Here is a 57,671-nt window from a genome sequence, read left to right as displayed (position 1 = left end):
CGCCGTGTCCCGCGGCTAATATGACGCGGTATCACCGGCTCGGGGTGCCCTGTCTGCGAACAACTCGCACGCGGCGACGACGCCCCGGCGAGCAGGAAGAGGCGCCATGAAGAGACCGTCCATCGTCCCCGCCGCCATCGCCCTCGGTGTCGGAGCACTGGCCCTCGTCATCGCGCTCGTCCTGTCGTTCGTCCCGTTCAGCAGCGCCGGCACCGTGGAGCCCACCCCCGCCTTCCGTGCGCAGAAGAGCCTCGACGAGGTGCTGTTCAAGATGGCGACGAGCCCGGCGGCGAAGTTCACCGGCAAGGTCACCTACAAGTACGACGACGAGCGCGGCGAGGGGACGGTCGAGTTCGACGACCTGATCGTCACCACGTCGAACACCGCCGAGGGCACGATCACCCTGGGCTCACAGCAGGGCGAGTACCGGCAGATCGGCAACAGCCCGTTCCTCAGCGCCCCCGGCGCTCTGTGGAACGAACTCCTCGTCGACGCCGAGAAGACGAATCTCGACGCCGCCCCGCTCGACAACAAGTGGGCCTCCACCCGCTTCACCAGCCTGCCGCGCCTGGGCACGATCCTCGGCCCGGACAACCTCGCCGGCGACATCGGCAACATCGAGAACGGCGACGCGCCGCAGCTCGGGGCCGAGCTCCCGGCGCCCAACAAGGGCACCCCCGACGCCCGACGCTGGCCCACCACCGACCCGCCGATCGAGTTCGTCGGCGACGACAAGGTGAAGATCGGAGCGTGGGAGGTCACCTTCGACCCGGAGACGAAGAACGTCACGAACGTCAAGGGTCAGAGCGTGCAGGGCCCGGTCACCTACGACATCGACGCCGCGGTCAGCTTGCAGCCGGCCGACCAGGCCCAGAAGGTGTTCGCGAACCAGCGTGCACTCGTCTCGGACCTGCTGTCGGTGCCCGCCCCCGGCCTCTGGATGGAGCAGCCGGTGGTGTCCTCGCGCCAGACGGGTGCATGCACCACCTCGTCCTGCGCCTTCGACTACACCGTGCAGGGCAGCCCGTACGCCGACGACGTCCGCGGCCACTTCAACTACGGCCTGACGCTGAACTTCGCGGTCGGCAACCGCCCGCCCGGCGCCGTCGGCGGTGAGTGCAAGGTGGTCCTGCGGGTCGACTTCGGACGCAACGGAACCACCCGCTGCGCGGCGACCAACCTCCCGCCGGACACCAACATCGCGTCGCGGTACACCTTCACCTATCTCGCCTTCATCGACGCGACCACAGACGAACTGAACGATCTCATCGACAACAACGAGAAGCAGACCAACACCGAGATCGTCTACGTCCGCACCGGAAACAAGGAACCGGCACAGGCCCGGTTCGGCTCCGGTGTGACCGGCCTGCCGAGCTACTACGCGATCAAGCGCGGCGACTACGTCTTCGACGGCATCGGCACCGACGGCAACATGCACATCACCTTCGGTGAGGGATATCAGGACCACATCGTCGGCGGCACCTTCGATCCGTCCTGGGAAGGCACCGAGGTGCTCCGCAAGCAGATGGAGCAGCAGGTCGCCGCGGCGGGCGACGCGCAGGTCGTCTACTTCGTCGCCGAGGAGGAGACCGCGTCGGCGCTGCGGGCCCTCATCGCCGCGGAGAACCAGAGCGACAACATCTCCGCGTTCTACTACGACTAGTGGGTGTCCGCCCTCGTCGTGGCGTGCCCTCAGCCGCCCGCGAAGCGCGCCTCGGCGGCCTCGCCCACCCGGCCGGCGCCGGTGTGCAGCCGCAGCCCCGGCGTCAGGGGCCGCAGATCGACGTGGTCGCCGCCACCGTTGATCCGGACATACACCGACCCCAGTCCCGCGCGGACCGGTGCCCGGACCGCTTCCCCGTCCGCGAGCGCGATCTCGATCTCGCCGTCCCGGGTCGCGCAGTAGCTGAGCGCGATCGTCCAGGGCCAGGAGAAGAGCGGACCGTCGAGTCGCAGTCGGGTGGGTCCGTCGACCTCCGGGGTCCGGCAGGTCCCCGCCCCCGCGTAGATGGTGCGACGCTGCGTCACGCCGCCGGGCACGAGATTTCCCGCGGTGTCGAGCACGAACAACCGGTCGGTGGCCACCCCGAAGTCGGGCCGGGGCTCCACGCGGCCGAAGATGCGGCTGACCTGGTTGTCGGGGTAGACGAAGGGTTGCAGGATCTCCAGGGGCACGGACTGGTCGAGCATGGTCACGCCGCCCGGCCCCTGCGTCGCGGCGTCGTGCAGCGATGCGGTCGCGGTCTCGAGGTAGTCGCCGGTCGGGTTGTCCCGCCACGACGACGAGAACGAGACCAGCGACACCAGCGCGGACACCACGACGAGCGCACCGACGACGGACGCGAACGCGGGCAGCGCGGCCGACCGCTCCTCATCGCGCCCGGCCTCGGCGTCGGACGTGCGCGCATGCCGTCCGCCCACATCGGTGGTCCGGGCCGGCGCCGCGCACAGCAGGGCCAGAGCGATGGTGAACACCAGCGCCGTGTCCGGGAGATAGCGCATGTGCTGGGCGAGTTCGATCGCCGTCTGCGGACTCGACCGATTCCACATCACCGGGATCTGCGCCGCGACCGCGTAGAGGGCCGCGCACGCGACGATCACCGCGCCACCGCGGCGGCGGGCCACCGCCCACCAGGTCACCGCGGCCAAGACCAGCCAGCCGCCGACGATCATCCACATCTGCGGGAAACCCGTCGGCGGACTCGGCGTCCACCGCTCCCATTCCCACGGCCCGCCGACGAGCGACGGCACGATCGCATCGGTCACCGACCGCCAGACCAGGCGCGCGGTCTGCGCCACCGAATGCTCACCCGACGTCGGGTCGGTGGTGATGAAGTACACCGCCACCCACGACGCGGCGACGACGGTCAGCGCCAGCCACAGCTCCCGGGCGGCCCGCAGCGTCACCGTGGTCGCGCGGGGACCGCCGTTCGCGAGGACCGCGGCCACCAGCGCCACCGGGAGGATGAACAACGACTTCTCGAAGAACGCCAGCGCGCTCAGGAAGACGATCGTCGAGCGGGTCCACACCAGCCGGCGTCGCGCGTCGTCGACGTCACCGCGCGCGAGGCGGACCGCGTCGGCGACGATCCACGCCATCGCCGCCTGCAGGGGCAGGGTGTTGAGGCCGGCCGCCCACCAGGCGAAGGCGGGCACCGTCATCGGACTGAACAGATAGAACGCGAGCGCGACGAGTGCACCGATGCGGGCGCGCGGCGCGATGACCCGCACCATCCGCCACACCGCCACCGACGCGATCGCCTGCATCGCCACGAGCATCAGCGCCGGCAGCGCCCAGTTCAGCGGTGCCAGCCACGTGGCCACCCCGGCGAGCAGGAACGCCGCCGGCATGAAGTGCCCGTCGTGACTGTGGCCCAGGTACTCCCAGGACAGGATCGGGTTCGACGACGCGCGTGCCACGAGGACCAGATCGTCCCAGTAGAAGTTGCCCGTCGCGACGAGCCAGCCGCGGATGATCAGCTGACCCACGATCAGGGACAGGGCGACGAGGGACACCATCCGCGCGTTGGGCATGCGCTCCAGTTTCCATGTGCCGCGAGCGGCGTCGTGGTCGGGTCGGGCGACTCGGCCGCATGCGGGTCGTCGCGGGGCGTCGTGGCAAAATCGGGCGCGTGACCGACCGCAGCCCCAGCCCCGGCGCTCAGGACCCCCGCCCTTCCGGCGGCACGTCGTTCGAGCACTCGATCGACCTCGACAAGTACGAGCTCTCGTCCGAGGTCGGCGACCTGCCCGACGACATCGACCAGCTGCGGCTCGAGATCGACCGGCTCGACGCCGTGATCCTCGCCGCGATCAAGCGCAGGTCGGCGGTGTCGAAGAAGATCGGTGCCGCACGCATGGCCTCCGGCGGCCCCCGCCTGGTCCACAGCCGCGAGGTGAAGGTGCTCGAGCGCTTCCAGGATCTCGGCCAGGAGGGGCACACCCTCGCGATGCTGCTGCTGCGTCTGGGGCGAGGGCCACTGGGCCGCTGACCCGCCGGCCCCTCGCACACCGACGCGGTGATCCGGTGACGCCTGCGCGCCACGTGTGACGACCGTCGCGGCCACGACGCCGAGCACATAAGGTTGGTGGTCATGAGCACCCAGGCACCTGGCAGCGACTTCACCGGCACCGACCACGGCGACATCACCGCGACGCAGTCCTGGCAGGCGCTCGCGGCTCATCAGCCGCATGTGTACGCCATGCACCTGCGTGAGGTGTTCGCGATCGATCCCGCACGCGGGCGCGAACTCACCGTCGACGTCGGCGATCTGCACATCGACTACTCGAAGCACCGGGTGCTGCGCGAGACGCTCGAACTCCTGATGAGCCTGGCCCGCGAGGTCGGTCTCGAGGAGATCCGCGACGACATGTTCGCCGGCGCCCACATCAACACCTCCGAGGACCGCGCCGTCCTGCACACCGCGCTGCGCCTGCCGGCCGATGCGACACTGACCGTCGACGGCCAGGACGTCGTCGCCGACGTGCACGAGGTCCTCACCCGGATGGGCGAGTTCACCGACCGCCTCCGCAGCGGAGAGTGGAAGGGACACACCGGACAACCCATCACTGACGTCGTCAATATCGGCATCGGCGGCTCCGACCTCGGTCCGGTGATGGTCTATCAGGCACTACGCCACTACGTCGACGCCGGGATCCGCTGCCACTTCGTCTCCAACGTCGACCCCGCGGACCTGGTCGGCACCCTCGCCGACCTCGACGCCGAGACGACACTGTTCATCATCGCCTCGAAGACCTTCACCACTCTCGAGACACTCACCAACGCCGCCGCCGCACGCACCTGGCTCCTGCAGGCGCTCGACGCCGACTCCGACGCCGTGGCAAAGCATTTCGTCGCCGTCAGCACCAACGCCGCCGAAGTGGCGGAGTTCGGCATCGACACCGACAACATGTTCGGCTTCTGGGACTGGGTCGGCGGCCGGTACTCGGTGGACTCCGCGATCGGACTGTCGGTGATGGCCGCGATCGGCAAGGAACGCTTCGCCGAGTTCCTCGACGGCTTCCACATGGTCGACGAGCACTTCCGCACCCAGCCCCTCGAACGCAACGCGCCGGTCGTTCTCGGCCTGATCGGCCTCTGGTACAACAACTTCTGGGATGTCGGTGTCCGCGCGGTGCTCCCGTACAGCAACGACATGGCCCGCTTCGCCGCCTACCTGCAGCAGCTGACGATGGAGTCCAACGGCAAGTCGGTCACCGCCGGCGGCCACCACGTCACCACCGACACCGGCGAGATCTTCTGGGGCGAACCGGGAACCAACGGCCAGCACGCCTTCTACCAACTGCTGCACCAGGGCACGCGGATGGTGCCCGCGGACTTCATCGGTTTCGCCGAACCCACCGACGACCTGCCGACCGCTCCCGACGGCTCGGGCTCCATGCACGACCTGTTGATGAGCAACTTCTTCGCCCAGACCAAGGTGCTCGCCTTCGGCAAGACCGCCGACGAGATCGCCGCCGAGGGCGTGCCCGCACATGTCGTGGCCCACAAGGTGATGCCGGGCAACCGCCCCACCACCTCGATCCTCGCCCCCCAGCTCACCCCGTCGGTGATCGGCCAGCTCGTGGCGCTCTACGAGCACCAGGTCTTCGTCGAAGGCGCCATCTGGGGCATCAACCCGTTCGACCAGTGGGGTGTCGAACTCGGCAAGACCCAGGCCAAGGAACTGCTCGGCACCATCATCCAGTCGGAAGCGCCTGACACGCACGACGATTCGTCGACCGACGCCCTCGTCGCGTGGTATCGGGAACGACGAGGCCGCGCGGTCTGAGGGGGTTTCGACAAGCTCAACCGGCACAAGGGCGGCTCAACCGGCGGTTAGGTCCAATACTCCTCGTCGAAGACCGCATCGGGGATCTCGTCCCCGGGTTCGACGCCGAGCGACTGGATGCGGCCCATGATCGCGGCCGCGGTCGCCACGTAGGTGACGAGATCGGTTGGCTCGACGTCTCGTTCGGCGGGATCACCGCCGAGGAATTCATACAGGGCGGGTGGCACGCAGGCACCCATGTCCAGGGCGCGGGTACCGGTCGCCTCCCGCCACGCATCGAAGCTCGCCACGTCGACGGCCTCGGCGACGTCACCGGTCCGGACGGCGTCGGACACCTCGTCGACGGTGGCCAGCTCACCCGAGGTCCCGCTCGACGGGTCGAAGCCGAGAACCGTGTCGGCGGTGGTGGTCTCGTCGTCGGAGAGGGTGAAGTAGACGATGCCCCGCCAGTCGGAGCCCAAGGCCGCGATGTCCGTGCGGTCGAAGATCTCGCCGAGCAGTTCGCCGACCTGATCCCGCTGTCGAGCGCCGAACACCTGAAACGCGCCCGAGGCCACCACTTGTCCCTGCTTGTTCGCCACGACGGCCACCTTACGCAGGTCAGTCGTCGATACCCAGGACGACCACGCGACCCGTCGTCAGCGACAGGTACACGGTCGCGCGCCACTCCGGTGACGAGAACGCACGGTCGAGGGCGGGCCCGCCGACAAAACCGCCGGGCGGCACCAGGTCGCGCAACGCGCCCGCCACCGAGTCAGGCGGGGCCACCGGATCGGCGTCGTACTGCCCCGCCCATGCTGCCGCGCGCTCGGTACCGACGTTCACGACCGCGTCGAACCAGTAGGTGGATGGTCCGGGGACCCTGTCCGACGAGTTGCCACCGAGGGTGCCGGCCGTCCAACCCTCGATCACCGAACCCTGCAGGAGCGGAAACCGTCTGATCACCGGCCCCTCGTCGCGCTGTGGTCCGGCGGTCACGATCTTGGTGGAGGGCGGCGGCGCTGACGTCGACGCCGGAGGCGAGGGGATCGGATCGCGATCGTGCGGTGCCGCAGGCGCACAACCCGCGAGAACGCCGGACCCCGCGGCGCACGCGGCGAGGACGGCCGTCAGCCGCTCGAACCGATGAACACCCATCCCGTGACGGTAGCCCGTCGCCGGGGTCGAACGCGAAACATCCACTGTCTGAACGAACTACACAGGTCAGACCAGTCGGCGGCTGACCGACGCCGGCAGGAACTTCAGCGCGGCCGCGATGGGTGTCCAGGGCCACGCGGGCACCGGGGCCCAGTCCTTCTCCGCCTCGATCGCCTTGACCAGCGCGTCGACGCCCTTGTCGGTCTCGACCATCAGGGACGTCTTCACGCCCCGGTTGATATCGGTCTCGATGTAGCCCGGCGCGACCACCGACACCGTGATCGGCGACGACGCGAACTCGGCCTGGAGTCCCTGCCCCAGCGCCGTCAGCCCGGCTTTCGACGCCGAATAGGCGGCCTGCGCCTTGGGCATGCCGCGAACACCCGAGATGGAGCTGATCAGCACGAGGTGCCCGGCGTTCTGCGCACGGAAGATCTCCAGCGCCGCCTCGGCCTGGGCCAGCGCGCCGACGAGATTGGTCTGCACGGTCTCGATGTTCGCGGCGGCCTTGCCGGTGCCGAGGGGTGCGCCCTTGCCGAGTCCGGCGTTGACGATGACCCGGTCGAGACCGCCCAGACCGTCGGCCAGCCTCCCGAAGACCTCGGGGACGGCGTCCACGTCGGTGACGTCGAGCGTCGCGACCTCGACCTGTGCGGCGGTGGGCCGCAGTTCGCCGGCCAGCGCATCCAGCTTCTCGCGGCGGCGCGCCGCGAGGGCGAGCGAACGTCCCTGGGCGGCGAAGCGTCGGGCCATGCCTTCCCCGAGCCCCGAACTCGCACCCGTGATGAGAATCCTCTGCCGTGTCGTCACGAGGACCAGGCTACCGGCCGGTAAGTTCTGCCTTCCCGGTCGCCCGGCGCGACCTACTTCAGCAACCGCGACATCCGACGGTCCGCCAGCACCTTCCCGCCCGTCTGGCACGTGGCGCAGTACTGGAAGGACCGGTCCGCGAACGACACCTCGCGGACGATGTCGCCGCACACCGGACACGGCAGGCCGGTGCGGGCGTGCACGCGCAAACCAGTGCGCTTCTCGGACTTCAGCCGCGCGACGGCCTGCCCCTCCAGACGCCCGGTCGCGTCGGTGAGCACGCCGCGCATGGCGTCGTAGAGTGTCGCGACCTGGTCGGCCTTCAGTGTTTTCGACGACGCGAACGGCGACAGGCGTGCGGTGTGCAGGATCTCGTCGGAGTAGGCGTTGCCGATCCCGGCGATGGTGTGCTGGTCGGTGAGCACGTTCTTGATCCGGCCGGTGGTGCCGGCGAGGATCTCGGCGAACTGTTCGGACGTCAGCTCGAGCGCGTCGGGTCCCAGACCGGCGATCCGCTCGACGTCGGCGAGGTCGCGGACCAGCCACACCGCGAGTCGTTTCTGCGTCCCGGCCTCGGTGACGTCGAACCCCTCACCGGGTAGACCGCAGTGCACGCGCAGGGCGATCGGACTCTTCCCGCCCGGCCGCAGGGGTTTGGGCGACAGATCCTCGCTCCACCGCACCCAGCCCGCCCGCGACAGATGGATGACCAGCTGCAGCAACGGCTCTGACGCAGTGGCCGCCGAACCGGGAATGGTACGGATGACCAGGTACTTCCCCACCCGGCCGACGGATTCGACGATCCGGTCCATCAGCGCCGTGTAGGGCGGGTCCGCGGTCTTCAGCACCGACAACGACGCGACGTCGACCCGGCGGATCGGGAGTCCGGCCGCACGGCCGTCGACGTAGTCGGCGATGGCGGCCACCTCTGGGAGCTCAGGCATGCCACCAGTGTGCTCTAGTTGTGGGATGAACTCCCGACTTTCCGACGCCGAGCTGGCCGCCCGGATCGCGCAGGGAGCCGGCGAAGTACTCCTCGGAATCCGTTCGGGCGACCTGCTCGGCGGCGCGATGCTCGGCGATGTGGGCGATGCGCTTGCGCAGGCTTGGATCTCGACGGTGCTCCGCAAACACCGGCCACGCGATGCGGTGTTGTCCGAGGAAGCCGCCGACGTCGGCGACCGGGCCACCGCGTCGCGCGTGTGGATCATCGACCCCCTGGACGGCACAAGGGAATTCGCCGGCGGCTCGCCGGACTGGGCCGTACACGTCGCGCTGACCGAGAGCGGGATCGTCACCGAGGCGTCGGTGTCGCTGCCCGCGACGGGTGAACTGTTCCGTTCCGACACCGTCGCGGAGACCACCGGCGAACTGACCCGGCGTCTCGTCACCTCCCGGTGGGGCGGCTCGTATGAGACCAGTTACGTGGCGAACCGACTGGGTCTGCAGATGGTGCCGGTCGGTTCGGCCGGCGCGAAGGCGATGGCCGTCGTCCGCGGCGATGCCGATGCCTATGTCCACGCCGGCGGTCAGTACGAGTGGGACAACGCGGCGCCGGTGGGGGTCGCGCTGGCGGCCGGACTGCACTGCAGTCGCCTCGACGGGTCGGAGATCGTGTACAACAACCGGCATCCGTACATGCCGGACTTCGTCATCTGCCGCAGCGAGATCCGCGAGGAGATGCTCGGCGCGCTGCGTCAGATCTGGTGAACTGAACCGGTGAACGGCATCGGCGACGCGGTGGTGCGCATCGGGCCCGCACTGGTGGTGGCCGTCGTACTGCTGGCCGTGGTCGCCGTGCTGGTGAACCGTCGGAGCGGATTGGCCCGGGAGACCGTCGTCGCCACGCTCCGGGCCGGCGCGCAACTCGCGGCGCTGGCTGCCGTGCTCGCCGCCGTCATCCCCCACCTGTGGGCCTCGGCGCTGTTCGTCGCGGTGATGGCGACCGCCGCGTCCTGGACCTCGGCCCGACGCGTGCGACCGGGGGGTCCCCGCCTGGCGGGAACCGCGTGGTGTGCCGGGCCGGTGGCGGCGCCGACGATCGCGATCGTGACCGCTCTGGTGGCAGTCGGTGTGCTTCCCGCTCGCGGCATCGCCGTGATCCCCACCGCCGGCATCATGCTCGGCGGCGCGATGGTCACCGCCTCGCTCGCCGGACGCCGGGCGCATGACGAGCTGTCGGTCCGTCGCGGCGAGGTGGAAGCCGCGCTGTCGCTCGGCTTCGACCCGCGGGACGCTCGGATGGAGATCGCCGGCCCGCCCTCGGCGACCGCGCTCGTCCCCGGCCTCGATCAGACGAAGTCGGTGGGACTCGTCACGATCCCCGGCGCGTTCGTCGGCATGGTCCTCGGCGGGGCGTCGGTGTGGGCGGCCGCGGCGATGCAGATGTTCGTGCTGATCGCCTTGCTCGCGGTGAGTTCCATCGCGATGCTCGTGACGGTGGAACTGGTGGCGCGAGAACACCTGTGAACCCCTGCTCCCTAATCCGAAAGTAGCGCCCCACCCCGCTCCCTGAGGTTGACCGAACGTGGCGACCCACCTCGCTCCCTGAGGTGCGAGCGAACGTGGCGACCCACCTCGCTCCCTGAGGTGCGAGCGAAGCGAGACGGTCCTATAGCTTGTCAAGTGCTCCCAGGTCGGTGGTGAGGTCGCGGAACACTTCGCGGGCGATGTATCGCTTGAGGCAGCGGATGATGTCTTTCTTCGTCTTGTGTTCCGCGGAACGGCGTTCGACGTAGGCCAGGGTGGGTGGATGGGATTTCATCCGTCCGACCGCGATCATGTGCAAAGCACTGTTGGCTTGTCGGTCCCCGCCCCGGTTGAGCCGGTGGCGGCTGGTTTTGCCTGACGATGCCGGTAGCGGCGCGGCGCCGACAAGTTTGGCGAACCTCGCCTCGGTACCCATCCGCTCGACGTTGTGCCCGGCGGTGAGTACCAGGCGGGCGGCGGTGACCGGCCCGATCTGCGGTCGCGACAACAAAGTCGGCACCAGCTTTGCCAGCAGTCTGTTGAGTTCGCGGGTCAGGGCACGGACTTCTTGTTGGGCGAGTCGGTGTCGGTCGAGCAGCGAACGCGCCGCACGCACGAACGCCGCAGCCGGCGCCGACAGATCAGCCTTCTCAGCCGGCACAGGTAGACCCTTGATGAACGCTGCCCGCTTGGCCACGGTGCGTGCCTGGCGGGTCTGATCGGCGAACTCGACGGGCGCGGTGGTGCACAGATCCCGGATCTGGTTACCGATCCGGGTGGCTTCCTCAACGGCCGAAGTCCTTGCTACGGTGAGCATTCGAACCGATTCGACTGTGCCGCGGGTGTCTTTGGCGACCGCGGTCGCACGGCCGGTGATGACCGCCATCGCCGCGGCGTAGGCATCAAGTTGATCGGTCTTACCCTTGGCGTAGCGGCGCGGCAGGTCCGGGGCGTTGACCTCGATCACCCGCACCCCTTCGGTGGTGAGCATGCGTGCCAGACCGGCCCCGTAGGAGGCGCTCGATTCCACTGCGGCGGACTCGATTCGGCCGAAGCCACACGCCCACTGCCACAACTCGGTGTAGCCGGCGGTGCTGGTCGGGAACTCCCGATCAGCCAGCGGTCGGCCGTCGGTGGCGACGATCGCGGCGTGATGGGTCTGTTGATGGGTATCGACTCCGAGTACGACCACTTGCGTGGTCACTGTTGTCTCAGCCATTCTGGCGGTGTCTCCTTCACTTGCGGTGATGGATGACCTCGCCGGGGCGGGTGGACAGGACAGTGAAGAGTCACGGCCCACCAGCCAGACAGGGTCCTAATCAAGTCACACCCGCCCCGGCCCTCACAGGTCACATGGTGCGGGTAGCCGACCGAGGTTCCGGGCCGACACATCTCGCCCATGACAGCACCGTCAGCCACGAAGTAAGTCAGACCCAGACCCGGTCAACCACCCACACCCATTCTCACTGCCACGAAGGGTCCAGCTAGGGGCGATTCTTGCGCAGCAGATAGATGTCCATGATCCAGCCGATCCGGTCCCGGGCCTCGGCGCGCGCTTCGACGATCCGGTCCGTCACCTCACCGACCTTGCCGCTGATCAGGATCTCGTCCTCGGTGCCGACGTAGGCGCCCCACCAGATGTGATCGTCCGGGTCGGCGGTGTGCCGGAAGGTGAGGTCGGCGTCGAGCATCACGATCTGATTCGCGTCGGCGCCCGCGGGCGTCTCCGCGAGGCGTCGGCCCGTGGTCGTGTGGATCGGTTCGCCGACGCGATTGGCGACGATGCCGTGGGCCGCCGTGAGCGCGCTCGCGCTGGTCACGCCGGGGATGACCTCGACAGCGAGTTCGAGGTCGTCGCGGGCGGCGAGATCGTCGACGATCCGCAGCGTGCTGTCGTAGAGGGCGGGGTCGCCCCAGACGAGGAACGCGGCCACTCCCCCGTCGCCGACCTCGCCGCGCAGTGCGCCGGCGATCAGCTCGGCGCGCGCGGCGTGCCAGCGCCGGACCTCGGCGTCGTAGTCGGCCGGTTCCCGGTCGCGTGGCGGATCGGGGATTTCCACCAGCGAATGCCCTTGGCGCGCATGCTCGTCGAGGATGGCGCGGCGTGCGTCGAGCAGGCCGCTTTTCGCCGTGCCCTTCTCCAGCGCGAGAAAGGCATCGACGTCGGCCATCGCGTCGATCGCCTGCAGCGTGATCTGACGCGGTCCGCCGGGGCCGATCCCGATGACTCGCAACGTGAGTCGCACGGTCAGATCTTCACCTTCGGGAGTCCGTGCTTACGCGCGGTCATGTCCAGGATCAGCTGTCGCGGCGCGAGACGCCGGAGCAGAAAAACCACCCCCGCCTGATTGCCCTTGGCGTAGAACGGCTTCGGATGCTCGGCGAGGGCGGCGTCGACGATCTGGGTGGCCATGCTCGCCGCACTGATGCCCGCGTCCTCGTTGCGCCGGGTGGCGGCGGCGAGCGTCTCGTACTCGGCGCGATAGGGCGAGTCGTCGCCGATGTGGATGCTCCGGCGATCACCGATACCGGTGGCGATCGTGCCGGGCTCGACACTGATCATCCGAATCCCATACGGCGCCAACTCGCGTCGCGACGCGAGCGCGAATGCCTTCAGCGCCGACTTGGTCGCGGCGTAATTCGACCGGAAAGCGACCGGGAAGCTGGACAACATCGACCCGACCATCACGACCGTGCCCCGACGCCGGAGACGCATGCCGGGCAACACCGCCTTGGTCAGCGCGACCGGCCCGAAGACGTTGACCCGGAACAGATCCTCGACGGCAGCCATCGAGGTGTCCTCGAGCGCACCGGCCTGGGACTCGCCGGCGTTGTTGATCAGGATGTCCACGTCGCCGACGAGGGCCGCGCAGGACTCGGCGGACTCGTAGTCGGCGTTGTCGAGCCGGACGTAGGTGACGCCCTGGATCGGGTTGCGCACGGAATCCGGATTGCGGGTGGTGCCGTAGACCCGGTGTCCCCTCGCGACGAACTGGCGGGCGACCTCGGCCCCGATGCCACTGGTCGCGCCGGTCACGAGGACAGTCTGTGAACTCACGACCGCAACGGTAGCGCAGCGGCCGACGGGTCAGATGAGCTTGTCGTACCGGCGGGTGAGGATGCTGAGTTCCGCGGCGACCCGTTCGGTGTCAGGACCGTAGGGGCGCCTCGGATTCCGGGTGAACCAGTCGGCAATCCGCTGGCCCGGCGTCCGCTGGCCGACCGGGGTACGTCGCGCGGTGAGACTCAGTAGTCCGGCTGCGCCGGCGACCGAGGCGACCACGACAAGGGCGAGAACGAAGAGAAGTGTCATGGCAGTTATCCTTCGCCCACATCGATTCCGCCACCAGTGGCAGTAGAGCCAATGTTCGCAAATTATCTGCCATACTGGTCAGGTGCTGCATTCGGTTGGTGTCCTCCTGCACGGACACGTCGCGCTCTTCGAATTCGGTGTCGTGCACGAGGTGTTCGGCCTCGACCGCACCGACGACGACGTCCCCGCCTTCGACTTCCGGGTCGCCACACCGGATCCCGATACCGCGTTGGCCGTCGGCAACGGGGTGTCGATCCAGGTGTCGCACACCCTGGACGAGTGCCGCGACGTCGATCTCGTCGTCATCCCCGGCGGAAGCGTCAGCGGCGACTATCCCGTCGAGATCCTGGACACCATCCGTGCGGTGGTCGACAACGGCGGACGTGTCCTCACCGTGTGCTCGGGCGCGTTCGTCGCCGGCGCGGCCGGACTCCTCGACGGTCGTCGGTGCACCACCCACTGGCGCTACGGCGACCATCTCGCGCGCATGTTCCCCCAGGCGCAGGTCGACACCGACGTCCTCTTCGTCGACGACGGACCCGTCACCACGAGCGCCGGCACGGCCGCCGGGATCGACGCCTCGCTGCACCTGGTCCGCGAATCCTGGGGACCGGCCGTCGCCAACCGCATCGCGCGGCGCATGGTCGTGCCGCCGCACCGCGACGGCGGACAACGCCAGTTCGTCGAGGCCCCGATGCCGGCGTGCACCGACGAGGGCTTCGGATCGCTCCTGGCCTGGATGACGGCCAATCTCGATCGCGACATCAGCATCGAAGACATGGCGTCCCGGATGCACATGTCGGGACGAACCTTCGCCCGGCGCTTCGTCGACGAGGTGGGCATCTCGCCACGCCGCTGGCTGACCGAACAGCGAGTGCTCTCGGCGAAGAACCTGCTCGAGACGACCAGCGCCAGCGTCGACGAGGTGGCACGCCAGGTCGGCTTCACGTCGGCGACGCTGCTGCGACACCATTTCGCCGCGAGTGTCGGCGTCTCGCCGCTCGTCTACCGGCGACGGTTCGCGAAATCCGGCGCCAGTTCGTAGGCCGAAACCCCGCACGACGGGACTCGCGCGGTGGAACCGCCGTGCTGGTGCCCTCGGTAGGATTCGAACCTACGACCTACCCTTTAGGAGAGGGTTGCTCTATCCCCTGAGCTACGAAGGCGGACCGCGAAGAGCCCGCTGGCGCGGCTCCCCGACAGCGGGAGTCTACGCGAGCGACCCAGCCCGGCCACACCACGCACCTCAGATGGTGAAGATCGTGTAGTTCGTCCCCTGTCGCCGGTTCTCGGCGCGTACCCGGCCGACGAACCCGACCGCGAGCGCACCCGCCGCCAGCGCGCCGACCCCGGCAATCAGCGCCGACTGCCCGCTGTTCCAGGTGAGAGCCAGTCCCGCGCCGACGATGCAACCGATCGCACAGAGTCCGGCGCACACCATGAAGATCATCATCTTTCTCATACTGGTCACCCTGTGGGACGGCGGAACGGGTGTCATGATCAATTGTTGATCAACAAGAAATCCCCACCGGAAACGCCTCCGAGGAGTACGGACACCCATGGTCGCCGATCGCCGAGCCGTCGCGTTCAGCACGACGCCGGTCGTGACGCTCCTCGACGCCGACGGTCGGCCGGTTCCGCTACGCCCCGCCGCGCATCGAGCGCTCGTCCTGCTGCTCCGGCACCGGCATACCGGCCTCACCCGCGAGGACCTGGTTGCCGGGATCTGGCCCATGACGGGGCCGCAACACCCAGACGCCGCATTACGAACCGTCCTCAGTCGCCTCCGCGAACGCCTCCCCGCGGACTGCCTACACCAGAACGACGGGCGCATCCGCCTCACCGGGCTGGCCGGCCCCGGTCACATTCCGCCGCCGTTCGTCGGACGCGACGTTGAGATCCACGAGCTGACCCGCCTGCTCGACACACACGATGCGGTGCTCGTCACCGGATCGTTCGGCGTCGGCAAATCCCGGCTCCTCGCGGAGTTGTCATCTCGCGGGGGCAGGCAGCCGTGGCGCCGCGAGATCGTGACCGTACCGACGTCACTCCACGCGCTCCACGCGCGTTCTGGCGCAGGTGATCCCGTCGAGGCGCTACGGCAGGACCTGACCGCCGGGGAACAGCTGCCGACCCTCGTGGTCGCCGACGACATCCACCGCGCCGACCCCACCGTCCTCGAGTTCCTGATGGCGCTCACCGATCTGGGTCCGGTGCGACTCCTCGCTGCCGCTCCCACCGAAGATGCCGTGCCCGAATCGATCACGAGACATCTGCGGACCAGCCGATGGGCGAACCTGGCGCTGGGGCCGTTGGACGGTTCGGCGTCAGCCGTCCTGGGCCGCATGGTCGGCGCCCCATCGGACGTCGCGGCCGCGGCGGGGAACCCCGAGCTGATCTGCGCCCTGGCGCGCGAGAACGAGCCCGGACTCGGTGTCGTCGATGCCGTTCGACGCCGGTTGTCCGCTCTCCCCCGGGACTGCGCCGACACCCTGGCGCTCGTCGTCCTCGAAGGTCTGCTCGACTGGGAGTGCATCGCCCGTCTCGACGCACTGGAATCGATCAGCGTCCTCGAGAGTCACGAGTTCGTCGCCACCGATGCGATGGGCGCCCGCCCGGTGTCCGCGCTCGTCGCGGGCGCGGTCGAGCGGTCGTTGACGCCCGCACGCCGTCGTCGATGCGCCGAACGTCTCCATGCGGCCGCCACGACACCCGTCATGCGTGCCACCTGGGGTCTCGACGTCGGCGAACCGGTGTCCTCCGCAGATCTACTGGCCGCCAGTGCTTTTCATCTCCGATCCGGCGATCCCGACGCGGCCGAACGATTCGCCGGCGCCGCGTGGGCATCGGATCCGACCCCCGACACCGGGTTCGCTTGGGCGCACGCACTCGCGCTCGGCACTCGGCCCGGCCACGAGATCCGGTCACGACTCGTCGGGATACTCGCGACCCTTCCACTCGACACGCCGGCGATCGCCGTGGCCGCCGCGGTCTCGACCTTCCTGAAAGATGCGGATCCGGACGGCGCACGACGACAACTGCGGACGGTCCGCGGACAGAACCACCCGCTCGGCCAGGTGGCCGAAGCCCTGGTCGACACCTACACGGGCCGGCCCGACGCCGAGACACCCTGGCACGTACTGCAGGAGAGCGCCGACCCGGTCGCGCGCGGCGCCGCCTGGGCCGCGTGGTTCCTCGCGTCTGATCTGGCCGGGGACCCGCACCTCGACGCCCGACTGCCGAACTCCGGGCGAACCGCCGCGGAAGGGCTGGCGGAGGCGCAGCTCCACGCGATGCGCGCCCGCGCCCTGCTCTCGAGCGGCGACCGGGACCCGGCGAGGCGGCAACTCGCGCTCGCCGCGTCGACGACCTCACTCGGCGACCTCCGCATGCGCGCGTGGCTCGCGACCATCCGCTCCGAGCTGCACTTCGAGGACGCGGACTTTCCCGCCGCCGCGACGCAGGCCGGGCGGGCCGCCGGTCTTCTCGCCAGGAGCAGACACCGCAGCGACGAACGCATCGCCCGGTACTGGCTCGCACTGACCCTGGCGGCGTCCGGCGCCCTCGACGATGCCGAGGTCGCGCTCGCCGATGCCGAACGGTTGCCCGCTGCCGCGGTCATCGGGGACCACCACGGTGACGCGGCCCGCGCTCTGATCGAATGGGACCGCGGCCGACCCCGAACGGCTGCCGAATGGGTCGCCGCCGGTTATGACCGGGCGGCACGGCACGGGATCGCCGATCCGGTGTCGCTGTGGGTGGTCGCCGGACTGGTGGCGCCGCCGCCGGGCCACCTCGCCGCGTTCCACACCGCCACCGCCACGCCGGCACGTGCGCGGATCGTGCGGCAGCTCCGCGATCGCAGATCCTCGGACCCCCGGGTCGCCGGTCTGACCGGTCGTGAGCGCGAAGTGCTGCGGATGTACGCAAGGCGACTCACCGCCGACGAGATCGCCGCTGAACTCGGGCTCGCCACCACTACGGTGCGCAACCACGTCGCCCGGAGTTTCCGCAAGCTCGGCATCGGGAGCCGGCGGGACATCCCCGACGATGTGTGACGCCCGGCCTCGGAATGCGAGCGCCGGTACGATCAACCTCGACGCGAACCGGACATTTCCGGCTGTGATCGTCACCACTGAGGACACCCCGGCGTTGAGGTTCCTGCCAGCTTGTGTCCGTACACTGCCTACGGCATATGTTCCACCGTTTCACCCGGGGAGGTCTTTTCGTTGGTGCACGCGGCATCAGGATCGGCACCCACCGCCGACGACGAGACCACGACCAGCGCGCAGGGGTCTGCGGACTCCGCGGCACCCCGTCCCGCCGAGTCCGCCCCTCCCGCGCCAACGGCCAAGCCCCGCGGTCGGGCGCACACCGCCGACTTCGTCCGGGTCGTCCTGTTCACCTTCGTGGTCGTCGCGCACAGCATCAACGCCATCAACGGCGGGGCCGACGAGATCAGGGGCGCGAATCTCGTCGGTACCCTGTGCCACCTGACCCGCTACGGCTTCGTGGCGGTGACCCTCTACGTCCTCGTGCTGAGCATGCAGGGTCGGGAGATGTCGCCGTGGCAGTTCTGGCGACGCCGCTTCGGGCTCGTCGTCGGTCCCTACCTGGCGTGGACGCTGATCTACACGATCACCGACCACATCATCATCGCCGACAATCCGTTCCCGCCGATCAGTGAGATGGCGCCCCGCCTCGCGCACGACCTCCTCGTCGGCGAGGGCAAGTACCAGCTGTACTTCCTGCTGATCTCGATGCAGATCTACCTGTTCTTCCCGCTGATCTCGTGGCTGTTCGAGCGGGGCCGCAGCCGACCGTGGCTGATGCTGGCCGGCGGGACCGCGATCCAGCTCCTGGTGTTCGTGATCTACCAGTACCTACCCCGACCGTCGGGTCATGCGTGGGACGTCGCCTACCAGCACCTGTGGAAGACGCTGCCGATGTACGCGCTCTTCATCACCATGGGCGTGCTGGCCGCGCAGCACCGCGAGGCGGTCGACCGCTGGCTCCGCGACCACATGGCGACGGTCGTCCTGGTCGCGGCCGGCTGCGCGGCCTTCACCGTTGCCGGATACCTGCTTGCGACGTCGCCGGGCAACGTGCCCTGGAAGGCCAACACGGCCTGGAACCCGGTGTCGCTCCCCTGGTACATCGGCGGCTTCGTCCTGCTGTGGCTGATCGGCCTCGTCTGGGATGACCGACGCGCCGCCGGCCGGCCCGCCGGCGGAAAACTGGTTTCCCAGGCGACCCTGCGCGCTTTCGGGGTCTTCGCGGTCCACCCGCTGATCCTGGACGTCCTCGGTCGCGTCGGCTTCCTGAGTGGCCTCTTCGACTGGTTCCCGCATTCGGCGATCCTGCGCTCGATCATCTTGGTCGTGCTGGTCCTGACGGCCTCGCTGGCGCTCGTCGACCTCCTCCTACGCCTACCGTTCAGCAAATGGCTCACCGCCCGGCCCCGCATCCCCATGTTGCCGAAGCGGAACAAGAAGAAGCAGGACCGGGCGGTGGAAGTCGGTGAGTCGGCGGGGGCTGAGAAGGAGTCCGCCGACTAGTGGTGTGTCTCAGGAGTAGGTGGCCAGTATCCGGCGGAGCGATCGGTGTCTGGCAAGGCGGAGGAGGGAGGGATAGCATCGCTATCTCGACCGACGACAACGCAGCCAGGCGCCGATCGAACGCCGGAGACTAGCCGCCTGATTCTGAGACATACCACCAGGTGGGCTAGTTGTATTTCGGGTTGTTGATCACCGGGATCTCGATGTTGATCGGCATCCGCAGTTCGGACATGTAGAAGAGCACGAACTGGCGGAGGAACTCGTCGAACAGCCAGTACGCCTCACGCGGCATGCCGACGTTGAGCAGGCCCTCGCGGATCTGTACGTACGGACCCCACGCCGTCTCGAGCAGCGGGCTCCACACGGGCTCCCGTGGGATCTGGTACCAGTTGGCGACCTGGTCACCGAGCACGAATCGCGTGAGCGCCCCCAGGACGCCGCGCGAGATCAGCGAGAGGTCGAGGTTCATGCCGAGGTCGAGCAGCATGTCGGCGAGCTTGCGACCCTCGGGGGTCGGCGCCAGTATCGGGTCGAGGACCTGTTGCGCCTGCGAGTCGGCCGCGGCCCAGGAGGCGGGGATGTACTCGTCCTGGACGCCGAGCAGGCGGGCGGTGATCTGCCACGAATGCAGGAATCCGGCCGATTCGTCGGCCGCGATCGGGACGTTCCACTTGTCGAAGTTGCGCATGACGGTCGTCGGCAGGCTGTGCCAGGTGACCATGATGTCGGCCTGACTGATCGGCTTCTTCTCCGTCGCGCCGTGCACCCAGTGCGGCGACTGCGGCAGGAGGTGGCGCACGCCGGCGTGCGCCATACGGGTCTTCACGCAGGTCACGATCATCTCGCCGCCGGGCTGATAAGCGTTTAGCGATCCGATGTCGTATCCGAGCTTCGCGGTCTTGGTGATGCGGTCCTTGAGGTCCCATCCGCCCTTGGAGTAGTAGACCGACCGCGCCTCGCGCGGGATGACGGTGCTCATCATGCCGCTGGCGAAGCCGTACAGGACGCCGAGGTAGGTTCCGCGCTTCTGGTTGAATCGGACCGCGTCGGCCAGTTTGGCCTGGTCGGCCCACGAGGGCAGCTGACGAGCGTGCTCCATGAAGTCGCGCAGTTCCGAGGGCAGACCGGCGGGCAGCGGCTGCGAGTTACGATGCCACGTGCGCAGCAGGCGATTGACGTTGCGCACCTGCCCGCTGTCGATGACCTTGGCGATCACCGGGTCGGCCTCGTCGTCCCACAGCTGCCGCGGGTCCGCGCCGCGCCCGCGGCCGGGCACCGAGTTCGCCGGCGACCACGTCCACGGCGTCGTCTGCGAGAGCGCCGCGACCGCACCGGCTGCGCCGACGACACCGCCCGCGCGTATCAGGTTCCGCCTGTTCAGATCTTCCATGACCCCGTCCCATCACTTCCATGTATCAATGTAACAAACAACGTATCCTTGTATCATCGTTACCACCGCGTGGTCCAGAACACACCTCTTTCGCGAATTTTGCGATCATGGAAGCTCATGCGGTCATGATGTGAGGAAGGGGGTGAGGCGAGTGACCACGCAGCCGTCCGGCGCTTCGCTGTCCAGCTCGCTTCTTCAGCGGGCGTTTCTCGAATCCGCGGCTCAGTCTGACGAGGCCGCCGATCCCACCGCCGAACGTCTGCTCGACGCGGCCTTCGAACTCTTCTGCCGGCTGGGCGTGCAACGGACGCCGATGGAGAAGGTGGCGAAGAGCGCCGGCGTCACGAGGGTCACCCTGTATCGCAAGTTCGCCACCAAGGACGCCCTGGTCGACCAGGTGGTGCTCCGCGAGTTCCGCCGGTACTTCGACCGGTTCCGCGCGGAGATCCCCCGCGCCGACACCGTGGCCGACCGCGTCGTCGTCGGGTTCGTCGGTTCGCTGCGGGCGATCTCCGGCAACCCGCTGATCGGTGAGATCAGCGACGCCGAGCCCAGCATGCTGATCGAATCGATGATCGGCGGCGACGGCATGTTGCTCGCGACGGTCCAGCACTTCGTCGCCGCCCAGCTGCGCCGGGAACAACTGGCGGGCAACATCTCCGACGAACTCGACGTCGATCTCGTGGCCGAGATGATGGTCCGCATCTCCGCGTCGTTCCTCACCGTGCCCAGCCGCGTCGTCGACATCACCGACGACGCGCAGCTCGCCACGGTGGCGCGCCAGTTCCTCGTACCGATGCTCAATCCCGCGCAGTAAACCGCCGAACCTGTAAAGATCAGAGCGCTCACCACATCTGAGGAGACTGACGATGCGCTCTTGGTCTGTGATCATCATCCTGGCCGTCTCACAGTTCGTGATGGTGCTCGACAGCACCGTGATGAACGTGTCCATCTCGGTGGTGGCCGACGACCTCGGGACCTCGATCACCGGCATGCAGGCCGCGATCACCTTCTATGCGCTGACGATGGCCGCCTTCATGCTGACCGGAGGTAAGCTCGGCGACTTGATGGGGCGCGCAAAGGCATTCAAGATCGGTGCGGTCATCTACGGCATCGGTTCGCTGACCACGGCGCTGAGTCCCAACCTGACCGTTCTGCTCATCGGCTGGTCACTCGTCGAGGGGCTGGGCGCGGTGCTCGTCATCCCCGCGATCGCATCGCTGGCCGCCATCAACTACACGGGAAGGCCCGGGTCACCGCCTTCTCGATCCTGGGCGCGGTCACCGGGCTGGCCGCCGCCGTCGGCCCGCTGCTCGGTGGCGTGATGACCACCTACCTGTCGTGGCGCTACGTGTTCGTCGCCGAGACCGTCGTGATGGTGGCGGTCCTGTTCGCGGCCAAGCTGATTCGTGACGTACCCCGCGACCCCGACGTTCGCATCGACCCGCTCAGCGTCGTGGCATCCGCCGGCGGCCTGTCGCTGATCGTCTACGGCGTCCTGCAGTCCAAGACGGGGGTTGGCTGAAGCCGCAGCATCCGCCGGAGATCGGCGGGGACGAGATCGCCCCGCTGGGTGTCTCCCCCGTGGCGTACCTGTTGCTCGCCGGGGTCGTCGTGCTCTGGTTGTTCGTCCTGCGGCAGCGCGCACTGGCGAAGTCCGGCCGGCAACCGCTGCTGCGCGTCGAACTGTTCCGTATCGCTGCTCTCCGAAGCGGACTCGGCGGATTTCTCGCCCAGTACTTCGCGATCGCCGCCCTCTTCTTCGTGGTCCCCGTGTACCTGCAGACGATGCTCGGACGCGACGCACTTCAGACCGGGGTGAAGATCCTGCCGCTCTCGGTCGGGCTCGTCCTGTTCTCGATCCTCGGATCCTGGCTCACCGCACGGCGTTCCGCACGATTCATCGCCCGCGGTGGACAGATCACGATGGCGCTGGGGACGCTCCTCGTCATCGCTTCCGTGGGAATCGATCTGCGCACCGCCGCGTTCGCCGCGGGCATGTTCGTGGTCGGCGCCGGCTTCGGTCTGCTCGCCTCGCAGCTCGGCAACGTCAACATGTCCGCCGTCGAGGAGAAGGACACCTCGGAGGTCGGTGGCCTGCAGGGCACCTTCCAGAACCTGGGGTCGTCGTTCGGCACCGCGGTCGCGGGATCGGTCTTCCTGCTCATGCTGTCGTCGGGCTTCGTGTCGGCGGTCGACGACGCCGAGCCCCTCTCCCCCACCGACCAGCAACGCATCATCGCCGCCGTCGACGACCAGGGAGTGCCGATCATCTCCGCCGACGAGGCGCGCACCCTCGTCCTCGACGCGGGCGGCTCCGAGGAGTCCGCACAGGCGGTGTCACAGGCCTATTCGGATTCGCAGATCGCGGCCCTGCAGCAGTCGCTGTTCGTCGTCTTCGGACTGCTCGTACTGGCATTGCTGTTCTCGCGGCACCTGCCCAACCGGATACCGGAACCCGGCCCGGCGATCGAACGGCAATCGGCCGAGCCCGAGCCGAAATCGGGCTCCTAGTCGATCTTCTTCCTGATCGTCGCTTCCGTGTGCCGCACCGCCTGAGCGGCGAACGGTCCCACGACCTTGCCGAGGAGCTTGCCCGCCATACCGCCGGGGAGGTTGTAATTGATCTCGACGTCGAGTTCGGTGCCCGATCCACCGTCGGCGTCGGCGAACCGCCACGTCGTGTTCGCGTCGAAACCCTCGACGGCCTTGAGCTCGATGAGCTCGTTCTCGACGTACTCGGTGCACTCGACCACCGACTTCAGTGTCTTCGGCCCGACGTCCATCGAGACCGCGAACTTCGCGCCGAGTCCGCTGGTCTTCTCCGTCGTCGGCTCGAACCGGGTGACCCCGAGCAGGTACTCCGGGACGTTCTGGTAACCGTCGATGTAGTCGAAGACCCGCTCGCGCGGCCTGTCGATCTTCGCCTGATGCCGTACCACTCCCACGATTCTCCCCGTTCGTCTCGTCCGGCCGACCATGTCGGTGCGGCCCTCCGCCTCGACCCTATGCGGTCACGGCCGCTGTCCTGAACATTCGACCCAGTTCGCGTCGCGAACGGCCACTCGGTCAGTACGCTTGGCCGATGACGGCCGGGTCCGAAGTCTCTCGAGTGGTACGTGTCCTCGTCGTCGCGACGGCCACCGCCCTCCTCGCGACTGCCTGCGGCTCGGATCCAGCCGAGCCGGGGGCGAGTCCGGTCACCTGCGCCGAGATCCCCAACGGGGAGATGATCGACGCCCAGACGATGACGGCCGCACCCACCGACATCGCCACCAGACCGGAAGTCGCGTCCGGCTTCCGAACAGGGATGAGACCGGTCGTCACCGACACCTACGCAGCGGCAACCGCCAATCCGCTCGCGACCCGCGCGGCCTGCGAGGTGCTGCGCGACGGCGGGACGGCCGCCGACGCCCTGGTCACCGCGCAGATGGTGCTGGGACTCGTCGAGCCGCAGTCCTCCGGGATCGGCGGAGGCGCCTTCGCGCTCTACTACGACGCGGGGTCGAAGAGCGTGCGGGCCTTCGACGGTCGCGAGACGGCGCCGGCGGCGGCCACCGAGACCTACCTGACCCGGATCGCCCCCGACGATCCCACCCCACCCGTGCCGAGTGCCCGCGCCTCGGGACGGTCCATCGGCGTGCCGGGCGTGCTGCGCATGCTCGAGATGGTCCACGCCGACTTCGGCGGACAACCGTGGCGAGATCTGTTCGATCCGGCGATCGAATTGGCCGACAACGGGTTCGACATCAGCCCGCGGCTGGCGACCGCGATTGCCGCGTCGGCGGCCGAACTCGGTGCCGACGACGAGGCCCGCTCCTACTTCCTCGCCAGTGACGGCGACGCGAAGCCGGCCGGCACCCGGCTCGTCAACCCCGCGTACGCCAAGACGCTCGGCACCCTCGCCGCCGACGGCGCGGGCGCGATGTACGACGGCCCGCTCGCCCGAGCCATCGTCGCCGAGGCCGGCAGCACCGCGGGCGGCATGACACCGAGCCTGATGACCGAGCAGGATCTACGCGCCTACCGTGCGATCGCCCGGGAGCCGGTGGTCACCACCTATCGGGGACGACAGATCGTGGCCATGCCCGGACCGTCGTCCGGCGGGATCGCCGTCGCGTCGGCGCTGGGCATCCTGGCGAACTTCGATCTGCCGTCGATGCCGCCGTCCGATCTCGATGCCGACGGCGGGCGTCCCGACCCGGGCGCCGCGCACCTCGTGACCGAGGCCGAACGCCTCGCCTACGCCGATCGCGACAAGTACGTGGCCGACCCGGACTTCGTCCCGCTGCCCGGGCGCGGGGTCGCGACCATCCTCGATCCGGCCTATCTGCGGTCCCGGGCAGCGCTCATCTCACCCGACTCCTCGCTCGGCGAGGCGCCGGCGGGTGACCTCGGGCCGGTGCCCCTGGGGTCGCATCCGGGCACCGAACACGGAACGGGTCACATCACCGTCGCCGACCGGTACGGCAACGTCGCCACGATGACGACGACCATCGAATCCGCCTTCGGCAGTTACCACATGGTCGACGGCTTCCTGCTCAACAACGAGCTGACCGACTTCTCCGCCGAACCCCGCGACGGCGACGGGACGCTGCTCGCCAACCGGGTCTCGCCGGGCAAGCGGCCGCGCTCGTCGATGGCGCCCACACTCGTTCTGCAGCCCGGCGCCGACGGAGCGCCGGCCGAGGTGGTCGCGGCCCTGGGTTCGCCCGGCGGGTCGGTGATCATCCAGTTCGTCGTCAAGACGATCGTCGCAATGCTGGACTGGGGCCTCGATCCCCAGCAGGCCGTGTCGATGATCGACTTCGGCTCGGCCAACACCCCGACCTCGAATGTGGGCGGCGAACACCCGCTCGTCGACACCACGGACGACGGCGCACACGATCCGTTGGTCCGTGGCCTCCGGGAACGCGGAGCCGAGGTGTCGGTCGACGAACAGTCGAGCGGACTCAGCGCGCTGCTGCGACAAGGCGGCGGCTGGATCGGCGGCGCCGATCCGCGCCGCGAGGGCGCGGTGATGGGCGACAACGCGACGCTGCGGTAGACCATCGCGCCACGGGTTTTCGGGAAACGGCGTTGCCTCGACCGGTTCCGAGGGGCACTAGTTTTCCTCGGCGTCACATGGGGGCAATCGGGCGCATACACCCAGCTCATAGCGTCGAAGCGCTCGCAATTGCGACAAACGGCGTACCGACGTCGTCGTGCGCCCCCGCGCACAGGGGGCCCAGATCATCCAGGAGTGTCCATGAGTGGCAGCATGTCCCGCCGACAGGCGATCGAGGCCGTGACGACCTACGACGTGTCGGCGCCGGGGTTCACCGAACCCCTCGCAGACACGTTCGGGCGCAATGTGTTCAGCCTGTCGGTCATGAAGAAGCGGCTGCCCAAGCACGTTTTCAAAGCGGTCGCCGCGACCGTCGACACCGGCTGCGCGCTCGACCCCACCCTCGCCGACTACGTCGCGGTGGCCATGAAGGACTGGGCCATCGAGAAGGGCGCCACCCACTACGCCCACGTCTTCTACCCGCTCACCGGTTTCACGGCCGAGAAACACGACTCGTTCCTCGAACCCGATTCCACCGGCGCATCGCTCGCCGAGTTCGCGGGCAAGACGCTGCTGCAGGGCGAGCCCGACGCGTCGAGCTTCCCCAACGGCGGTCTGCGCGGCACCTTCGAAGCCCGCGGCTACACGGGCTGGGACGTCACCAGTCCCGCGTACATCCTGGAGAACCCGAACGGCAACACCCTCTGCATCCCGACGATCTTCATCTCGTGGACCGGCGAGGCCCTCGACAAGAAGACCCCGCTCCTGCGCAGCCAACAGGCCATGAGCAAGCAGGCCATGCGGTTGCTCCGCCTCTTCGGCCACGACGACGTCGACACCGTCGTCTCCTACGCCGGCGCCGAGCAGGAGTACTTCCTGATCGACGAGCACTTCTTCTATGCGCGACCAGATCTCATGACCTGCAACCGAACCCTGTTCGGCGCACCGCCGTCGAAGGGCCAGGAGTTCGACGACCACTACTTCGGTGCCATCCCGGAACGCGTGCTGTCGTTCATGATCGAACTCGACCGCGAGCTGTTCAAGCAGGGGATCCCGGCGAAGACCCGGCACAACGAGGTCGCGCCCGGCCAGTTCGAGATCGCACCGGTCTTCGAGCGGTCGGTCCTCGCCCACGACCATCAGCAGCTGATGATGACCACGATGAAGGCCGTCGCCGAGAAGTACGGTATGAAATGCCTGCTGCACGAGAAGCCGTTCTCCGGCGTCAACGGTTCGGGCAAGCACGTCAACTTCTCGCTCGGCAACGCCAATCAGGGCAACCTGCTCAATCCCGGCGACACCCCGCACGAGAACATGCAGTTCCTGACCTTTTGCGGCGCGATCATCCGCTCGGTGCACCTCTACGGCGGGCTCCTCCGCGCGGCGGTCGCGTCGGCGTCGAACGATCATCGTCTCGGCGCCAATGAGGCTCCGCCGGCGATCATCTCGATCTTCCTCGGCGACCAGCTGATGGACGTCTTCGAGCAGATCGCCAAGGGCGGCGCCACCGGTTCCAAGGCCGCGGGGGTCATCGAACTCGGGGTCGACACCCTGCCGCCCCTCAAAGCCGATCCGGGGGATCGCAACCGCACCAGCCCCTTCGCGTTCACCGGCAACCGATTCGAGTACCGCGCACCGGGTTCCAATCAGTCGATCTCCGATCCCATGGTCGCCATCAACACGATCCTCGCCGACTCCATCGACTTCATCGCCTCGGACCTCGAGAAGCTCCTCGCCGACGGTCTCGAACTCGCGGACGCCGTCCAGAAGGTGTTGCAGGAGATCGCCAATGCCCACGGCTCGGTCATCTTCAACGGCAACGGCTACTCCGACGAATGGCAGGAAGAGGCCGCCGCCCGCGGACTGAAGAACCTACGGACGACGGTCGACGCGGTGACGGAGTACACCTCGCCGGACGTCGTCGAGATCTTCGAGAAGTACGGCGTGCTGTCGGCCCGCGAACTCGAGGCCCGCGAGGACGTCATCTTCGAGTACTACGCGCTCACCCTCCTCGTCGAGGCCAAGGAGACCGCGGAGATCGCCAAGACGATGATCATGCCGGCCGCGATCCGGTACCAGGGTGAGCTCGCCGGGACGGCGGCGTCGCTCAAGATGGCCGGAATCGAGGCTCCCACACCGTTGCTCGAGGAACTGACCGGACTGATCAGCACGTTGCACGACGGGTTGACGGCCCTCGATGCCGGTATCGCCGGCATGCACGGCGAGTCCACCTTCGAGGAGTCGAAGTACGCGCTGGAGAAACTGGTCCCGGCCATGGCCGCGGTCCGCGAGGTCGCCGACACCCTCGAGTCCATCGTCGCCGACGATCTGTGGCCGCTGCCGACCTACAACGAGATGCTCACGATTCTCTGATCCCGCATCGTCGACACGCCCCTTGCGCATCGCGCAGGGGGCGTGTTGTTGCGCGCCTGGAGTTGTGTGGCGTGACGCCCAGCCGCACACCCGCATTTGTATCTCTACCCTCCCGTGAGGGTAGAGTTGGTCCGTCCTGCGGGGCGGCGTCGGCCGTCGGAATCGCCCGACGCCCGCGAGGGTGGGTGACCCCTTCCGCGACAGACGTTTCCGTTACCTCACGAAAGTCGAGACGCCGATGACGGCCGAGGTGCTGACTCCTGCCCGACAACAGTCGGTGCTGGCGACCCTGCGCTCCCCGCGGCGCCTGCGTACCGAGGTCCTCGCCGGTCTCGTGGTGGCGCTCGCGCTCATCCCCGAGGCCATCTCGTTCTCGATCATCGCCGGGGTCGACCCGCGGGTGGGCCTGTTCGCCTCGTTCACGATGGCGGTGACGATCGCCATCGTCGGCGGCCGTCCGGCGATGATCTCCGCCGCCACCGGGGCGGTGGCGCTGGTGGTGGCCCCCCTGGTCGCCAGTCACGGCCTGGATCACCTGATCGCCGCGGTGCTCCTCGCCGGGGTCATCCAGATCGTCCTCGGCGCAGTGGGTGTCGCCCGTCTGATGCGGTTCATCCCGCGCAGCGTGATGGTCGGATTCGTCAACGCACTGGCCATCCTCATCTTCACGGCTCAACTCCCCCACCTGCTGGGGGTGCCGTGGCTGGTCTATCCCCTCGTCGCGGCGGGGCTTGCGATCATCGTCGGTCTGCCGCGGCTCACCACGGCGATCCCATCACCACTCGTCGCGATCGTGCTGCTCACCGCGGTCACGCTCGCGGTCGGGTTCTCCGTCCCCGACGTCGGCGATGAGGGCGACCTGCCGGACAGTCTGCCCACGTTGTTCTTTCCCGACGTCCCACTGAACTGGGAGACGCTGTCGGTCATCGCCCCCTACGCCTTCACCATGGCACTCGTCGGCCTCCTCGAATCGCTGATGACCGCCAAGCTCGTCGACGACCTCACGGACACCCACTCCGACAAGACGCGTGAAGCCACCGGTCAGGGCATCGCCAACATCGTGACCGGTCTCTTCGGCGGCATGGGCGGGTGCGCGATGATCGGCCAGACCATGATCAACGTCAAGGAGTCCCGGGCCCGCACCCGCATCTCGACGTTCCTGGCCGGACTCTTCCTGCTCATCCTGGTCGTCGGGCTGGGCGACATCGTCGCGCTGATCCCGATGGCCGCGCTCGTCGCCGTCATGATCATGGTGTCGGTCGGCACCCTGGATTGGCACAGCGTCAACCCGAAGACGTTGCGGCGCATGCCGAAGAGCGAGACCGCGGTGATGGTCGCGACCGTCGTCGTCACCGTGGCCACCCACAATCTCGCGTACGGGGTGATCGTGGGCGTCCTCACGGCGATGGTCCTGTTCGCGCGCCGGGTCGCCCACTTCACGGAGGTGGTCGATGTCGCCGATCCCGAACCCGGAACCCGCGTCTATGCGGTGCGGGGCGAGTTGTTCTTCGCGTCCAGCAACGACCTCGTATATCAGTTCGACCATGTCGGCGACCCGGACGACGTCGTCATCGACATGAGCGGCGCACACATCTGGGACGCGTCGACGGTCGCTACGCTCGATGCCGTCACCACCAAGTACGCAGCCAAGGGCAAGACGGCCACCATCGTCGGCCTCGACGACCACAGCGCCGAACGTCATCGACGTCTCAGCGGGCAGCTCGGCGGCGAGGGCTGACCGGGCAGAGAGGACAGGTCGTGACCGACGACAGGACCGACACCGCCGAGCACCTGCAGATCGGCGCGGTGGCAACGGAAACCGGGTTGTCCATCAAGACGATCCGCCACTACGACGAGGTCGGTCTGGTCGTCCCGTCCGCCCGCTCGGCCGGGGGCTTCCGGCTGTACACCCGGGCCGACATCGATCGGCTGTTCGTGATCCGGCGGATGAAGCCACTCGGTTTCACCCTCGACGACATGCGCGCACTCCTGCACGCCGAGAGTGTCCTCGACGACACCGACGCGGCTCCGGCGGACCGGCGGGCGGCACTCGAGGAGGTCGCGGAGTTCCGGCAGCGCGCACGACTGGCGTGCGAGAAGCTCGAGCGGCAACTGGAATATGCGCACGAACTCACCGCCCAGCTGTCGGATCGACTGACCGATCCCGCGTCCGCCGGTAGGGCGACGTAAGCACTACCCCAGCGGCCACCGGGTACCGGTGCGGGCCTCGGCCTCCGTCCACAGTCGACCGGCCAGTTCGTAGTCGCACGCCGTGAGCGACCGGCCCGACAGCACCGGTCGGCCGCGCAGTCCCCACGGTCCGTCGACCCCCACGTAGCTGCCCGGCGGGATCGGCTCGGTCAGGCAATGCAGGGTGGGTGCCGCGCCGGCGTCGAGATCGTTGCCGACGACACCCGCCAGGCCCTGCGCCGCGCGGTGCAGAACGCCCAGGCCCGGCTTGTTCGAGATGTTCGACGCGGCCCAGCCGGGATCGGTGAGCATCGAGGTCACCGGCGACCCGACGTCGCGCAACCGTCGGTCGAGTTCGAGACCCCACAGCATCACCGCGAGTTTCGACCCGGTGTAGGCCCGCGGCGACGACCACCGGGTGCGTCGGAGGTCCAGGTCGGCGGGGTCGATGCGGGCGCGGCGATGCCCCTCCGAACCCACGGACACGATCTGCCGCCTGATGCGCGGCAGGAGCAGATTGGTCAGGGCGAACGGCCCGAGGAAATTGGTGCCCATCCCGAGTTCGAATCCGTCCCGCGTCGTCCGATGCTGATGCGGGAACATGCCGGCGTTGTTGACCAGCACATCGATCGAGCCGTCGAGTTCCTCGACGAAGGTCCGCACCGAGGCGAGGTCGGCGAGATCGAGCCGGATCACCTCGCAGTCACCGCCGAATTCCCGTGCGCGCCGGGCGCCGAGATCGGTGTCGCGGACGGCCAGGACCACCTGCACACCGGCCCGGGCGAGCGCGCGGGCGGTGGCCATCCCGATACCGTTCGTCGCACCGGTGACGACGACCCGCGAGCCGGTCAGGTCGGACAGGGACTTCGACGATGAGGGCATGGGCGCCACGGTACCCACCGGCCGGCCGGGCGGGGTGGCACTCGGCCGGGGTTGGACTCGGGGGCGCAGCGACTCTCACCGAACGCGCAGGGACAGCGCCACGACGAGACGCGTCGCCGGGTCGTCGAGATCCATCCCGGTCAGGGTCTGCACTCGACGGATGCGGTAGCGCAAGGTGTTCGGATGGACGTGCAGCGCCGCCGCTGCCGCGCGGACGTCACCGAAATGGTCGAGGTAGGCGCGCAACGACGCGGTGAACTCGCTGCCGCTGCGAGTGTCGAGATCCGCGAGCCCGGCGACCCGGCTGTCGACGAGATCGGGGTTCTCCGAGAGCAATCCGATGATCTCGGCGAGCAGCACCCCGGTGCGGGATCGCTCGACGGTGGTGACGTCGTCGATCAGGTCGGCGTCGCGACCGGCGGCGTCGAGGACACGATCGATCGCAGAGCGCAGATCGGATGCGGCGGCGATGGTGTCGGGGCCGGCGACGACTGCGCGTGCCGACACGGCGAACTGGCGGTCGGCGGCATCGACGGAGATCCGCGCCCACGTGACGGCGTCGTCGAGCGGGACGCCGGGGAGCACGACGTACGCGCGGTCACCGATCGTGACCGTGACCGACAGCTGACTGAAAGCGCTGGCGTGCAGCATGAGTGCTGAGACCTGTCCGACGCGGATGCCATCGGGCGCCGTGAACCCCACGACCGTCACCGTGGCGGTCGGCGCGATGCCGAGCTGGGCGGCGAGGTGGTCTGTGTCGACCGGGACTCCGCCGACACCGAGGAGTCGCCGGACCCGCTGATCGTGGTCGGAGCCTACCGAACGCCGTCGCGAGATCACCCGGGCCGCAACAGCTGCGGCGCCGACGAGTACCTCGTCGGTGTCGCGGGTCGGCGGGCGCGACCCCTCCTGCAACCAGACGACCCCCATCAGGACGTCGGAGCGATCGCCGTGTGCGCCCGAGGCCGGACGGATGGCGACCGCGCGACGCGGCCGAAGTCCGAGATCGGTGCGTGCCTCGACCGTCACGACGCCGGACGACTTCCGGACCGCGTCCATCACGCCCCACTCCCGCAACCAGGCCAGCATCTCCGGCGGCCCCTCGCGGCCCAGGATCGACAGTCTGCGCAACTCGTCGGCCTCCTCACCGGCCGAGCTGTAGGCCAGGACGTGCGCGTGCTCGTCCTCGATGCTCACCAGACCACCGGTCCGGCGGGCGACCTCCGCGGCGAGCTCGAACAGGTCGCCGGTGCTTCCCGACTCCATGGACTCGCCGCTCCCGACCGCGCCGCGTGTCGCGTCGAGCACCCGGGTGACGAGGTTGTAGATGCGTTCCCAGCGGGCGTGCGGATCGATGGCGATGACCGCGATGCCCAGTCGATCGGTGAGGCCGACCAGGGTCTGTGCGGGGTTCTTGGCCAGTACGGCGACCGGGCGGTGCGCGCCGAGGCCGCCGAGCCACTCCACGACGACGTCATCGGCGAGTCCGACCAGGAGGAACAGGTCGGCCGATCGGGCGGCATGCCCGAGCCCGTAGTGCACGTCGTCGGCGTCGACCATCGCCATCGTCGACACCGGCGTGTCGAGACCGCGGGGCGACGAGACCAGGGTCGCGACGGTCTGGTCAAGAGCGAGGACCAACCGCCCGAGCGCGATACCGGCGGTCTTGTCCATACGGACAAGACTACGAGACCCACCTCGGCTGATCGGCCATATCGCGACGTCGAAGGGGACGGTGGACTGAGGTCATGGATGCCATCACCACTCCCCCTCGACCGTCCAACGAACCCGTCCACAGCTATGCCCCCGGTTCGCCCGAGCGTGCGCGCATCGTCGACGAGCTGGCGCGACAATCGCATGCCGGCCGCCGCGAGTTCCCGCACATCATCGGCGGCCACCTGAGCCTCGGGGCGGGTGAGGAGATCGACGTCGTCCAGCCCCACGCACACCGCGAGGTACTCGGCTTCATCACCAATGCCACCCACGATGACGCCCGCGCCGCGGTGGACGCCGCCCGCGCCGCCGCCGCCGACTGGGCTCACACGAGCTTCGACGACCGCGCGGCCGTGATCCTGCGCGCCGCCGAGCTGCTGGCCGGGCCGTGGCGCGAGCGGATCGCGGCGGCGACGATGCTCGGCCAGTCGAAGTCGGTGCAGCAGGCCGAGATCGACGCCCCATGCGAGCTCGTCGACTTCTGGCGGTTCAACGTGGCCTTCGCGCGTGAGATCCTCGCCGAGCAACCGGAGTCGTCGCCCGGGGTGTGGAACCGGCTCGACCACCGTCCACTGGACGGGTTCGTCTACGCCGTGACCCCGTTCAACTTCACCGCCATCGCCGCCAATCTGCCCACCGCCCCCGTGTTGATGGGCAACACCGTCGTCTGGAAGCCCTCCCCCACCCAGGCATACTCGGCGCAGTTGACGATGGCGCTGCTCGAGGCCGCCGGATTGCCGCCCGGGGTGATCAATCTCGTCCACGGCGACGGTGCCGCGGTCTCGGATGTCGTTCTCGCCGACGAGAATCTGGCCGGAATCCATTTCACCGGGTCGACGAGGACGTTCCGTCATCTGTGGCGTGAGGTCGGTGCCAACATCGAGCACTACCGGAACTACCCGCGCCTCGTCGGCGAGACCGGTGGCAAAGACTTCATCGTCGCGCACGCCTCAGCCGAACCTCATGCGTTGCGAACGGCGTTGACCCGTGGCGCTTTCGAGTATCAGGGACAGAAGTGTTCGGCGGCGTCGCGCGCGTATGTCGCCAGGTCGGTGTGGGAGCGGATGGGTGACGAGTTCCTCGGCGAGGCCGACGAACTCACCTATGGCGACGTCCGAGATCTGACGAACTTCGGTGGTGCGGTGATCGATCGGCGCGCGTTCGACAAGCAGGTCGCGGCCATCGACCGGGCCAAGTCGTCGGCGTCGCTGACCGTCGCGGTCGGCGGCGTCTGCGATGACACCGAGGGTTACTTCGTCCGACCCACGGTCTTGGTGTCCGACGACCCGACCGACGAGGCGTTCGCCACAGAGTACTTCGGTCCGATCCTCGCGGTTCACGTCTACGACGACGCCGACTACGAGAACGTTCTCGGCCTGGTCGATTCGACGGCGCAGTACGCACTCACGGGGTCGGTCATGGCGACCGATGTCGCCGCGGTGGCCCTTGCCTCCGACCGGCTGCGGAATGCGGCGGGCAACTTCTATGTCAATGACAAGCCCACCGGCGCGGTGGTCGGGCAGCAACCCTTCGGCGGCGGCCGGGCGTCGGGGACCAACGACAAAGCCGGGTCGAAGCAGAACCTGATGCGCTGGACCTCGACCCGCACGATCAAGGAGACGTTCTCACCTCCCACGACCTCGTCGTACCCGCACATGGTCGCCGACTGGACGGCGCTGTGATGGGGTCCGTCTTCGACACCGTGCTGCGGCCCGCGATCGTCGCGGCATCGCGCAGCGAGCGGATCAAGGACGCGTCCCAGCGGTGGCCGGTCACCGGACGAGTGGTCCGCCGATTCGTGCCGGGCGAGTCGCTCGACGCCGCCATGGCCGCCGTCGGGGCCGAACTCGCCGACGGACTCTCCGTCTCGGTCGACTTCCTGGGCGAGGACACCCTCGACGAATCCCAGGCGGACGCCACGGTGACCGCGTATCTGGCTCTGCTCGAGTCTCTGTCGGGACGCCGTCCGGCACCTGCCGGGTCGTTGGAGGTGTCGCTGAAGCTGACCGCGCTCGGTCTCGCACTGCCGGAGCACGGCGCGAAGATCGCCGAGGAGAACGCGCGCACGATCGTCGAGGCGGCCGATGGCCTGGACGTCGTGGTCACCGTGGACGCCGAGGATCACACCACCGTCGACCAGCGGCTGGCGATCGTGCGGTCGTTGCGCTCCGAGTTCCCGGAGACCGGGACCGTGCTGCAGGCCTGCCTGCGCCGCACCGAGGACGACTGCGCCGAATTCGCGGCGTCGGGCGCCCGAATCCGGTTGTGTAAAGGCGCTTATGCCGAACCGCCCGCGGTCGCGTTCACCGACCGCCGCCAGGTCGACGACAGCTATCAGCGGTGCCTCCGGATACTGATGAAGGGCTCCTGTTATCCGATGGTCGCAAGCCACGACCCCACGATGATCGACGCCGCGAGAATCCTCGCCGAGGAATTCGGTCGCGCGCCGGACAGCTGGGAACACCAGATGCTGTACGGAATACGGGCCGACGAGCAGCGCCGGTTGGCAGCCGCCGGCGCACGCGTCCGGGTCTACATCCCCTACGGCGAGCAGTGGTACGGGTACCTGGTCCGACGCCTGGCCGAACGTCCGGCGAACCTGGGGTTCTTTCTGCGCGCACTGGCCGGGTGAGGACCCCGACCCGTCGACTGTGCGGCAGTGGGCCACTGCTTCCTGTTCCGAACCGCTGGATCTGCGGTTGCCGGAGTGCGGAAAGCCGCCCCGCGGGTCGAGCAGGCAACTATTGAGAGCGGTGGGCCGGCGACCGCCAGACTTCAACTCGACCGGCAGACTTCGATCGAGGTCTGGGAGTCGAGTTGAAGTCTGTCGGTCACAATTCGGGCAGATACGCGACACAGTCCTGCCGGCTGAGGTCCAGTGCGCTCCTTGGCAGCACCACACCGCCGGCGCGCGACGAAACTCAGCCCGAATCCCCTCAAACTGCCTCGATCGAATATGAGCCAGGATCCGAGATCATGCGTGACTGACTGAAGTGCGACCACTGTCGACGATTGCTGGACAGTCAATGCGAATCGACGCGCAGTCAACGAAAAACACTGCACCGTGGATGAATTCGCGTCTCGCGCCTGTGGAAAACCCTCGAAATCGAACGAATGTTCCTGTACCTTGAAGTCATGCCAGAGCTCACCACGCTCCTCGATCAGCTCGTCGAAATCAGCCCACCCGCCGACGACCCAACCGGCAGAGCGACATTCGACGCCCTCGACATTTGGCGTCTGATCCGCAACCTCGCCGATCATCAGATCGTTACGCACGCAGCGCAACTCGACGAACTTGGCGTCGCACAGAAGACCGGCGGTACCACGAAGAATTTGCTAATCGAAAGCGGCCACGCACCGGCCGCTGCTCTTCGCACCGTGCGATGGGTCAACGCCCTACCGGCGCTGCCCGTGGTGGCGCGTCACGCCGCCGACGGGAGACTGGCCGGCGAGATCGTCGACGCCATCGTCCGAGGCATGCACCAGATCGACAAGCGTTGTGGTGAGGCGCTTTCCGAGGGCGAGCGCTCACGGTATGAGCTCGAACTCGTCGCCCAGGCACTGTCCGGGGCGGCGCCGGCGCAAGTACTCAAGCATGCTCGCGCGATCGCCAACGACCTTGCCGACGCTTCCGACGCCGGAATCCCCGCCGCCGACGACTCATCGCTAAACTCGGTGAACGCACACACCACCGACGACGGCCGCGTCGAAGTCCGCGCCGAGCTCACCCAGGTGGTCGGCGAGAAGTTCCTGACGATGATCGATGAGCGCTCGTGCCCCAGGCCCGAACCCGACGGCGCCGAAGATCGACGCACCGCCGAGCAACGCCGCGCCGACGCCTTCGAGTTGATCCTCGACCAAGCCGCGATCGGCGCTACCCTCGATACCGTTGGTTCCCCGCGCACTCAATTGATGCTGACCATCCCCGCGACCGGAGACCTCGCAACGCTGCCGTGGACCGGATCGGTCAGCCATGCCACCGCGAAACAGGTCTCGTGCGACGGCTCGCTCACGGAGATCATCCTCGATAGTGAGGGCGTACCACTACAGATGGGTCACACCCGCCGGTTGTATCCGTCACACCTACGCAAAGCGATCATCGTCCGCGACGCGTGCTGCGTCAAATGTGGTGCACCGCCGTCCCATACGCAGGTGCATCACATCAAGTCGTGGGCCGAGGGTGGACCCACCGACCTCGACAACGGCTGCCTGCTCTGCCAACGCTGCCACACCCAGGTCCACCATCACGGCTGGGACATTGTCATGGGTTTCGACCGCCACCCGTGGCTCGTCCCGCCCGCCAATATCGACCCGCACCGCCGACCGCTACCGGCCTACAACCGCCGCACCATGCGACTCGACGACGCCGCCTGACCGGCCGTCCGACACACACTTTCGCGTAGCACCTTCCGAACCCGGGCCACACCCCGGGACCGCATCCGTCCCTTGACAACTCCACAGAGACATAGCAGTCGGCTCCGTTCCCCTCAACATGTAGAGGGGAACGGAGTCCGCGGGGCAGACCATCGTCGCCCCCTGGCTACATCGGCTGCGCCCGCCGCACCTGGTCGGCGGCGCGGGCGGCGTCGAGTTCGACGTCGGTGCGCAAGACCGCGGGACCGACGCTCAGCGTCCCCGACGTCAGCGGTTGCGTCCGAAGTCCACCACGTCCGATCAGGGCTTTGCGCACCCCGTCCCCGGCAACGGTGTCCATCCACGAACACGGATGAGCAGGGCGTCCGCCGCGGAACCGGATCGGACCCGACCCGGTGTCCAGCTCGAACTCCCGTCCCCGCAAGGGATCGAGCTCGACACCACGCACGACGACGTTGCGGCGGGCCAGAACAGGATCGGCCTCAGCCGCCGCCGCCATCCATGCTTCGAGCGCCAGAAACGTCACGGCCGCCTCGGTGTGGGCCCGGATTCCGTAGAAGCGATCACCACGAATCCCCTTGTCGGCGACGATCTCCACCGATTCGGGGGTGCGGGTCTCGACCTCGTCGGCCGGGCCGTCCTTCGGTCTGCCGAAGTAGGCATGCTTCGGCGAGACGACGAAGGTGACTATCTCGCAGTGGTATTCGAACTCCATCAGTCGCGTTCAGTATCCGGAGAACGAGTCGGTGTGGACACGCCACGGCCGGGAGTGTGTCGAACGGTCGAAGCGCCGGATCGCCGCCGACGTCCGTTCGACGAACGCAGGCGTACCCGACACGTAGTAGTGGGCGCCGGCAGCGCTGGGACCGATGAGTTCGGCCAGCCGGGCGGGATCGTCGATCCCGTCGGCTAGTTCCGGTGCCTCGACGGCCGCAATGCGCGCGTTCGCGGCCCGGGCGCTCTCCAGGTCATCGGCGTATACGGCGCGCCCCTGATCTCGCAGCACGTGCGCGATGGTCAGGCCGGAGAGATCGCGGCCCGACTGCACCAGCTCCCGCACCATCGACACGAACGGAGTGATCCCGATCCCGGAGGCGATCAACACCACCGATCCGGTCGCCGGAAACGACCGCGGCAGCACGAAGTCCCCACCGATCTCGTCGACGTAGACCCGGCGTACGCTGCCGTCGACCAGCGCTGCCTTGTAGGTCGACGGCGCCGCGGCGACGCTGAAGCCGAACTCCACCGGTTGCTGCCGAGGCGCGGACACGAACGAGAAGACCCGCCGCGAACCCGACCACACCGGCGCCGACCACCGCGGCACACTGACACTCGACCGCTGCCCCGCCCGGAACACCGCTGCGCCACCGACCGGTTCACCGCGCACCGCGTAGGTTCGGTCGGCCACCGGGACGGTGACGACGTCGAGCGGCACCCGGCGCGCAGTGCCCGACACCAGTCGGACGAGGAACGCGTACAGACATCCGACCAGCAACGCGACCTCGGGCACGAAGGCCAGCGTGTAGGCGTCGGTGATCGCGATCGTGTACTGGCAGTGCATCAACACACCCACCAGCGCCGCGTAGACGAGCCGGTGGATCTCGGTGGCGGGTGAGGTGAGCGGCTCGGGCAGCATGATGACCGCGACGAACAACATGGGGCTCGAGACGATCCACGTCGACAGATCCTGCCCACCCCGGACCAGCTCAACGATCCCGATCGTCACCAGCGAGGCGCCGATGAACACGAGAGCCAACCGCCACTCCCGGATCAGCGTCACGACCACCGCGCCGATCACGATCATCGGCACGAGCAACGGTTCGGCGGCCACCCACCAGAACGGAAAACTGATGCCCTCGACACCGGCGTAGGCCAGCGCATAACACCCGACCGCACCTGCGACCGCGGGGTTGACGACCAGCCGACGACGCCACGCGAGAACATATTTCGACGCGGCGGCGATCGCGGCGCCCACCGCGACGGTGGCGACCGCGGTGTCCTCCGAGCCGCCGGGCAGGACGAAGAACAGAATCAGTCCCGTGATCAGCCACGAATCCGAGTTCGGCGGCACCCGCAGCACGCCGGCGCAGACGTAGCTCACGACCCCGCTGACCCCGACCGCGACGACCAGCCACACCGCCAATTCGTCCCGCCCGTAACCGAAGTCGGCATCGGTCGCGGAGACGACGAAAGCGACTGCGGCCAGCACCACCAGCCCGCACAGCACCGCCCGATACGGGGTCAGGTGCCGCCGGGCCGCGTCGATCGGCGAGAGCAGCTGCGGCAGAAGCGTTGTCACAGGAACAACTCCAATCCGGGGATGGCGGTGTGTTCGACGCTCCCGTTGCGTCGGACGGTCACGTGATGAAAGCCCTCACGGTGATGGTCGAAATCGCCGCGCAGGAACGCTGCAGGCGTGAAGAACAGCGCCGTCGCCAGGCCGTCGGCCTCCATCGCCGACGGCGCGATCACCCAGGTCGCCAACACCTCCCGCGCGGGCGAGGCGGTACGCGGATCGACGATGTGGTGCCAGTCGGTCCACACCCGCCGATTGCTCGCCGAGGCGCAGATCGCGCCGCCGGCAACGGACACGACGCCGATCGCCTTCGTCGTGTCCAGCGGATGCTCCAGCGCCACCCGCAGTCCGCGGGAACGCGGCGATATCACCATGTCCCCACCTGCGTCGACCACGAAGTCGTCGACGTGGCCGCCGACGATGTCCGCCACCCGGTCGACCGCGAATCCCTTTCCGGCCGCACCCACGTCGAGCAGAGCCGGTTCGCGAATCTCCAGCGCACCGACGTGCTCACCGATCACCGCCTCCCAGGCCGGCGCCGTCGGCACCGGCGCCGACGCGCGGAGCGTGTACGCCGCGTCGTAACCGGCCTCGGCGAGCGTGCGCCCCACCAACGGCGACACCGCGCCGCCGGTGAGGCCGTACAGACGGCGGTACCAGTCGACCAGCGGTTGGTCGGAGTCGGCGATCGGGTATCGCCCCGCCTCTCTGGCCATCTGCGCGACCGTCGAATCGTCCCGGAACCGTGACCAGGCCCGGTCGATCCGGTCGATCTCGGTGTTCACCGCGTCGACGACATCGGCGGGAAGTGTTTCCGGGGTGCTGATCGTCCACCGGGTGCCGATCGCATCGAACGCCCAGTGGTGCGCGGTGCCGACGGAGGTCAGGCCTGCGCCTCCTGTTTGATCTGTTCGATCGCCTCGTTGAAACCGCCGGAGGTGAGCGACGAGCCGGACACCTTGTCGACCTCGATCTCGTCGATGTTCTTGCCCACCACGACGTCGGAGATGCCGCCGGCGAACTTGCCCTGGTACTCGAGCGACGGGCCCTTGGTCTGGCTGGTGTCCACCGACACGGCGGTGATGACCGAGTTCGACAACGTGACGGTGACCCCGACGCTCTGCGGACCACCCGGCGAGATGTACTCACCGCGCGCCGTGTACTCGCCGTCCTCGTACTCGCCGGAGCCCGCGTCGGCGGCCTCGGTGGCAGCGGAGCTGCCCGTCGCGGCGCCGGTCGTCGTGCCGGTGGCCGAGTCGTCCGACCCGGAGTCCTCGGACGAGCATGCGCCCGCCACGAGTCCGACCACCGCCATCGCCGCGACCACCCCGCCGGTGCGGGCGAGGACGGACGATCCCCGCGGGCTGCGGGACGGGCGCGAAGAACGGGGGCCCGGTTCGGCGATCGTGCTCGGGTCGAGGGTCTCGGTTGGCTCTGGGGTGTGCGTCATGCGCCAATTGTGCCGATTGCGCGGCCATTGGTCCCGGCGACGGCCGCGGCGCGTTCCGAACGGTCTCAGCGTCCCGCGGCTGCGACCCTCGCCTGGATGGCGTCGACGAAGACGGTGCGGATGTCGGCCGCGTTCTCCGCGACGTAGGTGGTGCCACCCGTGGCCTCGGCGATCTGCTTCAGCGCATCGGAGTCGGCATCGTCGGAGATACCGATCGTCAGCACCAGCACCGGTCGTGCCGGATCCTCCAGGCGCTTCAGTTCGGCGAGCAGATTGTCGAGCGTGATGCTGTCCGGGTCCTCGTTCTGACCGTCGGTCATGATGATGACGCTGTTGGAGTAGTTCGGGTCGTAGGTGTCCTGCACCTTCTTGAATGCCGCGAGGGTCGTGTCGTAGAGACCCGTCCCGCCCCCGAGGTCCGACAACCCCTCTTCGACGGCCCGGCCGAGCGCGTCCCGATGCGTACCGCTTCCCGAGCGGGCATCGAGGCGGCGGATCGGGGCGAGCTCCTCCCAGTCCTGTCCGGGCCCGCCCTTGTTCACGCTGAACGCCCAGCCGCCGATCATCGTGTTGTTGGGGAAGAGCTTGAGTCCGGTCTGGGAGGCGTCGATGAGCAGGTCCGCCCGGGTGGTGCCGCCGGCCGGTGTCTCCATCGAGCCGGAGGTGTCCTGGACGACCAGCGAGCGGATCGGCACACCAAGTACCTGCCACTGCCGCAATGCCTTGTCGACGGACGACGGGTCGCGCAGCTCCAGTTCCTTGACCGGCTGACCGACACCGTTTCCGTCGGTGTCGCGGTATCCCGAGTCGGCCAGCGCTGCGCGACCGGCATCGGTGTTCAGCGCGGTGACGAGGGCCGCCCCGGCGTCGGCGGCCGCCTGCTGGCGCGCCGCGGGAGCCGTGTTGACCAGCGGATAGTCGAGCATGACCGTGCCCGCCGCGGGGATCGTCGACGTCAACTGCGAACCCTGGTGCGTGCGCATGAACAGATCGAACTGTTGCTCGGTGGTGACCACCGGGACGCCCGAGGTGTTGGCCAGGTTCAGACGCGTGCCCTCGTTGTCGTTGGCCAGGCGCGCATTGTTCTGCTGGATGGCGAGGATGGTCATCGCCTCGGTGAAGTCCTCGTCGGCGAGCTCGCCGGAGTCGACCGCGGCGAGAGCACCGATGATCGGGGCGTCGCCGGTGCTGGTGTCCACCGGGCTGCCGGTTCGCAGATCAGGCAACTTCATGACCTCGACCCAGGTGCCCAGCTCGGGTACGTCGGTGCCGGCGACGACGGTCGGGGTCGACGCGATCGACGGCGACACCATATCGAGGTCACGACGCACCTGGGTCGTCACCCGGCGAGCCTGCACCTGCGAGTCCGCGACCCAGAGGTCCGGAGCCGCTGCACCCTGGGTGAGCAGGCCGGGCACATCCGCACCCGCGGCCGTCTGCACGTCGTAGTCGAAACACGAGTCCGCGGACGCCTGCCGCGCCACCTCGCGCAGCGGACCGGTCATCGCCGAGTCCGACGCGACGGCGACCCGAGTCCGGTCCCCGCAGCCACCCGCACCCGTCTGCCAAATGATGACGCCGGTCACCAGGGCTACGACGACCAGCAGGACCGCACCCGCCCACAGCCATCCCCCGCGGCGGCCCCCATCGGTGTTGCGGTGCTCGAAGCCGAAGTCGTCATCGCTTCCCGACCGGGCATCGTTCGACCTGCCTCTGTCCGATGAAGTCTGGGCGCGTGGCGGAACCGCCCCACCCGACCGGTCGTTCCCGTTCCACTCGTTTCCGGCGCGATCGGCGCCGGAGCTGTGACGCCCCATTGTTCTTTTCCCGTTCCCCTCGTACGGCGGCGGTCTGCAGACCCGCCTCTCGCGTGGTCGCCGCACGACACATCGACGCATCGGCGGTCGCGGCCCGCGTGTTCACGCGTGGCTCAGCCGAACACCTCGCGGAATTTCAGCAGCGACTTACGCAGATCCCCCGACACCGCCATGGCCGCGGTCTTACCCACGGGCCCGATCAGCGGCAGCCCACCCAGATCAACAGTGAAGGTTACTTCCGATCCGCTGGAAGTGGGAGCGATGCCCAGATCCAGCTTCGCCTTGACCCCGCCTTTGCCGTTGCCCTTGAGGCGGACGTGCGAGACCGGCTCGAACTTCTCGACCACCCAGTCGAAGCGGACGCGGGTGCCTTTGACCCGCACGATCGAGGAGACCTCGGTGCCCTTGCGAAGGTCGGCGGACGCCGGGATCGGGCTGCGCCACGTCTCGTGGATCACCAGCCATTCGCTGTACCGCGAGAGATCCGATGCCGCGGCCCAGGTATCTTCCGGTGACAGATCAACGCCGATGGAGTCACTCGTCTTCGCCATGACCCAAGAGAGTAGTGCCCCCGCCTCCGCCGCCGAACAGGCACGTTCGCTGCTGGGCTCGCGGGTGACCGGGCACGGGGTGACGATCCGGCTGACCGAGGTCGAGGCGTACGCCGGTCCCGACGACCCGGCGTCGCATGCCTACACCCGAACCGCCCGCTCGGAGATCATGTACGGGCCCCCGGGACGGTTGTACGTCTATCGCATCCACGGCCACCATTGCGCGAACGTCGTCGTCGCCGGGCCGGGACCCGCTGCGGCGGTGTTGCTGCGCGCGGGCGCGGTGGTCGACGGCGTCGACCTCGCACGCGCCCGGCGCGGTGCGACGCGCTCGGAGCCGGTCCCCGACGCCAAGCTCGCCAGCGGGCCGGGCAACCTGTGCCGCGCCCTCGGGATCACGATGGCCGACCTCGACACCGATCTCGCCGACCCGTCGACCCCGGTCACCCTCGACCCCGGGGCACCGCTTCCGGGGGAACGCGTCGTCGCGGGGCCTCGGGTCGGGGTCCGCCGCGCTGCCGACCTGGCGTGGCGGTTCTGGATCGACGCCGAACCCACGGTGTCGGCGTATCGCCGACATCCGCGGGCGCAGCTCTGAGAACTACTCGGACTACCGCTGCGGGTGCTGCGGCTGCTGGGGGTTCTGCGGCCGGGGATTCTGGGGCTGCGGGCTCTGCTGACCCGGTAGCGGCTCCCCGGGGTTGGTGGGATTGGTCGGCGGAGTCTGTCCCGGGTTTCCCTGTCCCGGCGCGCCGACGGCCTTGCGCACGGCATCCTGCGCCTTGTCCACCTGACCCGAGTACTTGTTCTTGGTGACCTTGTCGATGGCGTCGCCGCCCTTCTCGATCAGGCTCGGATTCTTCTGCAGCGTGGCCCTGGCCTTGTTGACGAGTCCCTTGAGATCCATGACGTCTCCTCTGATCGACGTGCCGGACACCTTCCGGCCACTTGCCGCAGATTCTATCGGTCGGACGTGAGCACCCCGCTGACCTGCGCTTCGTCCCCGTGCTGATCGTTGTCATGCGTGGCGACCCATCGGGGCGCCACCCGTGAGACGACCTCGACACACGCGATGCCGACCGCCGCCGAGAGCAGGGCCACCGTGTTCATCCCCCAGTTCGACGAGTCGAGCCGGAACAGGTCCTGGGTGAACGGCCACGCGAAGATCAGTACATAGGCGCCGGCCGAGACGGCCAGCAGGACGATCTTCCACCAGTTGTAGGGCCGCGCGACGACCGCGAGCACGTAGACCGCGACCGCGATCAGCGTCATCAACGCCGCGGTGGCGGCCTGGGTCTGCGCCGGCGAGAGGTCGACCGCATCCCCGCCGACCTCGACCCCGGCGCCGCCGGGGTTGACGATCACGTAGGTCACGAAGGTGCACAGGCCGACGATGATGCCGTTGGGCACCGCGCTGAGCAGCACCCGCCGTACGAAACCACGCCGGGCCCGCTCGTTGTTGGGGGCCAGCGACAGCACGAACGCCGGAATGCCGATGGTGAACCACGCCGAGATGGTCACGTGGATCGGCTGGAACGGATAACTGAGCGGGTCGGACCCGAACAGCGCGCCGAGGAGTCCGCCGACGCCGACGAACAGCGCGAGCAACACCGCGTACACGGTCTTGGTGAGGAACAGGTTGGAGACGCGCTCGATGTTGCCGATCACACGCCGACCTTCGCCCACCACATACGGCAGGGTCGCGAACTTGTTGTCCAGCAACACGATCTGCGCCACCGACCGGGCGGCGGAGCTGCCCGAGCCCATCGCCACGCCGATGTCGGCGTCCTTGAGCGCGAGGACGTCGTTGACGCCGTCGCCGGTCATCGCGACGGTGTTGTCCCGCGATTGCAGCGCCTTCACCATGGCCCGCTTCTGATCCGGCCGGACCCGCCCGAACGTGACGCCCCGTTCGACGACGTCGGCGAGTTCGCCTGTTTCTGAGGGCAACTCGCGCGCGTCGACCGAGGACTCGGCCGATCCGAGCCCGAGCGACGCGGCGACCGCCCCCACCGACCGGGCGTTGTCCCCGGAGATGACCTTCACCGCGACATGTTGCTGTCCGAAGTAGTCGATCGTGTCGCGCGCATCGGGCCGGACCCGCTGTTCGAGCACCACGAGTGCGACCGGGGAGACGGTTCCCGGAGCGACCTGACCCGGCGCGGGTTCGGTGTCGACGGGGACGTCGGTGCACGCCAGCAGCAGGACACGGAGTCCGGCGGCGCCGATGTCGGAGGCGAGACGGGCCGTCTCGCCCTGCGGGTCGAGCAGGACGTCGGGCGCACCGATGAGCCAGTGCCCGTCGTCGATCCCGGCGGTCGGGCCGGCCCCGCTCCCGCGGAACGACATCCCGCTCCACTTGGTGGCCGAGGTGAACGGTTTGATGGCCGTCACCGCCCAGTCGGGCGCGACCGGATGCGCCTCGGCGACCGCGATCATGCTGGCGTTGGGCCGCGGATCGTGTGCGGCGAGCGCGGCCAGCACCTGTCCCGCGGTCTCGGCGGGCACCGTTCCGAGGGAACGCACCTCGGCCAGCCGCATCCCGTTCTCGGTCAGGGTGCCGGTCTTGTCCGCACAGACCACATTGACGCGCGCGAGCCCTTCGATGGCCGGGAGTTCGTTCACCAGACACTGTCGCTGACCCAGCCGCACCACACCCACCGCGAAGGCGATCGAGGTCATCAGGACGAGCCCCTCGGGCACCATCGGCACCAGCGCGGCGACCATGCCGAGCAGGGACCGCCGCAACCCGTTGTCGCTGACGAAGAGTTGGTTGACGATGGTCAGGACGCCGGCGGGGATCAGCAACCAGGTGATCACCCGCAGGATCTGGTCGATGCCGGAGCGCAACTCGGAGGAGACCAGCGTGAACTTCGACGCCTCGGCCGCGAGCTGGGCCGCGTAGGCATCGGCGCCGACCTTGGTGGCGCGGTACGCGCCACCGCCGGCGACCACGAAGCTGCCCGACAGCACCGCGTCTCCCGGGTCCTTGTCGATCGGGTCGGCCTCGCCGGTGAGCAGTGACTCGTCGACGTCGAGGGCGATGGCCTCGACGACCTCGCCGTCGACGACGATCTGATCGCCGGCACCGATCTCGATGATGTCGTCGAGCACCACCTCGTCCGGCGGTACCTCGGTGACCTCGCCATCGCGCCGGACCCGGGGTCGGGTCTGGCCGACGATCGCGAGCTTGTCGAGCGTCCGCTTGGCCCGGACCTCCTGGATGATGCCGATCCCGGAATTGGCGATGATCAGCAGTCCGAACAGGCCGTTGATGAGCGATCCGGTGAACACCACGATCGCGAACAGCACCCCGAGAATCGCGTTGATCCGGGTGAAGACATTCGCGCGGACGATGTCGGCCACACTGCGGCCGGACCGGTCGGGCAGCGCGTTGACCTGGCCGGCCGCGACCCGCTGCGCCACCTCGGTCGCGGTCAGGCCGGCGTCCGCGATCTCCGTCGGCGAGCTCACGCCGAAGCCTCCCACCAATTGGGTTGTGCCACACCGCTACCGGTCCGCGTTGTCAGGTCGATCGAACCGCCCGGTTGCGGCACCAGGATCGTCGGCTTGTCCGGCCCGGCGTCCGCCTGCAACCGCGCGATGGGCTCCCCCCAGGGATGGCGCGCGAGGTTGAACGTGCCCCAGTGGATCGGGATGAAGACCGAGTCGGATCCCGTACCGGGCGAGACCATCCGGTGGATCGACAGGGCCTCCTCGGGGTTCACGTGGATGTCCGGCCACATCACGTCGTAGGCTCCGACGGCGATGAGGGTGAGGTCGAACGGGCCGAGTCGGTCGCCGACATCGGCGAAGCGCTCGCTGTGGCCGGTGTCCCCGGAGAAGAAGACCTTGTGCTCCCGTCCGGTGATCGCCCAGCTGCCCCACTGGGTGAGGTTCCGCTCCAGCCACCGCCCCGAGAAGTGTCGCGCCGGACCGCAGGTGAACCGCAGCTCGCCCGCGCCGGTCGGCACCACCACCTCATCCCACCAATCCGCCTGCCGGATGCGATCTTCCGCGATCCCCCAGGAGGCCAGGTGCGCGCCGACCCCGATCGTCGTGACGAACACCGCGTCGGGCTGGGTGTCGGCGATCGTGACGACGGTGTCCATGTCGAGATGGTCGTAGTGGTCGTGACTGATCAGGACGACGTCGAGTGGCGGCAACTGTGACGGCGCCAGTGGGGCGGAGTGCATGCGTCCGGGCCCGACGAGTTGGCTGGGCGAGCAGCGGCGGCTGAGGACCGGATCGGTGATGACCCGCGCGCCGTCGATGTCGACGACGGCGGTGGCGTGGCCGAGCCAGGTGACGGCGAGGTCGCCGGGGGCCTCGAAGCGTGGGACCGTCACCATGACCGGTCGGCGCGGCCGGCCGGGCCGCCGGGCCATGTCGGTGAGGACCTGCAGGCTCGGATCGGCGATCGACGGGGGTTCCGGGTTGACGAAGGCGCCGTTCCGCAGATGCGGGCTCCGCCGCACGTGCGGCGCTATCTGGTCGCGGGAGGCGCCCAGCGCGCGGGCGGGACCGAGTCCCTCGGCGGCGAGCCGCGCCACGACGGCGTCGGACACCGCCACTCCCGCCGAACCCGCACGCGCGAGGACGTCGCGGCGCAGGTCGTTGGTGCCTTTTCTACCGGTCGTGGAGGTCACGTTCACACAGTAGTGCGTTCGGTGGCGTCACCCCGGGCAGACGGCGGTCGCGCCGTGCGGCGCACGCCTCCCGACCGTCGCCGGTGTGATCTGCGATTTCTTCCGGGTGAACGGCATTATGCGCCTCACCGGCACTGATAGGCTGCGGCGTATTGTCCACCCGAGCATGCGCCGGCGCATGTGGTCAGGAAGATACCGCAGTGGCACGGATGTCCGTCGACCAACGTCGAAGCGCGCTTCTCGAATCGGCGTACCGTGTGATCGCCGACCATGGGGTCGAGGGCGCGACCACGCGTCGCATCTGCGCCCACGCCGGCATGCCGCTCGCAAGTTTCCACTATGCCTTCGAGAGTCGCACCGCACTGTTGTGTGCGGTCATGGAGACGGCGGTCCCCACCGACATCGAGCGCATGCTGCACGCGGTGCTGCCCGCCGCCGACTACGGACCCGAGCCGGGCGTGGAGACGATGCGGTCGAGCATGGTGAGCCAGTTCCACGCGTTCTACGACCTGCTCAAAGCCGATCCCGGCCGGATGCAGGCGACCATCGCACTCGGCATCTACGCGCACAATCACCCGGAGCTGCAGCAGGTCGGCAAACACATGTACGAGCAGCTCTACCGGGTGGCCTCGGCCGGACTGCAGTCGATGGCCGACCTGACGCCCATGGAATGGATGACGCCGGTCGAGGACCTCGGTCCGCTGATCATCGCGGCGACGAACTCGATCACGCTCGTCTACCTCAGCACCGCCGACGACAAGGTCGTCGACGCGATCATCCGCTCGATCACCGATCAGCTCATGACCCATGTCAGCTTCGGGTGAGGCGCCCGACGCGGCACCGGTGACGCCGACGCCCGCGCCGTGGCTGAGTGATCCCGAATCCTATTGGGCGGCAATTGATCAAGCGGTCGCCGACGCGGGACTCGACGCACCGGTCCTCGCACTCGACCGGGCCGCCCTGGAGCACAACGTCGCCGATCTCACGCGTCGGTCGGCGGGTGTCCCGATCCGCCTGGCCACGAAATCCGTCCGTGTCCGCTCGGTCATCGACGACATCACCGCGCGCGCCGGTTTCGCGGGGGTGCTCGCCTACGACGTCGCCGAGGCACACTGGCTCGCCACGACCTCGGGGATCGACGACGTGCTGATGGGATACCCCAGTGTGCGGCGGGATGCACTGGCGGCCTTGGCCGCCGACGAGGTCGCGACCCGTCGGGTGAGCGTGCTCGTCGATTCCGTCGACCAACTCGACCTCATCGACGCCGTCGTGCCTCCGTCCGCCCGGCCGCCGATCCGCGTCGCGATCGACCTCGACGCGTCGTACCGTCTACTGGGCGGGCGGGTGCACATCGGGGTTCGCCGCTCGCCGGTGCACTCCCGTCGTGACGCACTGGAGCTGGCACGGATCATCGTGGCACGGGCCGGCTTCGATCTCGTCGGGGTCATGTCCTACGAGGCACAGGTGGCCGGGGTGGCCGATGCGGCGCCCGGTAAGGCGTTGGCCAACCGGGCGATTCGCGCGATGCAACGACGTTCGATGGCCGAGTTGCGCCGTCGCCGCGGCAAGGTGATCGACGACGTGCGCCGGATCGCCGACCTGGAGTTCGTCAACGGAGGCGGCACCGGTTCCCTCGAGGAGACCGCGCGCGACCGCTCGGTCACCGACATCGCCGCGGGCAGCGGCCTGTTCGGCGGCCACCTGTTCGACGGGTACGCGCGGTTCCGTCCCGCCCCCGCGCTGTCCTTCGGTCTCGACGTCGTCCGCCGCCCGGCGCCCGGCGTCGTGACCTGCGCGGGCGGCGGTTGGATCGCGTCCGGCCCGCCCGCTGCCGACCGGTTGCCCACACCCGTGTGGCCGCACGGACTCACCTACGTCGGTACCGAGGCCGCCGGCGAGGTGCAGACCCCGCTGCGAGGTGCGGTCGCGGACGAGATCGACGTCGGGAGTCGGGTGTGGTTCCGGCACACCAAGTCCGGCGAGGTGTGCGAACGAGCGCGCGAGGTCGCGATCATCGGCCGCGACGACGCCGGGCACGCGGTGGTCGATGAGGTCGTACCGACCTACCGAGGAGAGGGCAGGTGCTTCCTGTGAGCAGGACCGCTGAGCGTTCGGCGCCCGGCTGGCGCAACTGGGGCGGCACCGCGGCCTGCACGCCGAACCGGGTGCGGCACCCGGCGAGTGCCGCCGAGATCGCCGACATCGTCCGGGAGACGGCCGCGCGCGGCGGCACGGTGAAGACCGTCGGCGCGGGACACAGCTTCTCCCCCATCGCCGTGGCCGACGACGTTCAACTCGACCTGTCGCGCCTGCGTGGTCTGGTCGCGGTCGACGGCCATCGAGTGACCGTGCGCGCCGGCACGCACCTGCACGAGATCCCGGGGATCCTGGCACCTTTCGGACTCGCGATGACCAATCTCGGCGACGTCGATCGTCAGACGATCGCCGGCGCCACCTCGACCGGAACCCACGGCACCGGGCTCGCCTTCGGCGGCATCAGCACCCAGATCGTCGGCGCGACCATCGTCACCGGCTCCGGCGAGATCGTCACCGTGACCGCCGACGACGCCGACATGCAGGCCGTCGCACTCGGCCTCGGCGCGCTCGGGGTCGTTGTGGAACTGACCATCGACTGTGTCGACGAGTTCCGGCTGCACGCGGTCGAGGGTCCCGAGACGGCCGATGCGGCGATCGCCGCCTTCCACGAGCGCGTCGCGACCACCGACCACCACGAGTTCTACCTGTTCCCGCACACCAATTGCGCTCTGGTGAAGACGAACACGCGGGTCGGTCCCGACGCCCCGGTCACCGGGCCGTCGCGCGTCAAGCGCTACATCGACGACGAACTGTTGAGCAACAAGGCCCTTCGTCTGCTGTGCGAGATCGGTGCGCGCGCGCCGCGATTGGTGCCGACGATCAACGGGGTCACCGGTCGCGCGCTCTCCGCACGAGAGTTCACCGACTCCTCCACCGGGGTCTTCGTCTCCGACCGCGACGTCCGGTTCCGCGAGATGGAGTACGCCGTCGACCTCGAGGCCGTGCCGGAGGCGCTGCGCGAGATCCGCGCCCTCCTCGACCGGCGCGACCACCTCGTCAGCTTCCCCATCGAGGTCCGCGCCGCCGCGGCCGATGACCTCATGCTCTCCACCGCCTCCGGACGCACCAGCGGTTACATCGCCGTACACCGTTATCACCGCGACGATCCCGCCGACTCCGATGCCTACTTCGCCGACGTCGAAGCCATCCTCACCGGTCTCGGCGGCCGGCCCCACTGGGGCAAGATGCACACCCGCGACGCCGAGTATCTACGCGGCGTCTATCCACGGTTCGACGAATTCCGTTCCGTCCGGGACCGATACGACCCGTCCCGCGTGTTCGCCAACGACTACCTGCGGCGGGTGCTGGGCGACTAGTGAACGGTGTCGCGGCCCGTATCCAGCGCCCGATCAGCACAACTGTCTCACTCTTCGTTCACGGAGCGATCTCGCAAAGCGCGCAGTAACCGCTAGGGCAGCACGCCGTACCCGCCTGGCACCTGATGATGACTAGCATCGTCGGATCGTCGAGGCAGCTCGGGCGCCCAGAGTTCGCAACCGTGTCACACCCCTCAAAACGATTGTCGCTTCCCAGCGTTTTTGCGCGACTCGATTGCACGTCGCTTTACATCTGCAGTGAGCGCCGAACTCTTTACCTTGTCGCGAGTAATTTCGTCGATATCGACAATAGCTGCGCACAACGCATTCAGTTCTGCGATACGCTTGTCACTGCCGTCCTCGATGAATTCTCGGATCTTTCGGGCACTTGTTTCAATCTTCGGGGAAGAGAGGTTGGCAATCGAATCACCGCAGACGTAGTAGCGCACCGCCATCAATATGTGCCATCGCAATTTGACGAAGCGGCCATCGATCTTCCGATTTGCAAGCAGTAGTCGGATGCGATATAGGGTGTAAGCTGCGACATAGAAAACTTCTTCGCGATACGTGTTATCGAAGACAAGACCGCGCATCTCCCCTGTCAACCGATTGGGGTATCGACTAGCGAGATCTGGCTTATCCAAAAACATGGCGGCAACGCATCGTGCAATTTCCCGGATATCGAAGACTCTGATGGCTTTCACATCTTCGTGAGAGCTAAACTGGTCGGTACGACGTTCAAAGAATAGTTGATATTCATCGTCCTCCGCCCTGGCCACAAAGTAGCGGTCAATCATCTTGATCGCATCCAGTGTGGCTAAGAATTGCGACTCTTCAACTTTCGTCTGACGGTTAGTGGAGCGAACGATATCGTCGACCACCGAAGGGTCCGAGGTCTCAACAATCTTTAGCACCAGAGTTGCATCACCGTCAACGATGTCCCGGTTGCGGAACAGCACGTTAGAAGTTTGACAGCCATTGACAATCTGGAAATCACGGAGGTACATCTCGAACGCCGACAATCGAACATCCGGAGCGATAATTGTCACCCCATTGTTCAGTATCCCAAACCGCTTCTGCCTAGGCTCATCATTCAGGGTGGTGCCCATCTCAGCATTCACGTCCGAGTCTACGCCAATAAAGTCTCTAACATTCTCATCAAAAATTCGTTGCCGCAGTTTACCGTTCTTGTCGGACAGTATAGAACTTATGAAATCTTGCGCCCGCACTGTAACTACATAGCTTTCGTCGATACCTGAGGTAGCCGGGAAAGGCGCGTTTCCGAGCAGCTTAAGGGTTGCTTCTACGGATCCATCGGATGACGTCCACAATTCGACGATCAAATCTCGGTCTATCAGAACCGCATCGACTTCGTGGAATAACCCGGTGTCCTCGACTGAAGTGCGCAATGAGTCTATAGCCGCAATTATTTCACGATCAGAAGATTCGCGGGCCGTGGTCGCAAGGTAGATTCGAGCGTTCGGCTTGCCATTTCGGATCCGCCCGACTTTGCTCAACACCTCATCGAATACTTCTCGCCCGTTCTCCAAATATTCCGCATGGGGATACTTATGATCATCTGACAGGAAGTCGAGGATACCGGCCTGGAACGTGGATATTTCCGACTTCTTCCAGGACTCAGCGGTCTTCGCCTGAGTAAATACGACGGAAACACTTGCATCACGCCTTCTCGACTTTAGCGCGTCTTCCACCTCATCGACACTTGCCACCTACGCCTCATCGACAAATGTCATATACCCGTCGATCCCCGGATCGTCCCCCTCGTACACAAGCTCACCGGGATCGATTTGATCCCCGCAGTACTTTCGAAAAATCGAATAATTGACGAATGCTTCGAACTGCTTCGACTGGTCTCCCCCGGCATCGAACTTCTCGACGAAGTCTTTTAGGTGCGCTTCGACCACTCGGTGCACAGTCGTCCTTTCATCGCCAATCCCCTGCAATCGGAGTGACTGGTACTGTACCCGGCGAGGACACAGATATGGGAGTCGTCCTACCGCGGCTCCCTTTGGCTTCGCACGGAACCTACTCGCGCGAACGCAGGACTCGTTACTTCGTTCTTGGGCAGCGACCCGCCTTCAGCAGACGCGAACGACCGTCGGGCACTTGCCGACCAACCCAATGGTTACCTGCACCACGCCTCCAACGTCAGACATCTCGCGGAGGCCTCCTTGATTAGGCCCGTGAGCCCGAGCAGCGAGTGCTCGTGAGCCGCAGCAACGAGAGTGTTCCAAAATTCACAGTGCCAGTCCTGTCGTCTGACGTCGCTATCGTGCGGTACTCGCATGAGAAGGGTGTCAAGCCGCGCCACCTCGGGTTCGTCGCTGAGCCGCTCCGGTTGCGTAAAGAGCCGACCCGTACGTTTCGAGATCTGGGCCGACTCCGACGTCCTCATCCGCCACCTGGCCGGCACGGTGATCTTCTGGTCCACTGGAGTACATGCGCGACGTCCTGCGGTCCCTGACCGAACTCCTCGACGGCGACGACGCGCGTCCGGTCGCACTCTGCCGGGTCGTCGGCGCGTCGGGATCGGCACCCCGCGAGCTCGGCGCGGCCATGATCGTGACCGAGGACGACACCGTGATCGGTTCGGTCTCCGGTGGCTGCGTCGAATCAGCTCTCGTGCACACCGCCCGCGACGTCCTCACCGACGGGGTCGCGATCGTCGAACAGTACGGCGTCGACGATCCCGACAGTCCCGCGCCGGGTCTGACCTGCGGCGGGCAGATCGAAGTTCTCGTCGAACGTGTCGCACCGAGCAGCGGTCGGCGCGGCCAGCTCGACCGACTCGCGGCGGCGATCGACGCCGGCGAACCCGTCTCGTGGGCCACGACCCTCACCGACGAGACCGACTGGTACTTCGCCACCGCCGCCTCACAGCAGCCGTGGCGCCGCCTCGACCGCGACGTCGCCGACCTCCTCGCCACCGGCCGGACCGGCCTCATCGGCGTCGACGACTGCGATGCCCCGTCCGACGAACGTCCCCGGACCTTCGTGCAGACCTTCGGGCCGCCGGCCCGGTTGATCCTGGTCGGCGCCAACGACTTCGTGCGTGCACTCAGTTCTATCGGGGCCGGCCTCGGCATGCGGGTGACGGTCGTCGACGCACGACCGGTGTTCGCCACCCCCGAACGCTTCCCCGACGCCGACGAGGTCGTCGTCTCCTGGCCGGATCGCTATCTGGCGGAACAGATCCGGGACGGCCGGGTGGGTCCGTCGACGGCGGTCTGCGTGATGACGCACGACCCGAAGTTCGACGTCCCGACCCTGCAGGTGGCACTCGGCTGCCGGCAACTCGGCTTCGTCGGTGCACTCGGGTCGCGGCGGACGGTCGCCGATCGCGACCAACGCCTCCGCGAGGCGGGCGTCGACGACATCCAACTCGCCCGGCTGCGCTCACCCCTGGGCCTCGATCTCGGCGGACACACCCCGGGCGAGGTCGCAGTCGCCATCTCGGCGCAACTCATCGCCGAGCGGCACGGCGCCACCGGCGCACCGCTGCACGCCGGCGACGGACCGATCCACCGCCGGTAGCGTCCCTCCGGGTCAGGACCCGGTGAACCGCGGCGGACGCTTCTCGGCCCGGGCCGCACGGCCCTCCCGCAGGTCGTCGCTCTCCCACGCGCGCATCATCGCCGCCGCCCGATCCTCGGGCGCGGCGTCGCGCGCACCGTCGCCGTTCAGCACGAGCTTGTAATGCTGCAGCGTCAACGGGGCGAGGCCGGCGATCGTGTCCGCCCAATGCTGCGCGTCGGCGAGGTCGCCGATGCGGTTGGCGAACCCGAGTGCGTGCGCACGGTCGGCGGTCAGCGGATCGCACCCGATCAGCATCCCCCGGGCCTGCCCCGCCCCCACCAGCGACACCAGGCGTCGGATGGTCCATTCATCAACGGCGACACCGAGTTTCGCCGCCGGTATGCCCGCAATCGCATCCGGCGCCATCACCCGGAGGTCGGCGGCCATCGCCAGCTGCAATCCTGCGCCGATCGCGGAGCCGTTCAGCGCCGCCAGCACGGGCACCGGGGATGACTCGATCTTCTTCAGGGTCCCGACGAGGGTGTCGAGAAAGCCCTTCTCGTACACGGGACCGGACAGGTCGGCGCCGGCACTGAACACCGGCCCCCGCCCGGTCACCACGATGGCGCGCGCGCCGGACGCGAGGGCGGCGTCGAACGCATCGGACAGGCCGGCGAGCATCTCGTCGTTCAGGGCGTTGCGCTTGTCGGCCCGGTCCAGCTCGATCGTGACGACCGCCCCGTCGGTGGTGGAGTGAATCATGGGCCCCAACCTACCCACCGCACCCATTCGACACGTCGTGACAAGGTGGGGACGTGCAGATCTCCCCGGCCGGCGCAGCGCCCGCACCGCACTCGGATGTGTTGATCATCGGCGGCGGACAGGCCGCACTGTCGGCGGCCTATTTTCTCGAGCGGTTCGGCCTCGGCGATCGCTACCAGATGCTCGACCACGCCCCCGGGCCCGGCGGGGCCTGGCAGTTCCGGTGGCCGACGCTCACCCTCGCCACCGCCAACCGCGTCCACGACCTGCCGGGGTGGGGCCTCGTCGAGGCTCTCGGCCTGGACTGTGATGAGCTCCCGGCGGCCACCGCCGTCCCCGAGTACTTCGGGCGGTACGAGGAGAAGTTCGGTCTGACCGTGCATAGACCCGTGCACGTGCGCGCCGTGCGCCGCGAGGACGACGGCTTCCGCGCCGAGCTGGGCGACGGCGGGTCGGTCACCTCGAAACTCATCGTCAACGCCACCGGCACCTGGGACCGTCCGTTCATCCCACATATCCCCGGGGCCGCCGATTTCCGCGGCCGGCAGCTGCACACGCACGACTACACCTCGCCCGCGGAGTTCGAGGGCAAGCGGGTCCTGGTCGTCGGCGCGGGCATCTCCGCCATCCAATTGTTGATCGAGATCGCCCGGGAGGCGCCCGGCAGCGAGACGTTCTGGTGTTCCCGGCGCGAGCCCGTCTTCAACCCGGAACCGTTCACCCCCGAGCAGGGGCGCGAGGCCGTCGCCCGCGTCGAACGGCGGGTGCGCGCCGGGCTCCCACCCACCTCGGTGGTGTCGGTCACCGGGCTGGCACTCACCCCCGCGATCGCGGCCGCGCAGCGCGACGGAATCCTCGCGTGGCGCCCGATGTTCACACGCATCACCGAGACCGGGGTGTGCTGGGACTGCGACGGACCATCCGGCGACTCCCCCGATCACCCGGACGTCCCGGAGCACCTGGATGTCGACGTCATCTTCTGGAACACCGGTTTTCGCAGCGCCATCGACCATCTCGCCCCGTTACGCCTGCGCGCGCCGGGTGGCGGCATCACGATGGCCGGCCGCCTCGCGACGGTCGTCGACGCCGATCCCCGGATCCAACTGCTCGGCTACGGCCCGTCGGCCTCGACGATCGGGGCCAATCGCGCCGGGCGGGAGGCGGCACGGGTCGCGGCCGAGCTGCTCGGGGTGCCCTTACGCTCTTCTGGGAACACGGCGTAGTTGTCACCACTTGACAAGGTGTTGTGTTTTCACAACACTGAGTCAGGTGAGTCCAATACGCCGTGGGGAAAAGCTCCCCATCTACAACCGCATCGGCGTGCTGCGGGCGGAGCGTCGGATGTCGCGGGCCGAACTCGCCGCAGTCGTCGGCATCAACGTCCAATCGGTGGGCGCACTCGAGCGCGGCGACAACTACCCCAGCCTCGACCTGGCGTTCCGCATCTGCGACGTCTTCGATTTACCGGTGGAGGCGGTGTTCAGCCGGCACGAGTTCGAGGCGATGTCGTCGGCGCTGTACCGGCGCCAATCGTCGCCCCGTCAAGAACTGCACCCAGCCACCCACACCGACGAGTCCGGAGGTGAACGATGAACGACCCCAATTCGGCCATCCCCGAGGAGGCCACACCCGCCCTCTGGCGCCGCTACGAGGAGTGGCGGGGCCGCCGGCACCAGGAGTTCAACGACAAGAACGCACACCGCCTCACCTCGTGGCGCACCCGGCGAACCTATCGACGACTCGTGCTCGTGCAGGCGTTCTTCGCCATCCTGCTGATCCTCAGCTCGATTCTCGCGTTCTTCGACACCGGTATCTTTCTGGTGCCCTTCCTGATCGGACTCGCCGGCATCATCACGACCCTGTACCTGACGCGGATCGTCACCGGGTCGATCGCCGACACGCCGGTCACCGCTCTCGATGAGATCCAGGTGGCGCAACGCAATTCGGCGCGTTCCATCGGTTTCACCGTTCTGTACAGCCTGATGTTCATCCCGTACGCGGTGCTGGTCGTCCTCAGCTTCGACGACCAGGTGTCCGGCCAGGCGGTCTACGGATCGGCCATCCTGCTCATCACGCTCGTCCTGGCCGCGATCTGCGTACCGACCATGCTCACCGCCTGGTGGATGGCGGATCCGGACCCCGAGGATC

50 protein-coding genes, 1 tRNA gene and 1 pseudogene (1 of these 52 only partly in view) are annotated in these 57,671 nt (G+C 68.0%); 25 read left to right on the top strand and 27 right to left on the bottom strand.

The window, feature by feature from the left end; all coding sequences use genetic code 11:
• Positions 1-106 precede the first annotated feature (106 nt).
• Entirely contained in the window at positions 107-1,663 is a 1,557-nt protein-coding gene (locus Q9R39_RS09750; RefSeq protein ID WP_065631784.1) for a hypothetical protein, read from the top strand.
• A 29-nt stretch (positions 1,664-1,692) separates the two neighbouring features.
• Here Q9R39_RS09750 and Q9R39_RS09745 read toward each other — a convergent pair whose 3' ends face one another.
• Positions 1,693-3,534, bottom strand: coding sequence for a hypothetical protein (locus tag Q9R39_RS09745; protein WP_311277413.1), 1,842 nt, complete (start codon positions 3,532-3,534; stop codon positions 1,693-1,695).
• Between the two features lie 98 nt (positions 3,535-3,632).
• Between Q9R39_RS09745 and Q9R39_RS09740 the strand changes: the two genes are divergently transcribed.
• Together Q9R39_RS09740 and pgi are read left to right on the top strand one after the other, a co-directional pair.
• A complete protein-coding gene (locus Q9R39_RS09740) occupies positions 3,633-3,992 on the top strand; it encodes a chorismate mutase (RefSeq protein ID WP_033203695.1) in 360 nt (119 codons plus the stop codon).
• A gap of 102 nt (positions 3,993-4,094) precedes the next feature.
• Positions 4,095-5,792 carry a glucose-6-phosphate isomerase gene (pgi, locus tag Q9R39_RS09735; RefSeq protein ID WP_211540096.1) on the top strand — a complete coding sequence of 566 codons (1,698 nt, stop codon included), beginning with the start codon at positions 4,095-4,097 and terminating at the stop codon, positions 5,790-5,792.
• A 47-nt stretch (positions 5,793-5,839) separates the two neighbouring features.
• Here pgi and Q9R39_RS09730 read toward each other — a convergent pair whose 3' ends face one another.
• The 4 genes from Q9R39_RS09730 to Q9R39_RS09715 all read right to left on the bottom strand — a co-directional run bounded on the left by Q9R39_RS09730 (position 5,840) and on the right by Q9R39_RS09715 (position 8,683).
• Positions 5,840-6,373, bottom strand: a complete 534-nt coding sequence (locus Q9R39_RS09730; protein ID WP_311277412.1) for a hypothetical protein — start codon at positions 6,371-6,373, stop codon at positions 5,840-5,842.
• A gap of 19 nt (positions 6,374-6,392) precedes the next feature.
• The gene (locus Q9R39_RS09725; protein WP_311277411.1) at positions 6,393-6,929 is read right to left on the bottom strand and encodes a hypothetical protein; all 537 of its coding nucleotides are present in this window, start codon (positions 6,927-6,929) and stop codon (positions 6,393-6,395) included.
• Between the two features lie 66 nt (positions 6,930-6,995).
• Positions 6,996-7,739 (bottom strand): SDR family oxidoreductase, encoded by a 744-nt coding sequence (locus Q9R39_RS09720; protein ID WP_058251550.1) that lies wholly within the window; start codon positions 7,737-7,739, stop codon positions 6,996-6,998.
• A gap of 53 nt (positions 7,740-7,792) precedes the next feature.
• Positions 7,793-8,683 (bottom strand): DNA-formamidopyrimidine glycosylase family protein, encoded by an 891-nt coding sequence (locus Q9R39_RS09715; RefSeq protein WP_058251551.1) that lies wholly within the window; start codon positions 8,681-8,683, stop codon positions 7,793-7,795.
• A gap of 25 nt (positions 8,684-8,708) precedes the next feature.
• Between Q9R39_RS09715 and Q9R39_RS09710 the strand changes: the two genes are divergently transcribed.
• Both Q9R39_RS09710 and Q9R39_RS09705 read left to right on the top strand, forming a co-directional pair.
• Positions 8,709-9,449, top strand: coding sequence for a 3'(2'),5'-bisphosphate nucleotidase CysQ (locus Q9R39_RS09710; RefSeq protein ID WP_078113407.1), 741 nt, complete (start codon positions 8,709-8,711; stop codon positions 9,447-9,449).
• Between the two features lie 9 nt (positions 9,450-9,458).
• Positions 9,459-10,208, top strand: coding sequence for an ABC transporter permease (locus Q9R39_RS09705; RefSeq protein WP_058251553.1), 750 nt, complete (start codon positions 9,459-9,461; stop codon positions 10,206-10,208).
• Positions 10,209-10,350: 142 nt separating this feature from the next.
• Here the strand turns inward: Q9R39_RS09705 and Q9R39_RS09700 are convergent, their stop codons facing one another.
• From Q9R39_RS09700 to Q9R39_RS09685, 4 genes are all read right to left on the bottom strand, one after another.
• A complete protein-coding gene (locus Q9R39_RS09700; protein ID WP_311277410.1) occupies positions 10,351-11,427 on the bottom strand; it encodes an IS110 family transposase in 1,077 nt (358 codons plus the stop codon).
• 265 nt (positions 11,428-11,692) lie between these two features.
• On the bottom strand, positions 11,693-12,454 hold the full coding sequence (cobF, locus tag Q9R39_RS09695; RefSeq protein ID WP_311277409.1) for a precorrin-6A synthase (deacetylating): 762 nt from the start codon (positions 12,452-12,454) through the stop codon (positions 11,693-11,695).
• Between the two features lie 2 nt (positions 12,455-12,456).
• Entirely contained in the window at positions 12,457-13,266 is an 810-nt protein-coding gene (locus Q9R39_RS09690; protein ID WP_311277408.1) for an SDR family oxidoreductase, read from the bottom strand.
• 30 nt (positions 13,267-13,296) lie between these two features.
• On the bottom strand, positions 13,297-13,521 hold the full coding sequence (locus tag Q9R39_RS09685; RefSeq protein ID WP_078113410.1) for a hypothetical protein: 225 nt from the start codon (positions 13,519-13,521) through the stop codon (positions 13,297-13,299).
• A gap of 82 nt (positions 13,522-13,603) precedes the next feature.
• On the opposite strand from Q9R39_RS09685, the gene Q9R39_RS09680 reads away from it, so the two are divergent.
• Positions 13,604-14,566 (top strand): helix-turn-helix domain-containing protein, encoded by a 963-nt coding sequence (locus Q9R39_RS09680; protein ID WP_311277407.1) that lies wholly within the window; start codon positions 13,604-13,606, stop codon positions 14,564-14,566.
• Between the two features lie 45 nt (positions 14,567-14,611).
• Here Q9R39_RS09680 and Q9R39_RS09675 read toward each other — a convergent pair.
• Positions 14,612-14,687, bottom strand: a tRNA-Arg gene (locus Q9R39_RS09675).
• Positions 14,688-14,767: 80 nt separating this feature from the next.
• Positions 14,768-14,983, bottom strand: a complete 216-nt coding sequence (locus tag Q9R39_RS09670) for a hypothetical protein (RefSeq protein ID WP_311277406.1) — start codon at positions 14,981-14,983, stop codon at positions 14,768-14,770.
• Between the two features lie 97 nt (positions 14,984-15,080).
• Between Q9R39_RS09670 and Q9R39_RS09665 the strand changes: the two genes are divergently transcribed.
• Complete coding sequence (locus Q9R39_RS09665; RefSeq protein WP_311277405.1) at positions 15,081-17,579, top strand: LuxR C-terminal-related transcriptional regulator; 2,499 nt, start codon at positions 15,081-15,083, stop codon at positions 17,577-17,579.
• A 174-nt stretch (positions 17,580-17,753) separates the two neighbouring features.
• Positions 17,754-19,079 (top strand): acyltransferase, encoded by a 1,326-nt coding sequence (locus Q9R39_RS09660; protein ID WP_311277404.1) that lies wholly within the window; start codon positions 17,754-17,756, stop codon positions 19,077-19,079.
• Positions 19,080-19,245: 166 nt separating this feature from the next.
• Here the strand turns inward: Q9R39_RS09660 and Q9R39_RS09655 are convergent, their stop codons facing one another.
• Positions 19,246-20,469 carry an oxygenase MpaB family protein gene (locus Q9R39_RS09655; protein WP_311277403.1) on the bottom strand — a complete coding sequence of 408 codons (1,224 nt, stop codon included), beginning with the start codon at positions 20,467-20,469 and terminating at the stop codon, positions 19,246-19,248.
• A 151-nt stretch (positions 20,470-20,620) separates the two neighbouring features.
• Between Q9R39_RS09655 and Q9R39_RS09650 the strand changes: the two genes are divergently transcribed.
• Positions 20,621-21,286, top strand: a complete 666-nt coding sequence (locus tag Q9R39_RS09650) for a TetR/AcrR family transcriptional regulator (RefSeq protein ID WP_068972455.1) — start codon at positions 20,621-20,623, stop codon at positions 21,284-21,286.
• Positions 21,287-21,338: 52 nt separating this feature from the next.
• Positions 21,339-22,983 (top strand): annotated as a pseudogene (locus Q9R39_RS09645) (MFS transporter).
• On the opposite strand, the gene Q9R39_RS09640 reads toward Q9R39_RS09645, so the two are convergent.
• On the bottom strand, positions 22,980-23,417 hold the full coding sequence (locus tag Q9R39_RS09640) for an SRPBCC family protein (RefSeq protein ID WP_269552545.1): 438 nt from the start codon (positions 23,415-23,417) through the stop codon (positions 22,980-22,982). The pseudogene Q9R39_RS09645 and the gene Q9R39_RS09640 overlap by 4 nt on opposite strands.
• A gap of 137 nt (positions 23,418-23,554) precedes the next feature.
• Here Q9R39_RS09640 and Q9R39_RS09635 point away from each other — a divergent pair, with 137 nt between their 5' ends.
• From Q9R39_RS09635 to Q9R39_RS09620, 4 genes are all read left to right on the top strand, one after another.
• Positions 23,555-25,516 (top strand): gamma-glutamyltransferase family protein, encoded by a 1,962-nt coding sequence (locus Q9R39_RS09635; RefSeq protein WP_311277402.1) that lies wholly within the window; start codon positions 23,555-23,557, stop codon positions 25,514-25,516.
• A 201-nt stretch (positions 25,517-25,717) separates the two neighbouring features.
• Positions 25,718-27,889: a glutamine synthetase III gene (locus Q9R39_RS09630; RefSeq protein WP_137808959.1), complete on the top strand. Its 2,172-nt coding sequence runs from the start codon at positions 25,718-25,720 to the stop codon at positions 27,887-27,889.
• 238 nt (positions 27,890-28,127) lie between these two features.
• Positions 28,128-29,627 (top strand): SulP family inorganic anion transporter, encoded by a 1,500-nt coding sequence (locus Q9R39_RS09625; RefSeq protein WP_311277401.1) that lies wholly within the window; start codon positions 28,128-28,130, stop codon positions 29,625-29,627.
• A 20-nt stretch (positions 29,628-29,647) separates the two neighbouring features.
• The gene (locus tag Q9R39_RS09620; protein ID WP_311277400.1) at positions 29,648-30,079 is read left to right on the top strand and encodes a MerR family transcriptional regulator; all 432 of its coding nucleotides are present in this window, start codon (positions 29,648-29,650) and stop codon (positions 30,077-30,079) included.
• A 3-nt stretch (positions 30,080-30,082) separates the two neighbouring features.
• Here Q9R39_RS09620 and Q9R39_RS09615 read toward each other — a convergent pair whose 3' ends face one another.
• Both Q9R39_RS09615 and Q9R39_RS09610 read right to left on the bottom strand, forming a co-directional pair.
• The gene (locus Q9R39_RS09615) at positions 30,083-30,961 is read right to left on the bottom strand and encodes an SDR family NAD(P)-dependent oxidoreductase (RefSeq protein WP_311277399.1); all 879 of its coding nucleotides are present in this window, start codon (positions 30,959-30,961) and stop codon (positions 30,083-30,085) included.
• Between the two features lie 75 nt (positions 30,962-31,036).
• Positions 31,037-32,635, bottom strand: a complete 1,599-nt coding sequence (locus tag Q9R39_RS09610) for a helix-turn-helix domain-containing protein (RefSeq protein ID WP_311277398.1) — start codon at positions 32,633-32,635, stop codon at positions 31,037-31,039.
• 74 nt (positions 32,636-32,709) lie between these two features.
• Here Q9R39_RS09610 and pruA point away from each other — a divergent pair, with 74 nt between their 5' ends.
• From pruA to Q9R39_RS09595, 3 genes are all read left to right on the top strand, one after another.
• Positions 32,710-34,356, top strand: coding sequence for an L-glutamate gamma-semialdehyde dehydrogenase (gene pruA, locus Q9R39_RS09605; protein WP_311277397.1), 1,647 nt, complete (start codon positions 32,710-32,712; stop codon positions 34,354-34,356).
• Positions 34,356-35,306, top strand: a complete 951-nt coding sequence (locus Q9R39_RS09600; RefSeq protein WP_311277396.1) for a proline dehydrogenase family protein — start codon at positions 34,356-34,358, stop codon at positions 35,304-35,306. Before pruA ends, Q9R39_RS09600 begins: the two co-directional genes overlap by 1 nt.
• A gap of 482 nt (positions 35,307-35,788) precedes the next feature.
• Positions 35,789-37,048: a DUF222 domain-containing protein gene (locus tag Q9R39_RS09595; RefSeq protein ID WP_311277395.1), complete on the top strand. Its 1,260-nt coding sequence runs from the start codon at positions 35,789-35,791 to the stop codon at positions 37,046-37,048.
• A 166-nt stretch (positions 37,049-37,214) separates the two neighbouring features.
• Here Q9R39_RS09595 and Q9R39_RS09590 read toward each other — a convergent pair whose 3' ends face one another.
• The 6 genes from Q9R39_RS09590 to Q9R39_RS09565 all read right to left on the bottom strand — a co-directional run bounded on the left by Q9R39_RS09590 (position 37,215) and on the right by Q9R39_RS09565 (position 43,162).
• Positions 37,215-37,763, bottom strand: coding sequence for a molybdenum cofactor biosysynthesis protein (locus Q9R39_RS09590; RefSeq protein ID WP_311277394.1), 549 nt, complete (start codon positions 37,761-37,763; stop codon positions 37,215-37,217).
• A 9-nt stretch (positions 37,764-37,772) separates the two neighbouring features.
• Complete coding sequence (locus tag Q9R39_RS09585) at positions 37,773-39,347, bottom strand: oxidoreductase (protein ID WP_311277393.1); 1,575 nt, start codon at positions 39,345-39,347, stop codon at positions 37,773-37,775.
• Entirely contained in the window at positions 39,344-40,189 is an 846-nt protein-coding gene (locus Q9R39_RS09580) for an FAD:protein FMN transferase (RefSeq protein WP_311277444.1), read from the bottom strand. The genes Q9R39_RS09585 and Q9R39_RS09580 overlap by 4 nt, the downstream gene beginning before the upstream one ends.
• 38 nt (positions 40,190-40,227) lie before the next feature.
• A complete protein-coding gene (locus tag Q9R39_RS09575; protein ID WP_137810899.1) occupies positions 40,228-40,794 on the bottom strand; it encodes an FMN-binding protein in 567 nt (188 codons plus the stop codon).
• Positions 40,795-40,859: 65 nt separating this feature from the next.
• Positions 40,860-42,611 carry a substrate-binding domain-containing protein gene (locus Q9R39_RS09570; RefSeq protein ID WP_058251573.1) on the bottom strand — a complete coding sequence of 584 codons (1,752 nt, stop codon included), beginning with the start codon at positions 42,609-42,611 and terminating at the stop codon, positions 40,860-40,862.
• A 113-nt stretch (positions 42,612-42,724) separates the two neighbouring features.
• Entirely contained in the window at positions 42,725-43,162 is a 438-nt protein-coding gene (locus Q9R39_RS09565; protein WP_058251681.1) for an SRPBCC family protein, read from the bottom strand.
• Here Q9R39_RS09565 and Q9R39_RS09560 point away from each other — a divergent pair.
• Positions 43,140-43,760, top strand: a complete 621-nt coding sequence (locus Q9R39_RS09560; RefSeq protein WP_311277392.1) for a DNA-3-methyladenine glycosylase — start codon at positions 43,140-43,142, stop codon at positions 43,758-43,760. The genes Q9R39_RS09565 and Q9R39_RS09560 overlap by 23 nt on opposite strands.
• Positions 43,761-43,772: 12 nt before the next feature.
• Here Q9R39_RS09560 and Q9R39_RS09555 read toward each other — a convergent pair whose 3' ends face one another.
• Genes Q9R39_RS09555 through Q9R39_RS09545 form a run of 3 tightly spaced genes read right to left on the bottom strand, consistent with a single transcriptional unit; the run spans position 43,773 to position 47,817 of the window.
• Positions 43,773-44,069: an antitoxin gene (locus tag Q9R39_RS09555; RefSeq protein WP_058251574.1), complete on the bottom strand. Its 297-nt coding sequence runs from the start codon at positions 44,067-44,069 to the stop codon at positions 43,773-43,775.
• Between the two features lie 53 nt (positions 44,070-44,122).
• Positions 44,123-46,636, bottom strand: a complete 2,514-nt coding sequence (locus tag Q9R39_RS09550; RefSeq protein WP_311277391.1) for an HAD-IC family P-type ATPase — start codon at positions 46,634-46,636, stop codon at positions 44,123-44,125.
• Complete coding sequence (locus tag Q9R39_RS09545) at positions 46,633-47,817, bottom strand: MBL fold metallo-hydrolase (RefSeq protein ID WP_165630381.1); 1,185 nt, start codon at positions 47,815-47,817, stop codon at positions 46,633-46,635. The genes Q9R39_RS09550 and Q9R39_RS09545 overlap by 4 nt, the downstream gene beginning before the upstream one ends.
• Before the next feature lie 194 nt (positions 47,818-48,011).
• Between Q9R39_RS09545 and Q9R39_RS09540 the strand changes: the two genes are divergently transcribed.
• From Q9R39_RS09540 to Q9R39_RS09530, 3 genes are read left to right on the top strand one after another with little or no spacing between them, the layout of a single operon-like run.
• On the top strand, positions 48,012-48,635 hold the full coding sequence (locus Q9R39_RS09540) for a TetR/AcrR family transcriptional regulator (protein ID WP_165630382.1): 624 nt from the start codon (positions 48,012-48,014) through the stop codon (positions 48,633-48,635).
• Positions 48,619-49,905 carry an alanine racemase gene (locus Q9R39_RS09535; protein WP_083229462.1) on the top strand — a complete coding sequence of 429 codons (1,287 nt, stop codon included), beginning with the start codon at positions 48,619-48,621 and terminating at the stop codon, positions 49,903-49,905. The genes Q9R39_RS09540 and Q9R39_RS09535 overlap by 17 nt, the downstream gene beginning before the upstream one ends.
• Positions 49,893-51,224, top strand: a complete 1,332-nt coding sequence (locus tag Q9R39_RS09530; RefSeq protein ID WP_165630383.1) for a D-arabinono-1,4-lactone oxidase — start codon at positions 49,893-49,895, stop codon at positions 51,222-51,224. The genes Q9R39_RS09535 and Q9R39_RS09530 overlap by 13 nt, the downstream gene beginning before the upstream one ends.
• Positions 51,225-51,418: 194 nt before the next feature.
• On the opposite strand, the gene Q9R39_RS09525 is transcribed toward Q9R39_RS09530, so the two are convergent.
• Positions 51,419-52,954, bottom strand: a complete 1,536-nt coding sequence (locus Q9R39_RS09525; RefSeq protein WP_311277390.1) for an AIPR family protein — start codon at positions 52,952-52,954, stop codon at positions 51,419-51,421.
• Positions 52,955-53,149, bottom strand: a complete 195-nt coding sequence (locus Q9R39_RS09520) for a hypothetical protein (RefSeq protein ID WP_165630385.1) — start codon at positions 53,147-53,149, stop codon at positions 52,955-52,957.
• 535 nt (positions 53,150-53,684) lie between these two features.
• On the opposite strand from Q9R39_RS09520, the gene Q9R39_RS09515 reads away from it, so the two are divergent.
• Positions 53,685-54,779, top strand: a complete 1,095-nt coding sequence (locus Q9R39_RS09515; RefSeq protein WP_165630386.1) for an XdhC family protein — start codon at positions 53,685-53,687, stop codon at positions 54,777-54,779.
• A gap of 12 nt (positions 54,780-54,791) precedes the next feature.
• Here Q9R39_RS09515 and Q9R39_RS09510 read toward each other — a convergent pair whose 3' ends face one another.
• Complete coding sequence (locus tag Q9R39_RS09510; protein WP_058251581.1) at positions 54,792-55,523, bottom strand: enoyl-CoA hydratase; 732 nt, start codon at positions 55,521-55,523, stop codon at positions 54,792-54,794.
• A 53-nt stretch (positions 55,524-55,576) separates the two neighbouring features.
• Here Q9R39_RS09510 and Q9R39_RS09505 point away from each other — a divergent pair, with 53 nt between their 5' ends.
• The 3 genes in view from Q9R39_RS09505 to Q9R39_RS09495 are tightly spaced (at most 46 nt apart) and all read left to right on the top strand, a layout consistent with a single transcriptional unit that may run on beyond the window.
• Positions 55,577-56,746: an NAD(P)-binding domain-containing protein gene (locus Q9R39_RS09505; RefSeq protein WP_078113440.1), complete on the top strand. Its 1,170-nt coding sequence runs from the start codon at positions 55,577-55,579 to the stop codon at positions 56,744-56,746.
• Between the two features lie 46 nt (positions 56,747-56,792).
• Positions 56,793-57,116, top strand: coding sequence for a helix-turn-helix transcriptional regulator (locus tag Q9R39_RS09500; protein WP_058251583.1), 324 nt, complete (start codon positions 56,793-56,795; stop codon positions 57,114-57,116).
• On the top strand, positions 57,113-57,671 hold the 5' portion of the coding sequence (locus tag Q9R39_RS09495; protein ID WP_058251584.1) for a hypothetical protein. It continues 56 nt past the right edge of the window; only the first 559 of its 615 coding nucleotides appear in the window; the start codon lies at positions 57,113-57,115; its stop codon lies off the right edge, out of view. Before Q9R39_RS09500 ends, Q9R39_RS09495 begins: the two co-directional genes overlap by 4 nt.

Origin of the sequence: Gordonia sp. AC31, assembly GCF_031844505.1 — a bacterium.
Lineage (GTDB): Bacteria > Actinomycetota > Actinomycetes > Mycobacteriales > Mycobacteriaceae > Gordonia > Gordonia hongkongensis.
Note: the sequence above shows the minus strand (reverse complement) of the source record. Positions and strands in the feature narration are given on the sequence as shown.

What these genes read in the sequence shown, in the direction of transcription:
- Q9R39_RS09750 (WP_065631784.1), top strand. Translation starts at nt 107, where the DNA reads ATGAAGAGACCGTCCATCGTCCCCGCCGCCATCGCCCTCGGTGTCGGA.
- Q9R39_RS09745 (WP_311277413.1), bottom strand. Translation starts at nt 3,534, where the DNA reads ATGCCCAACGCGCGGATGGTGTCCCTCGTCGCCCTGTCCCTGATCGTG.
- pgi (WP_211540096.1), top strand. Translation starts at nt 4,095, where the DNA reads ATGAGCACCCAGGCACCTGGCAGCGACTTCACCGGCACCGACCACGGC.
- Q9R39_RS09725 (WP_311277411.1), bottom strand. Translation starts at nt 6,929, where the DNA reads ATGGGTGTTCATCGGTTCGAGCGGCTGACGGCCGTCCTCGCCGCGTGC.
- Q9R39_RS09715 (WP_058251551.1), bottom strand. Translation starts at nt 8,683, where the DNA reads ATGCCTGAGCTCCCAGAGGTGGCCGCCATCGCCGACTACGTCGACGGC.
- Q9R39_RS09710 (WP_078113407.1), top strand. Translation starts at nt 8,709, where the DNA reads ATGAACTCCCGACTTTCCGACGCCGAGCTGGCCGCCCGGATCGCGCAG.
- Q9R39_RS09700 (WP_311277410.1), bottom strand. Translation starts at nt 11,427, where the DNA reads ATGGCTGAGACAACAGTGACCACGCAAGTGGTCGTACTCGGAGTCGAT.
- Q9R39_RS09685 (WP_078113410.1), bottom strand. Translation starts at nt 13,521, where the DNA reads ATGACACTTCTCTTCGTTCTCGCCCTTGTCGTGGTCGCCTCGGTCGCC.
- Q9R39_RS09670 (WP_311277406.1), bottom strand. Translation starts at nt 14,983, where the DNA reads ATGAGAAAGATGATGATCTTCATGGTGTGCGCCGGACTCTGTGCGATC.
- Q9R39_RS09665 (WP_311277405.1), top strand. Translation starts at nt 15,081, where the DNA reads ATGGTCGCCGATCGCCGAGCCGTCGCGTTCAGCACGACGCCGGTCGTG.
- Q9R39_RS09655 (WP_311277403.1), bottom strand. Translation starts at nt 20,469, where the DNA reads ATGGAAGATCTGAACAGGCGGAACCTGATACGCGCGGGCGGTGTCGTC.
- Q9R39_RS09635 (WP_311277402.1), top strand. Translation starts at nt 23,555, where the DNA reads ATGACGGCCGGGTCCGAAGTCTCTCGAGTGGTACGTGTCCTCGTCGTC.
- Q9R39_RS09630 (WP_137808959.1), top strand. Translation starts at nt 25,718, where the DNA reads ATGAGTGGCAGCATGTCCCGCCGACAGGCGATCGAGGCCGTGACGACC.
- Q9R39_RS09625 (WP_311277401.1), top strand. Translation starts at nt 28,128, where the DNA reads ATGACGGCCGAGGTGCTGACTCCTGCCCGACAACAGTCGGTGCTGGCG.
- Q9R39_RS09615 (WP_311277399.1), bottom strand. Translation starts at nt 30,961, where the DNA reads ATGCCCTCATCGTCGAAGTCCCTGTCCGACCTGACCGGCTCGCGGGTC.
- Q9R39_RS09610 (WP_311277398.1), bottom strand. Translation starts at nt 32,635, where the DNA reads ATGGACAAGACCGCCGGTATCGCGCTCGGGCGGTTGGTCCTCGCTCTT.
- pruA (WP_311277397.1), top strand. Translation starts at nt 32,710, where the DNA reads ATGGATGCCATCACCACTCCCCCTCGACCGTCCAACGAACCCGTCCAC.
- Q9R39_RS09600 (WP_311277396.1), top strand. Translation starts at nt 34,356, where the DNA reads ATGGGGTCCGTCTTCGACACCGTGCTGCGGCCCGCGATCGTCGCGGCA.
- Q9R39_RS09595 (WP_311277395.1), top strand. Translation starts at nt 35,789, where the DNA reads ATGTTCCTGTACCTTGAAGTCATGCCAGAGCTCACCACGCTCCTCGAT.
- Q9R39_RS09590 (WP_311277394.1), bottom strand. Translation starts at nt 37,763, where the DNA reads ATGGAGTTCGAATACCACTGCGAGATAGTCACCTTCGTCGTCTCGCCG.
- Q9R39_RS09575 (WP_137810899.1), bottom strand. Translation starts at nt 40,794, where the DNA reads ATGACGCACACCCCAGAGCCAACCGAGACCCTCGACCCGAGCACGATC.
- Q9R39_RS09570 (WP_058251573.1), bottom strand. Translation starts at nt 42,611, where the DNA reads ATGGGGCGTCACAGCTCCGGCGCCGATCGCGCCGGAAACGAGTGGAAC.
- Q9R39_RS09560 (WP_311277392.1), top strand. Translation starts at nt 43,140, where the DNA reads ATGGAGTCACTCGTCTTCGCCATGACCCAAGAGAGTAGTGCCCCCGCC.
- Q9R39_RS09565 (WP_058251681.1), bottom strand. Translation starts at nt 43,162, where the DNA reads ATGGCGAAGACGAGTGACTCCATCGGCGTTGATCTGTCACCGGAAGAT.
- Q9R39_RS09555 (WP_058251574.1), bottom strand. Translation starts at nt 44,069, where the DNA reads ATGGATCTCAAGGGACTCGTCAACAAGGCCAGGGCCACGCTGCAGAAG.
- Q9R39_RS09535 (WP_083229462.1), top strand. Translation starts at nt 48,619, where the DNA reads ATGTCAGCTTCGGGTGAGGCGCCCGACGCGGCACCGGTGACGCCGACG.
- Q9R39_RS09515 (WP_165630386.1), top strand. Translation starts at nt 53,685, where the DNA reads ATGCGCGACGTCCTGCGGTCCCTGACCGAACTCCTCGACGGCGACGAC.
- Q9R39_RS09510 (WP_058251581.1), bottom strand. Translation starts at nt 55,523, where the DNA reads ATGATTCACTCCACCACCGACGGGGCGGTCGTCACGATCGAGCTGGAC.